We start from the raw sequence: 54509 nt of genomic DNA, 5'->3' as shown, positions 1-54509 counted from the left end.
CCGGCGCTCGGGTGGCGTTTTTGATCCGGTTCGGCACCGGGGTGTTGCCGGAACCGAAGACCGTGATCCAGGCCGGCGATACGGTCTACATCGCGGCGATATCCGGCCGCGCCGCCGAGGCGGTCGCCATCGCGGCCCTGCCGCCGGCTGAGGACCTCGAGGCGGGACCGCGCAAGTGAAAGTAGCTGTCGCCGGGGCCGGCGCCGTCGGCCGATCGGTCACCCGCGAACTCGTCGGCAACGGCCACGACGTGACGCTGATCGAGCGCAACCCCGAACACGTCGACATCGACGCCATCCCGGCCGCGCACTGGCGCCTCGGCGACGCGTGCGAACTGAGCCTGCTGCAGTCGGTGCACCTGGAGGGCTTCGACGTGGTGGTCGCCGCGACCGGCGACGACAAGGCCAACGTGGTGCTCAGCCTGTTGGCCAAGACCGAGTTCGCGGTGCCGCGGGTGGTGGCCCGGGTCAATGACCCCCGCAACGAATGGCTGTTCACCGACGCGTGGGGGGTGGACGTGGCGGTGTCCACGCCGCGCATGCTGGCCTCGCTCATCGAGGAGGCCGTCGCCGTCGGTGATCTGGTGCGGCTCATGGAATTCCGCCGGGGTCAGGCCAACCTGGTCGAGATCACCCTGCCCGACGACACCCCGTGGGGCGGCAAGCCGGTGCGCCGGTTGCAGCTGCCCCGGGACACGGCGCTGGTGACCATCCTGCGCGGCCCGCGCGTCATCGTGCCGGAGGCCGACGAGCCGCTCGAAGGCGGCGACGAACTGCTCTTCGTGGCGGTCGCCGAGGCGGAAGAGGAACTGCAGAAGCTGCTGCTGCCGGCCACCGAGCCCGGCGACTGATCGCCTCGATGGTGCCGACCCGCCGCGCCCGGCTACGCCGCGCTTGCGATCGCCCCCGGCGACTGATCGCCTCGATGGTGGCGACCCGCCGCGCCCGGCTACGCCGCGCTTGCGATCGCCACTAGTCGGTCACCCGTTCGGCGCCGGCGTTCTCCTCGGCGGGCATCGCGCGCTGCGCGGCCTTGATCGCCGCGAACGTCGCCAGCGCGGCCAGCACCGTCAGCGGCCAGCCCATCCCGATGCGGGCCACGCCCAGCCAACCGGTCTGGTCGGCGTCGTAGAGGATCCGCTGAACCACGAACCGGGCGCCGAACACCAGCACCCAGCACACCGAGGCGATGTCGAACGCGTGGACGGCCCGGGGCACGTCGCGCCAGGCGCGATCGCGCCCGGTGGCCCAGCTCCAGGCGTAGCCGACGAGGGGCCGGCGGATCAGCACCGACGCCGCGAACAGCACCGCCCACAGCAGCGACATCCAGATGCCCAGCAGGAAGTAGCCCTTGGACTGCCCCACCGCGTAGGCGATCAGCGCGCAGACGGCGACGCCGATGAACCCGGAGAACGCCGGCTGGGTGGAGTCCCGCCGGATCAGGCGCCACAGCAAGACCAGCGCGGCCGCGCCCAGCGCGGCGCCGATGGCGGGCAGCAGACTGGACAGACCGGAAACCACCACGAAGACCACCACGGGCAGCGACGAGTAGAGGACGCCACTGAGCCCGCCCACCTGTTCGAGCAGGCGCTCCGGGCTCACGCGGTCAGTGGTCACGGGCGTGCCCCCATTCGCGGGGGACGTCACCGTTGAATTTCGTAGTGCGGGTTGTAGATCGCCTTGGTGCCGTTGTCCAGCTTGCCCAGCCGGCCCCGGACCCGCAGCGTGCGACCCGAGTCGATGCCGGGAATGCGGCGTTGGCCCAACCACACCAGGGTGACGGTGTCGGTGCCGTCGAACAGTTCGGCGCGGACCCCGCCGGAGCAACCTTTGCCGTTCGTTTCCACGCTGCGCAGCGTGCCGACCATGGTGACCTCCTGGCCACGTTCGCAGTCGATCGCACGCTGCGCGCCGGTACTCGCGACTTCGTCGGACAATTCTTCGGAGTCGAGCTGCTCCGGGTCCTCAGTCAACCGACGGGTCAGCCGGCGCAAATATCCTTGGGCCCCCATGGCCACTCCTGACAGTGCTGTTAAAGCCTCGGTGCTTCCTCCATGCCAACGGACACCGTAGACCTGTTGGTTCCCCGGCGCCAACCGGACGAAACGTGGTGTTGGACCGCTCGTGAAGGCCGGGCAATATCGAGGGGTGGCTGTCGATCTGCGGGGTGTCTCGACCGTGTTGCTGCCGGGCACCGGCTCCGACGACGACTACGTCTACCGGGCCTTTTCTCACCCGCTGCGCGAGGCCGGCGCCACGCTGGTGGCCCCGCCGCCCCGGCCGGACCGGTTGATCGACGGCTACGTGTCCGCGCTCAACGACGCGGCCCGCGACGGCCCGATCGGTGTCGGCGGCGTGTCGATCGGGGCCGCGGTGGCGGCCGCGTGGGCGCTGGCCCATCCCGACCGCGCCGTCGCCGTCCTGGCCGCGCTGCCCGCCTGGGCCGGCCCGCCCGGAACCGCACCCGCGGCGCTGGCGGCGCGGTATTCGGCGTCCCAGCTGCGCGCCGAGGGCCTGGCGGCGACCACGACGCAGATGCGGGACTCCAGCCCGCCGTGGCTGGCCGACGAGCTGGCCCGGTCGTGGCGCGCCCAGTGGCCCCAGCTGCCCGACGCCATGGAGGAGGCGGCGGCCTACGTCGCGCCCAGCTGCGCGGACCTGACCGGGCTGGACACGCCGCTGGCGGTGGCCGCCGCGGTCGACGATCCGATCCACCCCTTGCAGGTGGCCCTCGACTGGGTCACCGCCGCGCCGCGGGCGGCGCTGCGGACGGTGACGCTGGATCAGCTCGGCGCGGACCCCGCCGCGCTGGGCGCGGCCTGCCTGGCCGCCCTCGCCGAGCTGTAGGACTCAGCCGCCGGTCGTGGTGCGCAGCTGCTGCATGGCCGACCCCTCGGCGCTGCGGCGCGCGGCCGGCTCGGGCGGCTGTTCCCCCTGGGGCGCCTCGCCCTGCGCGTCGGCCTGTTGGGAGGCCGGTGGGGAGGCCTGCTGGGCGGCCGCGGCGGCCCGCAGCTGTTCGGCCATCGGCTCGGGCAGCTGCACGGGCAACGGCGTCCGCACCGGCAGCGGGGTGTCGCCACGGCGAACCACGGTGTCCGCCAAGGCCGCCCGCGCCTCCTGCTCCAGAGCTTCCATGGTTTCATGCGCGCCGTTGATGACGCAGCGGATCATCCAGCGGTAGCCGTCGACCCCGATGAACCGCACCACACCGGTCGCGGTGCCGACCACCTCGCGGCCCCACGGGCCGTCCTTGATGCTGACCTTGGCCGAGTCCTTGCGCAGCGACTCGGCGAGCTCCGCGGCCACCTCGCGCCACAGGCCCCCCGTCTTGGGCGCGGCGTAGGCGGCGATGGTGAAACGACCGTTGGGGGTGACGACCCACACCGCGCTGGGCACGCCGGTCTCGGTCAGTTCGACCTGGAGCTGCCCCGCCTCCGGCATCGGAATCAGGACCGAGCCCAAGTCGAGCCGCGCCAGTTCGGCGACCGCGGGGTCGTCGAAGTCGTCGATGTCGAACGGGCCCTCGAGCTCGTCGGACTCCTGGGGGGATACCTGGGCCTCGACGTCGTCCGTGGGGTCGCCGTCGCCTTTGTCTGAGCGCTTACCGAATGCCGCCATCACAAACTCGCATGTCCTCCGGAGGAACCGTGACCACCGTCGCCACGGGATGTTTCGGCCAGCCCGGCCTCGTCGAACGACGACACCTCGACCAGCTCCACCAACTCGACCCGCTGCACCAGCAATTGGGCGATCCGGTCGCCGCGGTGCACCACGATCGGCTCGTCCGGATCGAGATTGATCAGCGCGACCTTGATCTCGCCGCGGTAGCCGGCGTCGATGGTACCCGGGCTGTTGACGATCGAAAGCCCAACGCGCGCAGCCAGTCCCGAGCGCGGGTGCACCAGACCCACCATCCCGAACGGAATGGCCACCGCGACGCCCGTTCGCACCAGGGCGCGACGCCCCGGGCCTAACTTGACGTCTTCGGCGCTGAAAAGATCGACCCCGGCGTCGCCGTCGTGGGCGCGAGCGGGCAGCGGAAGTTCGGGATCGAGGCGGACGATGGCCAGACTGGTCGACACGGGGCCACAGACTACCCTTGACCGCGTGTCTGCAACGCGCGTCGCGCCGCACAGCGTGCGATATCGCGAACGACTGTGGGTGCCGTGGTGGTGGTGGCCACTGGCTTTCGGGCTGGCGGCGCTGATCGCGTTCGAAGTCAACCTCGGTGTTCGCTCGCTGCCCGACTGGCTGCCGTACGCGGCGCTGTTCGTGGTGGCCGCCGGGGCGCTGCTGTGGCTGGGCCGGGTCGAGATCCGCGTCACCGAAAGCTCGTCCGCCCCGGGCGGGGTGGAACTGTGGGCCGGCGAGGCGCATCTACCGGTCAACGTGATCGCCCGGTCCGCCGAGATAGCGCCGACGGCGAAGTCGGCGGCCCTGGGCCGCCAGCTCGACCCGGCCGCCTACGTGCTGCACCGGGCATGGGTCGGCCCCATGGTGCTGGTGGTCCTCGATGACCCAGACGACCCGACGCCGTACTGGCTGGTGAGCTGCCGTCACCCGGAGCGGGTGCTGTCGGCATTGCGCAGTTGACCGATCAGGCCGCGCAGTCGGTACAGATCATCACGCCGTTCTTCTCGCTGGCGAGACGGCTGCGGTGTTGCACCAAAAAGCAGCTCGAGCAGGTGAACTCGTCGGCCTGCTTCGGGATGACGCGTACGGACAGCTCTTCTCCGGAAAGGTCGGCGCCGGGCAGTTCGAAATTCTCAGCTGATTCGGATTCGTCGACGTCGACGACGGCCGAGGCCGCCTCGTTGCGTCGTGCTTTGAGCTCCTCCAGCGAGTCTTCCGAGACGTCGTCGGTCTCGGTACGCCGCGGAGCGTCGTAGTCGGTAGGCATATCTCTCCCCTGCCCTATCCCCTCTAACAGGCCTCGTTTATCCCAAGCAACGCTTTGTACCAGCGTCGAACGCATCCACCAAACGATTCGTGCCCGTATCGCGCGCCATTAGTGTGTGATTTACGTCACACGCCCGGATTGACCCTTGCCTCGAGTCTTAAACAGTGCCTTTAGAGTGCACATGTGGTCGCACAGATTACCGAAGGTACCGCTTTTGACAAGCACGGGAGGCCTTTCAGGCGACGCAATCCCCGGCCCGCGATCGTGGTGCTCGCGCTGCTGGTGGTGGCCACCGGCGTGGTGTGGACCGTGGCGCTGACGCGACCGGCGAAGGTGCACGAGGCCGTGGTGTGCAACCCGCCGCCGCAGCCGCCCGGGTCCACCGCCCCCCAACTCGGCGAGCAGGTGTCGCGCAGCGCCATGGCCGACGTCACACCCGCCAAACTCGCCGACACCAAGGTCCGCGTGCTCAACGCCAGCGGTCGCGGCGGCCAGGCCGGCGACGTCGCGGGCGCCATGAAGGACCTGGGCTTCGCGCAGCCCACCGCCGCCAACGACCCCGTCTACGCCGGCACGAGGCTGAACTGCCAAGGGCAGATCCGCTTCGGCACGGCCGGACAGGCCACGGCCGCCGCGGTGTGGCTGGTGGCGCCCTGCACGGAATTGTTCAACGACAGCCGCGCCGACGATTCCGTCGACCTGGCCATCGGCACGGAGTTCACCGCGCTGGCCCACAACGACGACGTCGATGCGGTGCTCGCCAGCCTGAAACCCGGCGCCACCGAGCCGTCGGATCCCGCGCTGCTGCAAAAGATTCACTCCAGCAGCTGCTGACACTCACTCCGGCAGCGGCCGTCGGCCGTCGAACCGGTCCAGGGCCGCCAACAGCTCGTCGGCGATTCCGGGGGCGGCGGCCACCACCAAGCCGGCGCTGCCCGACGGGCCGTCCGGCTCGGTCACCACCACGCGAGCCCCCGCCTCGGCCGCGATCAGCGCGCCCGCCGCGCGGTCCCACACCTGCAGCCCGTGCTCGTAGTAGGCGTCCAGCCGGCCCGCCGCGACCATGCACAGGTCCAGCGCCGCCGAGCCGATGCGCCGGACGTCGCGCACCACCGGCAACAGCTGGGCCACCAAGGCCGCCTGGCTGGCGCGGCGCCGCCGCGAGTAGCCAAAGCCGGTGCCCAGCAACGCCATTGACAAATCGTCGACCGCGGCGCACCGCAACGATTCCGTCCCGCGCTCGTCGCTGACGTGCGCGCCAAGGCTGGTCGCGGCCGAATACACCCGGCCGCCCACGACGTCGGCGACCGCGCCCGCCACCGACACGCCGTCGATCTGGGCACCGACCGACACCGCGTAGGCGGGGATGCCGTAGACGAAATTCACCGTGCCGTCGATGGGATCGAGCACCCAGGTGACCGCGCCGGCGGGAGCCGCGGCACCGGCGGGCCCACCGCCCTCCTCGCCGAGGATCGGGTCGCCGGGCCGCAGTTGGGCCAACCGATCCCGCAGTAGCCGCTCGGCCTCGGTGTCGACCACAGTCACGGGATCGGTCGGGGTGGTCTTCGACCGCACCGCGCCGCTGCCCGCCGCCGAAAGGCTCGCCGCCCGACCGCCGAAGACCTCGGCGCGGCGGCGGCGGACGAACTCGGCGGCCTCGACGGCCAGCTTCTCGGCCACGGAACGCAGCTGCGCGGGGTCGTCATCGGGTCGCGTCACCCGTCCATCGCATCACAGACGCCACGGGGCCGCAGACACCCGCAACCGGCGTCCCGGCCGGGCTAAGGTGGGCGGACAGGCCAAGTCTCGCCGAGGAGTTTCGATGACCAGCACCGACTCGATCACGGACACGCCACCCGACGCGGTCACCGGCAAGCCGCAGCGTCGCGGGTTCGGCATCGACGTCGGGGGCAGCGGCATCAAGGGCGGCATCGTCGACATGGACACCGGGCTGCTGATCGGCGAGCGGATCAAGCTGTTGACCCCGCAGCCGGCCACCCCGTCGGCGGTGGCCAAGACGATCGCCGAGGTCGTCCGCGGGTTCGACTGGACCGGTCCCCTGGGGGTGACCTATCCCGGCGTCGTCACCCACGGCGTCGTGCAGACGGCCGCCAACGTCGACAAGGCCTGGATCGGGACCAACGCGCGCGACGTCATCAGCGCCGAACTAGACGGCCAGGAGGTCGTGATTCTCAACGACGCCGACGCGGCCGGGCTCGCCGAGGAGCACTACGGCGCGGGCCGGAACCAGTCCGGCCTCGTGGTGCTGCTGACGTTCGGCACCGGGATCGGCTCCGCGGTCATCCACAACGGGACGCTGATACCCAACACCGAGTTCGGGCACCTCGAAGTGGGCGGCAAGGAGGCCGAGCTGCGGGCGGCGTCGTCGGTCAAGGAGCGCAACGGCTGGAGCTACGAAAAGTGGACCAAGCAGGTCACACGGGTGCTGGTGGCCATCGAGAACGCGATCTGGCCAGACCTGTTCATCGCGGGCGGCGGGATCAGCCGCAAGGCCGACAAGTGGCTTCCGCTGCTGGAAAACCGGACCCCGGTGGTGGCCGCAGCCTTGCAGAACACCGCCGGCATCGTGGGCGCCGCGATGGCGGCCACTTCGGATGTGACTCACTGAATTTTGGCCGGTAGCCGGGTACGGGCGGCCGCTGTCGTTACAATGGTCCTCGGCGACCGCCCGACTGAAAGCGTGCAACCACACACACGCCGATATCAACGCCGACATTCGACATAGCAGACACTTTCGGTTCACCATGCCCATACCCACCGAAAGTGCGTCCAAACGAAGGGGTGTACGTGGCACCGAGCAAGGCAAGTGCGGCAACCGACCAGCCGGTGAAACGCACCGCCACGAAGTCTCCGTCGTCCCCCGCTAAGCGACCGGCCGCGAAGGCTTCCAACGGCGCCGCCCCCGCGAAACGGGCCACCAAGACGGCACCGCGGGCCACCAAGGCGCACGAGGCCCCGCCCGCGGCCGAGACCACCAAGAAGACCCGCACCCCGGCCAAGGCCACGGGCGCCAAGGCGCCGTCCGCCCGCGGGACGAAGGCGGCGGCCAAAGCCGCTCCGGAGGACGCCGACGCCGGCCTGGAGGCCCTCGACACCGACGCCGCGGTGGAGGACCTCGACGCCGAGCCCGACCTCGAGGCCGAGCCCGTCGAGGACCTCGACATCGACGCCGAAGACCTCAATCTCGACGACCTCGAAGTGGACGTGGCGGCCGAAGGCGATGACCCCGAGCTCGAGGTGGCCGACGCCGAGGAAGGCGAGGAGGACGCGGCGGCGAAGCCCGCCGCCAAGGCCGCGACGGCGACCGAAGAGGACGAGGACATCGCCGAGCCTTCCGAAAAGGACAAGGCCTCCGGCGATTTCGTCTGGGACGAGGACGAGTCCGAGGCGTTGCGGCAGGCCCGCAAGGACGCCGAGCTCACCGCCTCCGCGGACTCCGTTCGCGCGTACCTGAAGCAGATCGGCAAGGTGGCACTGCTCAACGCCGAGGAAGAGGTCGAGCTCGCCAAGCGGATCGAGGCCGGCCTGTACGCCACCCAGCTGATGAGCGAGCACGCCGAGCGCGGCGACAAGCTGCCCGCCGCCCAGCGCCGCGACATGATGTGGATCTGCCGCGACGGCGACCGCGCGAAGAACCATCTGCTGGAAGCCAACCTGCGGCTGGTGGTCTCGCTGGCCAAGCGCTACACGGGCCGCGGCATGGCCTTCCTCGACCTCATCCAGGAAGGCAACCTGGGCCTGATCCGCGCGGTCGAAAAGTTCGACTACACAAAGGGATACAAGTTCTCCACCTACGCGACGTGGTGGATCCGCCAGGCCATCACCCGGGCCATGGCCGACCAGGCGCGCACCATCCGCATCCCGGTCCACATGGTCGAGGTGATCAACAAGCTGGGCCGCATCCAGCGCGAGCTGCTTCAGGATCTGGGCCGCGAGCCCACGCCCGAGGAGCTGGCCAAGGAGATGGACATCACGCCCGAGAAGGTCCTCGAGATCCAGCAATACGCGCGCGAGCCGATCTCGTTGGACCAGACCATCGGCGACGAGGGCGACAGCCAGCTCGGCGACTTCATCGAGGACAGCGAGGCGGTGGTGGCGGTCGACGCGGTGTCGTTCACCCTGCTGCAGGATCAGCTGCAGTCGGTGCTGGAGACGCTGTCGGAGCGCGAAGCCGGCGTGGTGCGGCTGCGCTTCGGGCTCACCGACGGCCAGCCCCGCACCCTCGACGAGATCGGGCAGGTGTACGGCGTGACCCGCGAGCGCATCCGCCAGATCGAGTCCAAGACGATGTCGAAGCTGCGCCACCCCAGCCGTTCCCAGGTCCTGCGCGACTACCTGGACTAGCGTCGCAGCAGCGTCAGTTCACGGCACCACGGGTCACTTGCGGCCCGGGCGCGACGCGATGTCGCGACAAGAGGCGCGCCGCTTGACCCGGCGCACCGAGCTGGAGCATCGCGGCCAGCGCCGTTTCGAGCACCACTTCTTGCTGCACACGACTGCCGCCGATCGACGGAAGCCCGGGCAGCGATTCGAGGAGATAGTCGAGTGCGGCGCGCGGCTCACCCTCGGTCAATGCGATAAGGCCTTCGCCGATGAGACGCAACGTCGTTGCCTGCGCGTCGTTGGCTCCAGGAACATCGATCGCGCGGATCGCGGCGGGATCGTTCGCGGCGGCCAGCACAAGCAGCGCGTGAAACGCGATAAACGGCGTTTGCGGCGCGTATGCCAGCGAGCCGACCTCGGCGAGCACCGCCATCGGGTCAGGCGGAGTCACCCAGTCCGGATGTAGGCGCGCCCGCCACGCGAGCGAACCCGCGTCGACGAGACAACGAACGTCCTTCGAATGGGGCGGCGCGAGAAACGCGGCGTACCGGCGCGCCGCGGCGGCCGCGTCGCCCATCGCGAGCTCGTGCAGCGCGGCATGCCACTGAAAGTGCGGGAGGTAGCGCTGGGTGCTACCGTCGCCCGGGATCCAGTCAGTCAGCCATTTCAGCCCGGCTCCGTGCGCATCGGTCTCGTAGTGAACGTGGGCGAGCGCATGCGCGGCGTTGCCATTGCCCGGATCGAGTTCGAGTGCGGCGTCGGCCAAATCGGCCGCGTCGTACCACAGGCCCTGTTCCGTTCGGCCATAGGCGCGCAAGCCGAGATACCATGGCGCCTCGCCGTGCACGCCGGTGAATCGCTCGACGTACTGCCACGCGTCCGGCAACGCGTCGCCGGCCCCGGCGAACGCTATCGACGGCGCCAGCACAAGCAACGCGACCGCGTCGTTCGGCACGCGGTCGAGATGATCGATGAGCGCGTCGGTGCCCGCCGCGTTTCCCTTTTCGCACCACGTTGCGATGGCCTCGACGTGGCTACGGTCTTCGTCGCTGCGATGGGCAAGCGCCGCGCGCGCCCGAGCGAGGTGGCCGGTGACGGCGTCAGGTCCGCCCGCGCGGTCGGGCCGTTCCGTGGCGATCATCGCGAGCGCGACGTGGGCACGCGCGTGGTGCGGATCTTCCGCGACCGCTTCAGCGAAGGCGAGCGATGCGCCGTCCTGGACGGCGAGCAGGCGACGCACACCCTCGGCGTACGAAGCGGGGGCACCACTGGATTCCGGCGCAGTCGAGATGAGACTGGGCGCCCGCACCGGGCGCTCGCGCGTGTCGGTGGCGAGCAGCTCGGCGATGGCGGCCGCTTGAGCGCGGATCTCGGGAATCGCGGTGGTCTCCCACTCCTCGCCCTGGCGGATCGAGCCCAGACACACGATGCCCGGGACCGCACCCCCGGCCGCGTCGATGAGATGGCCGTCCGCGTCGAGTCGCACTCCCACCCCGCACGGGTGCAGCGACGCGACACCTTTGTCGAGCAGGTCCGCCCAGAGCGCGGAGCGTTGCAGGGACCGCCGATCCCATGCGGCGCCGGTGGCGACGACCACGGCGTCGCCACGCCGACGCATCGACCGCCAACTTGTCGTCACAACCAGTTCGACGCCGGCGCCGCGCAGCGACACATCGGCGACCTCGCCCGCCTCGATGTTCAGTTGGCCACGGTCGATCGCGGCATGAATCGCATCGGCAATCGTGGGCGGCATGCGGTGTCGAAGGACCTCCCACTGCCGCAAGTCTTCGCGCAGAAACCGGCGTTGGTCTTCCCATCCCAACGACCGCCACAGCCGGGCAGTGCGCGGCCGGAGCGCGTCGATCACTTGTCGCCAGTCCGACCCGTTTTCGCGCGCGTGCGCGAGGTCCGCGGCGAGCGCGGTGCGCATCTGCTCGAGCGAGACCTCGGTGGCGAGCGCATCGACGTTGGGCAACTCTGTCGGCGCGCCGGTGGCGCGGAATCGGCGCGGGAGCGCGCCGTGACGCGACAGCAGCGTGACGGTGGCGCCGCGCGCAATGAGATGCAGCGCGACATCAACGCCCGTGAGCCCCGAACCGATCACCAAGACGCTCTCCGGCCGACGCGCGCCCAGCGCGGCAAGCGCGCCGGGCGACCATGGATCCACCACAACCTTGCCGTCGGTGCCGGCGGCGAGCACCGGAGCGAAGGCGCGTTCCAACGACTCGGGCATGCCACCCTCGGGCCGCCCGGTCGCGAGCACCACGGCGTCGGCCGATAACCAACGTCCGTCGCCCAGCGCCAGGCGCGCGGGCGCGCCCGGCACCAACCCGACAACCTGCGCGCTCTCGATCCGCACGTCGGCGACCGCGAGTTGTTCTCGCAGGTAGCGGCCGTAAGCGAGACGCGGAGCGAAGCTCTGGACCGGGGTGACGGCCCGTTCCTCGAGCCAACGGCAAAAGTGATCAGGATCGTCGGGCCACGCGGACATGCGCTGGGCGGGAACGTTCAACAAGTGGGTCGGGTCGTCGGTGCCATACGCCGCACCGGTTCCGGGACGACCGGACGCGTCGATCAGCGTGATCTGCGCTTCTGGTTTGCTCCGGCGGAGATGGACTGCGGCGAGCACACCGGCAGCACCACCACCCACGAGCGCGACGCGCATCATGGCGGCATGCTATATCGGCCGTCGCCAGTTAATTCCAGTTCAGGCACAACACAAGCCGGTCCCTGGTGCGCGGCGGCCCGGACTGAGATCACGACGGGGCCGGCCCGAGTCGCTGCAGCGCGCCGCCGGGGTCGTAGTAGAGCTCCTGACGGGCGATCCGGCCGTCGCGGTAGCGGTAGAGCACCACGTACGTCGAGCGCACGCGCTGCCCGCCCTGGGTCCAGTCGAAGCGCACGCGCACGAACGCCGCGTCGGCGCCGGGGGTGATTGCGTGTTCGACCGCCTCGTAGCGGATGTCCGAACAGGCGCTGATGGTGAGCGCGATGAACTCGAGCGTGCGCTCGATGCCGTCGATCCGGTCGGGCCACTCGAACAGGCGCACGGTCGGGCTCACGTACACCACGTCGGGCTGATACAGGTCGCGCGCGAGCGCCGGATCGCGGGCCGCGAACGCCCGCGCGAAGCGCTCCTCCTGGGCGCGCAGCGCGTCCTCGGAGATGCCGCGCGTGCTCATCGACAGGATGGTAGCCGAACATGTTGGTGCCCAAGCCAAGGCGGGGCAAAATCGGGTGCGCTGCAGCCCATGCCGTCGTAACGTGACCGCATGCCAACCAACCGCACACTGGTGTCGTCCGGGTCCGACTTCGAGTCGGCGGTGGGTTATTCGCGCGCGGTGCGCGTCGGCCCCCACGTGGCGGTGGCCGGAACGACCGGCGCGGGACCAGCAGGGGACATCGTCGCGCAGGCGCGAGATGCATTGCGCCGCATCGATATTGCGCTTCAGCAGGCCGGCGCCGCGCTCACCGATGTGGTGCGCACCCGCATCTACGTCACCGACATCGCACGCTGGCCGGAGGTTGCGGCGGTGCACGCCGAGGTCTTCGGCGAGATACGCCCGGCGGCCACCATGGTCGAGGTGTCCGCGCTGATCGCACCCGGGCTGATGGTGGAGATCGAGGCCGACGCCTACGTGGGCGCCCCGGCCGCCGGGCCGAAGGTGCCGTCGGGCCCGGGCGGATAGGCGGTGACGCCGACCACGGCGCTCACCGGCAGCGGGCCGTACAGATGCGGGAACAACATCGAATCCGGATCCGTTGCCACTCCCGGCTCCCAGCGCACGGGCGAGTCCAACAGGGCCGGGTCGATGCGCAAGAGAACCAGGTCGTCGCGGCCGCGGTAGAGCCGGTTGGCGGGCAGGTGCACCTGCTCGGGCGCCGACAGATGGATGAATTCCGAGCCGGGCGGGTCGGGCTCGATTCGGCCGCGATCGCGGGCCCGGGACCACTGCTCGCGCCCGCATAAGTGCACTAAGACGACGGGTTCGGACGACACAGTCGGCACCCTATCCGGGTCCGCCGGATAAACCAGAGCGGCTCGTGAGAAACGACACACCCGAGAACGATCGGGGAACAAGGCGAAAACCCCATACGTCTGAGAGAGTGAATGTACGAGAACGGAGAAGCCATGAATGCAACTCTGACCAGTCCCGAGCTGACAAGAGCGGACCGCTGCGATCGTTGTGGTGCCGCGGCTCGAGTCCGCGCCAAGCTGTCTTCCGGACTTGAGCTTCTCTTCTGCCAGCACCACGCAAACCAGCACGAGGCGAAACTGACCGAGCAGGAAGCCGTGCTGGAGGTCAGCGCTAGCTAGTTCGCCGAACTCACCCATCGGCAATGTGGGCGGTCCGGGCAGTCTTCGGTAATGCTGGACGGGTATGAGCGATCAGGTCGCAAAGCCGTCCCGCCACCACATCTGGCGAATCAGTCTGAGGACTCTGGGCAAAAGCTGGGACGATTCGATTTTCTCCGAGTCGGCGCAGGCCGGTTTCTGGTCGGCGCTGTCCCTGCCGCCGCTGCTGCTGGGGCTGCTGGGCGTCCTGGCCTATGTGGCGCCCTTGTTCGGGCCGGAGATGTTGCCCAGCATCGAGCACCAGGTGATTTCGACGGCCCACAGCGTGTTCTCGCCCAGCGTCGTCAACGAGATCATCGAGCCGACCATCCGGGACATCGCCAACAACGCCCGCGGTGAGGTGGTTTCGCTGGGGTTCCTGATCTCGCTGTGGGCGGGGTCGTCGGCGATCTCTGCGTTCGTCGATTCCGTCGTCGAGGCGCACGACCAGACGCCGCTGCGTCATCCCGTGCGGCAGCGGTTCTTCGCGCTGTTCCTTTACCTGGTGGGGCTGGTGGTCGTGGTGGCGACCGCGCCGCTGGTGGTGGTGGGCCCGCGCAAGATTTCCGAGCACATCCCCGTCGGCCTGGCCAACGTGCTGCGCTACGGCTATTACCCGGCGCTGATCTTGGGGCTGACGCTGGCGGTGATGATCCTGTACCGGGTGTCGCTGCCCGTGCCGCTGCCGTCTCATCGCCTGATCTTCGGCGCGATCCTGGCGACCACGGTCTTCGTGATCGCCACGCTGGGCCTGCGGTTCTACCTGAGGTGGATCACCAGCACCGGCTACACCTACGGCGCGCTGTCCACGCCGATCGCGTTTCTGTTGTTCGCGTTTTTCGGCGGTTTCGCGATCATGATCGGCGCCGAACTCAACGCGGCCATCCAGGAGGAGTTCCCCGCGCCGAAGACGCACGCCCACCGGCTGCGCAACTGGGTGCTGGCGCGCACGCGCGGCCCCAGGCACCCGGTGGAGACGCCGGCGAACCCCGCGCCGCCCGCCGTCGCGACGGCGGAGCCACCGGCCTGATCAGCCCTTCTTGAGGTGCTCGTAGATCCGCTTGCACTCCGGGCAGACCGGCGAGCCCGGTTTCGCCGCACGGGTGACGGGAAACACCTCGCCGCACAGCGCCACCACATGGTTGCCCATGACCGCGCTCTCGGCGATCTTGTCCTTCTTGACGTAGTGGAAGTACTTCGGGGTATCGCTGCCGGTCCCGTCGTCGACGCGTTCGTCGGTCTCGGTGCGTTCGATGGTCTGGGTGCGCATGCCTCACATTGTGCCCCCTGACTCGCCGTTACCGGAATCGACCGCGTGTGGGACAGTGGAGGGATGAAGCGCGGCGAACAGCTGGGTTTCGACGACGCGGGCCGTCCGATCCTGATCACCTCCGCCGCCCCCTCCTACGAGGAGGAGCATCGCGCGCGGGTGCGTAAGTACCTGACCCTGATGGCGTTTCGGATTCCGGCCCTGATCCTGGCCGCCGTCGCGTACGGCGCCTGGCACAACGGTCTGATCTCGCTGGCGATCGTGGCGGTCTCGGTGCCGCTGCCCTGGATGGCGGTGTTGATCGCCAACGACCGGCCACCGCGCCGCGACGACGAACCGCGGCGCTTCGACGAACCCCGCCGGCGGACCCCCCTGTTCCCCCGTGCCGAGCAGCGAGCGCTCGAGCCGCCCCGGGCCCCCGAAGCGCACACACATCCACCGACCCGGGACCACGACGACCACGGTTCCCGGTAATCGTCCGCGAGCCGCACTTCTCAGGACTTTCTCAGGTCGTCGGCACATTTCTGCACGTCAAAGCGTGTGAGATCGCGACCGGGTGGGAACTCCAAGGCTGGGTCTGTCGTTGAACCACTTGACAGTACAAAGCCGAACGGGAGGTCGCTATGGCGAATGCCGGCACAAGCAGGATCGACGGCGATCTGGATGCTCAAAGCCCCGCAGCGGACTTGGTGCGCGTCTACCTCAATGGAATTGGTAAGACGGCGCTACTGAACGCGGCGGGCGAAGTCGAATTGGCGAAGCGCATCGAGGCCGGTCTGTATGCCGAGCATCTGCTCGAGACCCGCAAGCGCCTCGGCGAGAACCGCAAACGCGACCTCGAGGCCGTCGTGCGCGATGGCCAGGCTGCACGGCGCCACCTGCTGGAAGCGAATCTGCGCCTGGTGGTTTCGCTGGCCAAGCGCTACACGGGCCGCGGCATGCCGTTGCTGGACCTCATCCAGGAGGGCAACCTGGGCCTGATCCGCGCGATGGAGAAGTTCGACTACACAAAGGGTTTCAAGTTCTCCACCTACGCGACATGGTGGATCCGCCAGGCGATCACCCGCGGAATGGCCGACCAGAGCCGCACCATCCGCCTGCCCGTGCACCTGGTCGAGCAGGTCAACAAGCTGGCCCGGATCAAGCGCGAGATGCACCAGAACCTGGGGCGTGAGGCCACCGACGAGGAACTGGCCGCGGAATCCGGAATCCCGATCGAGAAGATCAACGACCTGCTGGAGCACAGCCGCGACCCGGTGAGCCTCGACATGCCCGTCGGCTCCGAGGAAGAGGCCCCGCTGGGCGACTTCATCGAGGACGCCGAGGCGATGTCCGCGGAGAACGCGGTGATCGCCGAGCTGCTGCACACCGACATCCGCAGCGTCCTGGCCACTCTCGACGAGCGCGAGCATCAGGTGATCCGGCTGCGCTTCGGCCTGGACGACGGCCAGCCGCGCACCCTGGACCAGATCGGCAAGCTGTTCGGGCTGTCCCGCGAGCGGGTCCGCCAGATCGAGCGCGACGTGATGTCCAAGCTGCGCAACGGCGAACGCGCCGACCGGCTGCGCTCGTACGCGAGCTGAGGCCCCCAGGTAGATCGCGGCGACCCGCGGCGCCCGGCTAGCGCCGCGCTTGCGATCGCCGCCACAGCGAGCTAGCAGGAGACGGTATGCCCGCCGCGTCACGCGGCGGGCATACTGCTTGCCGGTGACGCGTTACACCCATTCGCGCAGCTTGCCAAGTAGACTCGGCGTCAATGGAGGGTGCTGGATGAACGAGCTGGTTGATACGACCGAGATGTACCTGCGAACCATCTACGACCTCGAGGAAGAGGGCGTGACGCCGCTGCGCGCCCGGATCGCCGAACGTCTCGAGCAGAGCGGTCCGACCGTCAGCCAGACCGTGTCCCGCATGGAGCGCGATGGGCTCCTGCACGTCGCCGGGGACCGCCACCTGGAGCTCACCGACAAGGGCCGGGCGCTGGCCATCGCCGTGATGCGCAAGCACCGCCTGGCCGAACGATTGCTTGTCGACGTCATCGGGGTGCCGTGGGAGGAAGTGCACGCCGAGGCATGCCGCTGGGAGCACGTGATGAGCGAGGAGGTCGAACGCCGGCTCGTCAAGGTGCTCAACAACCCGACCACTTCCCCGTTCGGAAACCCGATTCCGGGTCTGCTGGACCTCGGCGTGGGCCCGGATTCCGGCTCCGGCGAGGCCGACCTGGTCCGGCTGACCGAGCTGCCCGCCGGGTCGCCCGTGGCGGTGGTCGTCCGGCAGCTCACCGAACACGTCCAGGGGGACATCGACCTGATCACCCGGCTCAAGGACGCCGGCGTGGTGCCCAATGCGCGGGTGACCGTCGAGACCAGCCCGGGCGGGGGTGGGGTCACCATCCTCATCCCGGGCCACGAGAACGTCACCCTGCCGCACGAGATGGCCCACGCCGTCAAGGTCGAGAAGGTCTAAGAGCCGACCGCGCCGGCTATCCCGCCCGGCGCCCGAACGACCGTTGCGGCGGCAGCCGCACCCCCAGCCGCTTGGCCAGCCGGTAGCCGGTGACCGCCAGTTCCCGGATGCGTTCGGGCCGCAAACCGGACTGCAAGGCTTGATCCAGCATGCCCGCCATCCGATGCTGGGGGTCGCAGCGCAGCGCGGCATCCAACGACACGCCCGCGAGCGGGCCGTCGCCGCGGACGTACGCGCTGAACGCGAGCAACACCAGCGCCTCCACCCGCCACGGTTCGGGCAGCGAGCGCGCCAGCAGCGCCCACAGCGACTCCGCGTCGCCGGCCCGTTCGCCGACCGCCAGCGCATACAGCGTGTCGCGCACCTGCGCATCGCGCAGCGCGCAGCCCAGCGCCGCCAGCTGGGTGCCCGACGGCGTTTCGCCGGCGGCGACGCGCTTCGCGACGGCCAGCGCGCGCCGCACGTCGCGGCGGGCGCAACCCACGGGATCGTCGCGCTGCGCCGCCTCCCGCTTCGCCGCCTGACGCCGCAGCGCGTCGGCCAGCCCCGCGCCGCGCGCCGCGTCGAGGGCGATCACGGCCTGCAGGTCGGCCCGCCGCGCATAGAGCCGCCGGCCGTCGAGCACCGCCGCGGCGGCCAGCGGTGACGCCGAGGGATCGTCGATCGGGCCGCCGGCGCCGCAGCGGTCCACGCAATGCCAGCGGCCGCCGAGGGCCACCCGGTCCACCACGTGCGCGGCCCACAGCTGAATGTCGTGCTGCGCCAACGCATCTGCTAGCGCCGCGCAGAGCAGCCGGTGTTCCTCGTTGCACCCCGGGCAGTGCGCGCCCTCGGCGTCGACGATCACCGCGATCGCGGCCTCGGGTTCGGCGGCGGCGGCGATCGCCGCCAGGTGCACCAGCCGGTCGGTCACCTCCTCGGACAAGTCGACCCGCAGCACGGACCCCATTTCGCCGCCGTCCAGCGACACCAAGATCAGTGAATTCTCCGGAACGAAGCCGAGAACGGCCGGTAGCGCCGCGATCAGCGCCCCGGGGCGGTTGAGTTCGAAATCAGCTCGATGCGTCGTCATGGGCACCAACGCTGACGGCCGGCACCGTCGGGCCTTGCTCCCGCAACGGGGTCCGACCGCTCGTCTGTGGAGAAAGTCTGGACTGTGGGCCTTATCGTCTATCTCATGGGTTCGATGCAGGAGTACGACATCGTCGTCATCGGTTCGGGACCGGGCGGCCAAAAGGCCGCCATCGCCTCGGCCAAGCTGGGCAAATCGGTCGCCATCATCGAGCGCGGCCGGATGCTGGGCGGCGTGTGCGTCAACACGGGCACCATCCCGTCAAAGACGTTGCGCGAGGCGGTCCTTTACCTCACCGGGATGAACCAGCGCGAGCTCTACGGGGCGAGTTACCGCGTCAAGGACAGGATCACGCCGGCCGACCTGCTGGCGCGGACCCAGCACGTGATCGGCAAGGAGGTCGACGTGGTGCGCAATCAGTTGATGCGCAACCGAATCGACCTGCTGGTCGGCCACGGCCGATTCATCGACCCGCACACCGTCGTCGTGGAGGACCCGGGCCGGCGGGAGATGACGACCGTCACCGGCGAATACATCGTGATCGCCACGGGCACCCGGCCCGCCCGGCCGTCCGGGGTCGAGTTCGACGAGGACCGCGTGCTCGACTCCGACGGGATCCTCGACCTCAAGTCGCTGCCGGCCTCGATGGTCGTCGTCGGCGCCGGCGTGATCGGCATCGAATACGCCTCGATGTTCGCCGCGTTGGGCACCAAGGTGACCGTGGTGGAAAAGCGCGACGACATGCTGGACTTCTGCGACCCCGAGGTCGTCGAGGCGCTGAAGTTCCACCTGCGCGACCTGGCGGTGACGTTCCGGTTCGGCGAGGAGGTGACCGCGGTCGACGTGGGCTCCGCGGGCACCGTCACCACCCTGGCCAGCGGCAAGCAGATCCCGGCCGAGACGGTGATGTATTCCGCGGGTCGCCAGGGGCAGACCGATCACCTCGACCTGCACAACGCGGGCCTCGAGGTCGAGGGCCGCGGGCGGATCTGGGTGGACGACAAGTTCCAGACCAAGGTGCAGCACATCTACGCCGTCGGCGACGTGATCGGGTTCCCCGCGCTGGCCGCGACCTCGATGGAGCAGGGCCGGCTGGCCGCCTACCACGCGTTCGGGGAGGCGTGCGACGGCATCACCGACCTGCAGCCGATCGGCATCTATTCGATCCCCGAGATCTCCTACGTCGGGGCCACCGAGGTGGAACTGACCAAGAACTCCGTCCCCTACGAGGTGGGCGTGGCGCGGTACAAGGAGCTGGCCCGCGGCCAGATCGCCGGCGACTCCTACGGGATGCTCAAGCTGCTGGTCTCCACCGAGGATCGCAAGCTGCTCGGGGTGCACATCTTCGGCACCAGTGCGACCGAGATGGTGCACATCGGGCAGGCCGTGATGGGCTGCGGCGGCACCGTCGACTACCTGGTCGACGCGGTGTTCAACTATCCGACTTTCTCCGAGGCCTACAAGGTCGCCGCGCTGGACGTGACCAACAAGATGCGCGCGCTGTCCCAGTTCCGCCGCTGACTCAGCAGCTGTCGTCGAGGTCGTTGGGCACCGGGTCGCCGGGACCGCCGGCCTCGGCGCGCGCCAGCAACTGCGCGGTCCGGGCGTCGAACGGCGCCGAGTACGAGACGTTGGCGGCGCACCCGCCGCGCTCGAAACCGCCGATCACCCCGGTGAGCGTGGTGCCGCTGACCCACGGCGCGCCGCTGGTGCCGTCCACCAGCCCCTCGCACGTCAACGACGGGAATCCGTTGTCGTTGACCGAGGTGGTGGCCTGGCAGCCGATGGGCGAGCCACCGACCCCGGCCGCGTACCCCAGCACCGTGACGTGGCTGCCCGGGGGCGGTGCGACGCCGAGCGTCAGGGCCAGCCCGACGTGTGACTCGACCGAACCACCCGCGTCGTTGCTGACCCGCGCGATCGCGTAGTCCGCGTGCGCGTCCTTGCCGGCGGTCCAGCGCGGATCGAGGTACACGGCGTCGGCCTTCCAGACATCCGCGGGCGGCGGCGCGGCGTCGCCGGCGAAACCGGGGACGAAGGTGATTTTGGCGGCTCCCGCCAGGCAGTGCGCCGCCGTCATCACCAGGTTCCCCGCCGCCGAATGCAACACCGCACCCGTACACACGTGCAGCGGGCCGTCGTTGATGAAGATCGCGCCGACGCGCCTGTCCGGGTCGACGGGACGCGCGACCGCCCTCTGCTGCGGCTGGCTGAGCCGTTGCACCGGCGCGGTGGCCACGTCGGCGGACACGATCGGGCGCGCGGCGGGCTCGGCGGGCCTGGTGCACGACGTCAACAACGTCGCCAGGCCAACCCCCGAGCAAAGCAGCACCGTCGATATGCGCATTTGGTGTCCATCATGCCTGACCATGGGGCGGCGGGCCGAGTTGAACCCGCCGGGACGCTCCGCGCTCGGTTCGGTGTTTCCGTTGGGGGTGCCCGTTGATTCGGGGGACACTTGTTAAGGCACCCTGGAGAGATTCCGGAGAGGAGGAAGCCCGATGGCGCGCCATCACAGTCCGGACGACGACGACTATCAGCCAGGCCAGCCCGGCATGTACGAGCTGGAGTTTCCGGCACCGCAGTTGTCGACGGCCGACGGCCAGGGCCCGGTGCTGGTGCACGCCCTGGAGGGCTTCTCCGACGCGGGTCACGCGATACGGCTGGCCTCCACCCACCTGAAGGCGGTGCTGGACGCCGAGCTGGTGGCGTCGTTCGCGATCGACGAACTGCTGGATTACCGTTCGCGGCGGCCGTTGATGACGTTCAAGACGGATCACTTCACCCACTACGACGACCCGGAGCTGAGCCTGTACGCGTTGCGCGACAGCGTCGGCACCCCGTTTCTGCTGCTGGCCGGCATGGAGCCGGACCTGAAGTGGGAGCGCTTCATCACCGCGGTGCGCCTGCTGGCCGAGCGGCTCGGCGTGCGGCGCACCATCGGCCTGGGCACCGTCCCGATGGCCGTTCCGCACACGCGCCCGATCACGCTGACGGCGCATTCCAACAACAAGGAGCTCATCTCCGACTTCCAGCCCTGGATCTCGGAGATCCAGGTTCCGGGCAGCGCGTCCAACCTGTTGGAATACCGGATGGCCCAGCACGGGCACGACGTCGTCGGCTTCACCGTCCACGTCCCGCACTACCTGACCCAGACCGACTACCCGGCCGCCGCCCAGGCGCTGCTCGAGCAGGTCGCCAGGAGCGGATCGCTCGAGCTGCCGCTGTCGGCGCTGACCGAGGCCGCGGAAGAGATCCGGGCCAAAATCGACGAACAGGTCCAGGCGAGCGCGGAAGTGGCTCAAGTGGTGGCCGCGCTCGAGCGCCAGTACGATGCCTTCATCGACGCTCAGGAGAACAGGTCGTTACTGACTCGCGACGAGGACCTGCCTAGCGGCGACGAGCTTGGTGCCGAGTTCGAGCGATTTCTTGCCCAGCAGGCGGAGAAGAAGAACGACGACGACCAAACTTGAGACTCTTTAAAACGCCCATAGCGCGGGCCGACACCAAGGTTGGCGAGATGACCGAGCGCAAGCGCAAGAGCAACCTTCGCCCCGTGCGTGAGGTGACGGCGCCGACGCTCGAGTTCCGCACCATTCACGGCTATCGGCGGGCCTACCGGATCGCGGGTTCCGGGCCGGCGATCTTGCTGCTCCACGGCATCGGTGACAACTCCACCACCTGGAATGCCGTGCAGGCCAAGCTCGCCCAGCGGTTCACCGTCATCGCCCCCGACCTGCTGGGTCACGGGAAATCCGACAAGCCGCGCGCCGACTACTCGGCCGCCGCCTACGCGAACGGCATGCGCGACCTGCTGTCCGTGCTCGACATCGAGCGCGTGACGATCATCGGCCACTCGCTGGGCGGCGGGGTGGCCATGCAATTCGCCTACCAGTTCCCGCATTTGGTCGACCGGCTGATCCTGGTCGCCGCCGGCGGCGTCACCAAGGACGTCAACGTCGTCTTCCGGCTGGCCTCGTTGCCGATGGGCAGCGAGGCGCTGGCGCTGCTGCGGCTGCCGCTGGTGCTGCCGGCGGTTCAGCTGGCGGGCAAGCTGGCCGGGCTGGCGATCGGATCGACCGCGCTGGGCCACGACCTGCCCAACGTGCTGCGCATCCTCGACGACCTGCCGGAGCCGACGGCCTCGGCGGCGTTCAGCCGGACCCTGCGGGCGGTGGTGGACTGGCGCGGGCAGATCGTGACGATGCTGGACCGATGTTATTTGACCGAGGCCATCCCGGTTCAGATCGTTTGGGGCACCAAGGATGTGGTGGTCCCCGTCCGGCACGCCTGGATGGCGCACGCCGCGATGCCCGGCTCGCGCCTCGAGATCTTCGAAGGCTCGGGCCACTTCCCTTTCCACGACGACCCGGCGCGCTTCATCGACGTCGTGCAGCGCTTCATCGACAGCACCCAGCCCGCCGAATACGACCAGGCCGCGCTTCGCGCGCTGCTTCGCACCGGGGGCGGCGAGAAGACCGTCACCGGCCCGGCCGACACCCGCGTGGCGGTGCTGAACGCCATGGGTTCCGACGAGCGCAGCGCCACCTGACAATTGCTTTGACCCGGCCCGTAAAGTCGGGGCATGTGTATCGATGTCACGGTGGTGCGCGTGTTCACCGACACCGAGGGCAATTTCGGCAATCCGCTCGGTGTGGTTTCGGAAAGCCCAGCGGCCCGGATCGGACCTGGGGAGCGGCAGCGGCTCGCGACCCAATTGGGTTACAGCGAAACGGTGTTCATCGACCTTCCGGCCGCCGGCGCGACCACCGCGCACGCGACGATCTACACCCCACGCATCGAACTTCCGTTCGCCGGGCACCCCACGGTCGGTGCGGCGTGGTGGCTGCGCGAGAACGGCTGGCCGATCAAGACGCTGCACGTGCCGGCCGGCCTGGTGCAGGTGAGCTATCCGGGTGAGGTCATAAAGATCAGCGCCCGATCCGAATGGGCCCCGGAATTGGCGATCCACGAATTCGATTCCGCGGACGACGTTTTGGGCGCCGACCCGGCCGACTTCCCCATCGACGTCGCGCACTACCTGTGGGCCTGGGTCGATCGATCGGCGGGCTCGTTGCGCGCGCGGGGGTTCTTCGCGAACCTCGGCGTGCCGGAGGACGAGGCCACCGGGTCCGCCGCGATGCGGCTCACCGACTACCTCAGTCGCGACCTGCACATCACACAGGGCAACGGGTCCGTCATCGAAACCACCTGGAACGCCGAGGGCTGGGTGGGCGTGGCCGGGCGCGTCGTCAGCGACGGTGTCAGGCAGGTCGACTGACGCGCGGTTCAGCGCTGCCGGTGCAGGATCGCATCGAGGTGATCCTGGAGGGGCTGGCCCACGGCGCCCATCCGAACGGAGTAGGACAGCTCGTCGCCGTCGATGCGAAACGAACGGCCAAGCGCGGTCACCTTTTTGGCGGTCGGGGTCAGCCCGATCGTCCCGCCGGCACTCGTCGACATCTCGACCTCGATGACGCCGCCGGCCACCGCGTAGGTTCCCACTTCGATTTCGGTGATGCCACTCGGATGGGCCAAAACCAGCTCGACCTCTCCCGGTCGCGGCGCCCGCAGGAATCCCGTCTCGGCGTGCAGCGGTTTACCGTCGGCGACCGCCTTGGTCTTTTGCGCGTAGCTCAAAAACGGCTTGCCCACGTGGGAAAACACGACTTCCTCGAAATACTCGAAGGGCTGGATCGTCGGGTACTTGCCCGAACCCCGGCCGGCCCAGGTCCCCAGCAACGGCGCCAGCGCCTGAAGATCGGGATGCAGATCGGGCGGCATGCCGACAGCCTAACGAGCGGCCGGTTCCGGATCGGTGGACACGTTGCGGTGCGCGCGCAGCGCCTCGATCTCGCGCTCGAAATCCTCGGCGGACGAGAACGACCGGTACACCGAGGCGAACCGCAGGTAGGCCACCTCGTCGAGGTCGCGCAGGGGGCCCAGGATGGCCAGGCCGACCTCGTGGCTGGGCACCTCGGGCGACCCGCCGGCGCGCACGGTGTCTTCCACTTGCTGGGCAAGCAGATTCAGCGCGTCGTCGTCGACCTGGCGGCCCTGGCAGGCCCGACGGACCCCGCTGATGACCTTTTCCCTGCTGAAGGGCTCGGTGACACCGCTGCGCTTGACGACGGCCAGCACCGCCGTTTCGACGGTGGTGAAGCGACGCCCGCACTCGGGGCACGATCGGCGGCGCCTGATGGCCTGGCCTTCGTCGGTTTCCCTCGAGTCGATCACCCGGGAATCGGGATGGCGGCAGAACGGACAGTGCATGACCGCTCCTTCGCCGTGCTCACATCCGGGGTCGCAGAACACCCCGAGCGTACCCGTGCGCTCCCCCGGTTGGCATCGCCACCGTTTCGCGCTGCGCGCGTCAGCCGACCGGCGCGATCAGCGTCTGACCCGCGGCGACGGACGGCGAGTTCAGGTCGTTGAGTTCGCGGATCCGCTGGGCCACCTGGCGGGCCGGCGCGTCCGGCGCCACCCGGTGGGCGACGTCCTGCAGGGACTCGCCGGGCTCGACCCGCACGACGGCGAGCCGATCCGGCACCGGGGCCGCCGCTCCCGGGGAATCGCCGTTGACCGCCTGCCCGATGTTGGCGACCAGCCCCAGCCACAGCGTGATGATCCCGGCGACGAGCGCCAGCCCCACCGTCGTCGCCACCGTGACGGGACGACGCGTCCGGTGCGGCGCGACGGACATCGCGACACCGGTGCCGTAGTAGCGCGGCGGCGCGCCCGCCGGCCTGGCCGGACCCGGCCTGCGCGAGCGGGCCAGCCCGTCGCGGCCGTAGCGGAGCCCCGGCACCGGCCCGTTGACCGGGCGCCGAACGCCGCCGGTACGCGGCGCGACTGTGTGGATGATGGTCATCTGCGTTCCTCCGGTCATCTCATTCTCGCTCGTGTGTTCGACTATAGTCGCTCGTGTGTTCGAAACCCGAACATTTGAGCGAAGCGTGTCGAACGAGCAAAACGTTAGAGCACCCCGCCGACAACTTTGTGGGCGCGACCACTGACATGGCCTTGAAATACCCGATCTACCGAAGAGTTACACCTTTGTTATTCGGCAGCTCGAGGCGTGCTGCCGGGTGGATTTCCGCCGCCACGACACGCCAGTCGAACACATGTTTGATTCTTCGCCCCGGTGCCGCTACATTCGGTGCATGAGCGACAGCAACGACACCCCATCAAGCAGCTCGCATCCGGTGGACTCCTCGCTGACCGAACGGCAGCGCACCATTCTGAACGTCATCCGCGCCTCAGTCACCAGCCGCGGTTACCCGCCGAGCATCCGGGAGATCGGCGACGCCGTCGGCCTGACCTCGACGTCGTCGGTGGCTCACCAGCTGCGCACGCTGGAGCGCAAGGGATACCTGCGCCGCGACCCGAACCGCCCGCGGGCCGTGGACGTCCGGGGCGCCGAGGACGCCGGCGCCGCCGCGCCGGCCACCGAGGTCGCCGGGTCGGACGCGCTGCCCGAACCCACGTATGTCCCGGTGCTCGGCCGCATCGCGGCCGGTGGGCCGATCCTCGCCGAAGAGGCGGTCGAAGACGTCTTCCCGTTGCCCCGCGAGCTGGTCGGCGAGGGCACGCTGTTTTTGCTCAAGGTGGTGGGCGACTCCATGGTCGAGGCCGCGATCTGCGACGGCGACTGGGTGGTGGTGCGGCAGCAGCACGTCGCCGACAACGGCGACATCGTCGCGGCGATGATCGACGGCGAGGCCACCGTCAAGACGTTCAAGCGCGCGGGCGGTCAGGTGTGGCTGATGCCGCACAACCCGGCGTTCGACCCGATCCCGGGCAACGACGCGACCGTGCTCGGCAAGGTCGTCACCGTGATCCGCAAGGTCTAGCGCCGCTCAGTCGGCCTTGACGAAGCCGTTGGCCTGCGCGACTTCTTCGCTGGACAGCCAGAATTCGGCCAGGGTGTCGTGATAGAGCGGGCTCTCGGGCGTGTAGTACAGGCCGAAGCTCGCGCTGGCCTTGATCGGGTAGCCGTCGGGCGCCTGGTAGGGGTCGTCCAGCGGCAGGCGGATCGTCGGGCGCCCACCGACGGCGGGCGCCGCGTCGGCCGCTTCCGGGGCCCCCGGCAATTCCTCCTCGTCGTCCGCGGCCGCATGGTGTCGCCCGATGCGGGATTCGCCGCCCAACGCCAAGGCCTCGGCCGCTTCGGGGCCGACGGTCTCGGGTAGCTCGGCGTCGGCCTCGGCGGCGTCCGGGTGGCCGGCCTGCTCGTAGCCGGGCTCTTCGTAGCGGGCCTGCTCGTAGCCCGTGTCGTCGTCGTAGAGGGCGTCCTCGTAGGCGGCGTCCCCGTAGGTGGCGTCCTCGTCGGCGATTTCGGGATAGCCCGCGTCCGAGAGGGCGGCCGCCGAGACGACGGGGATGGAATCCGTGTCGACCGCGTCGGGATCTTCTTCCCCGGCGACCGGGCCCTCGGGGCCCCGGCTCCAACTGACCCGTCCCGCGGGCTCGGCTTCGGCCGCCGCCTGCTCCTCGGCCGGGTGCACGTCGCCGGCCGCGAAATGGTCGGTCGTGAACTCGGCGTCGTCATGGCCCCAGTGCGCGTCGGCCGGGGCCTCATAACCGGCTAGCGCGTCGCGCTCGGGCTGGTAGGCGGGGGCGGCGGCGATGTCGCCGCGGCGCGCGCGACGCCGGCGCAATCCGAATGTCAGCAACGCCGACAGCAGGACCAGCACCAACACCGCGATCGCGGCCGGCAGCCACCACCGCTGCCAGGAGAACTTCTTGCCATGGGAGGGCATCGCCGCGGTGCTCGGCTGATTCTGCCCCGACACCTGCAGGCCGGACAGCAACGGAGCCAGGTTCGACGGCTCGGTGGCGAACGAGTTCTTCGCCCGGTTCCACGAGATCTTGCCGCCGGTGAACTGCTGCGAGACGACGTCGCCGTCCACGGCCTGATCGCCGACCGGGGCACCCAGCTTGCCGCCGGGGCCGCGCAGCTTGTCCCACGCGGCCTTCATCGCGCCGCGCACCACGAACGCACCGTGCTCGGCGGTCCAGAAGATCACCGGCTTGTCGGCCGCCGCGAAGGTGGCGATCCGGCTGGACGGGCCGATGCCCCCGTCGGACTCGTTGGCGGTGGGGAAACCGAGGTCGCTGCCAGCCGCCCCGCCCAGCGACTCGTACTTGGCGAGGATGTCGCTTTCGAGGGCGTTCGCGCCGGTGGCCGGGCTGAAGAAGACCTTGCCGCCGGCGAAGTTCTGGGCGATCCCGTCGCCGCCGATGGGATACGTTGCGCCCTGCTTGGCGCCCAGCGGGCCGGTGGCCCCGCCGGCGGCCCGCCACGCCATGTTGATGGCGGCGGCCGGATCGATCGCCACCTGCAGGCCCTTGAGCTGGTCGGCCAGCGGCGCCGGGTTGGTGGCGAACTCCTTGGTCTTACGGTTCCAGGAGATCTCGCCGCCGCTGAACTTCTGGGAGGTGACCTCACCGTTGTAGGTTTCGTCCCCGGCCGGCGCGCCCAGCACGCCGCCGGAGCTGCCCAGCTTGTCCCACGCCGCGTTCATCGCGCCGCGCACCACGAAGGCGCCGTGGTCGGGCGTCCAGAAGATCACCGGCTTGTCGCTGGCCGAGAAGGTGGCCACCCTGCTGTCCGGTCCCGCCAGGCCCGGAACCTCGTTGATCGTCGGGAACCCCAGATCGCTGCCGACCGGACCGCCCAGCGCCTCGTATTTGTCCAGGATGGGGCCGTAGACGAACCTGGCACCGGTTTCGGTGGTGTAGAACATCTTGCCGCCGTCGAAGTCCAGCGCGAATCCGTCCCCGGCGGGGTAGACGTCGCCCTTGCGCGCACCGAGCGGCGAGGTATCCCCGCCCGCCTTTTCCCAGGCGGCCATCATGGCGGCCTCGGCGTCCCCGATCGGCGACGCGGAGACGGACGGCGCCAGCAACGCGGCCGCCAGCACCGTGACCGCCATGCCAACCAGCGCGCGCCCGACCAGCTTGCGCATTCGACCTCTCTGCCCGTTCACCAAGCCTCCGATGGATAGGCCCCTACCCGTGGCCATGACCGCACCCAGCCCCGTGGCAAACAGCGTTCTCGCCGGGCTCGCATAACTTTGCCCCGGCCACCAAGAAATGCGAAGTCAAATTGCAAATATTACGGAAACGGAGACCGCGCCGATGTCGAAATGATGCCGGAGCGCGCCCGGACTGCAATCGACCGCGCTCACCAGCGCCGCGATCGCCGACGCGGTGATGTGTGACTGCGCAGTCGATATACGAGAAACACATGGGCCGACGGTACGCGAAGCCGTTAGCTGGTCAGAGAACTACCCGGCGAAATGGCCGATTAGGCCATTCATTGTTTGGCGGGCTAGCTAGCCGGCGGCACCCGCACCGTGGGGCGCCATGTGCCCAGGAAGCCGCGATTGCCTTGCGTCGCAACAGGATTCCTAGACACCGAGGCTGCGGCCGATGATCTCCTTCATGATCTCGGTGGTGCCGCCGTAGATCGTTTGCACCCGGGCGTCGAGATAGGCTCGGGCGACCGGGTATTCGCGCATGTAGCCGTAGCCACCGTGCAGCTGCAGGCACCGGTCGATCAGGTGCACCTGCTTTTCGGTGGAGTACCACTTGGCCATTGCGGCCTGCTCGGCGGTCAGCTTGTGGTCGAGGTGCAGGCGGACGAACTCGTCGACCATCATCCGCACCACCGTGGCCTCGGTGGCCAGTTCGGCGAGGACGAAGCGGCTGTTCTGGAAGCTGCCGATGGGCTTGCCGAAGGCCTTGCGCTCCTTGGCATATTGCACGGTCTGCTCCAGCACGCCCTCCATCGCCGCGGCGGCCATGATGGCGATTCCGATCCGTTCCTGCGGGAGGTTCTGCATGAGGTAGATGAATCCCATGCCCTCCTCGCCGAGCAGGTTTTCGGCCGGGACATGCACGTCGGTGAACGACAGCTCGGCGGTGTCCTGCGCGTCGAGCCCGATCTTGTCCAGGTGCCGGCCGCGTTCGAATCCCTCCATGCCGCGCTCGACCACGAGCAGCGAGAAGCCCTGCGCGCCTTTGTCGGGGTCCGTCTGGGCGACGACGATGACCAGGTCGGAATTGATCCCGTTGGTGATGAACGTCTTTGCGCCGTTGAGCACGTAGTGATCGCCCTGCTTGACCGCGCGGGTCTTGATGCCCTGCAGGTCGCTGCCGGTGCCCGGCTCGGTCATGGCGATCGCGGTGATGATCTCCCCGGTGCAGAACTTGGGCAGCCAGCGCTGCTTCTGCTCGTCGTTGGCCAGCGACAGCAGGTAGGGCGCCACGATGTCGTTGTGCAGGCCGAAGCCGATCCCGCTGTAGCGGCCCAGCGTCGTCTCCTCGGTGATGATCGTGTTGTACCGGAAGTCGGGGTTGCCGCCGCCGCCGTACTCCTCGGGCACCGCCATGCCCAGGAAGCCCTGCTTTCCGGCCTCCAGCCACACGCCGCGGTCGACGATCTTGGCCTTCTCCCATTCCTCGTGGTACGGCGCCACGTGGCGATCCAGAAAGCCGCGGTAGGACTCGCGGAACAAGTCGTGCTCGGGCTCGAATAGCGTGCGCTGGTACTTGATGGCGGCACTCATGGACGACCTCCGCTGACCCTCGGCGAATGGGACTTCTGCCGCCAACATATACCAACCAGCCGGTTGGTAGGCAGTCGGCGCCCGCCGGAGCTACTACCGGGCGGCGAACTCGCGCAGGCTCGCGGCCAGCGCCACCGGGACGCGCGCCCGGATCCGGGTGCCGTCGGCGTTGTGCTCCTCCTGCTGGACGCGCCCGCCGGCGTGCAGCCGGGCGACCAGGTCGCCGCGGTCGTAGGGGATCACCACGTCGACGGCGGTATCGGTGGGTTTGGCCAGCTCGGCCAGTTCGGTCATCCGTCGGCGCAGGTCGTCGATGCCCTCGCCGGTGCGCGCGGAGACGAACACCGCGCCGGGCAGCCCGTGGCGAAGCTTGGCCAGCGCCAGATCGCTCGCGGCGTCGACCTTGTTGACCACCAGGAGCTCGGGCGGCGGGCTGCCGTCATGGTCCGCGATCACTTCGGAGATCACCTGGCGGACCGCGTTGATCTGGGCCACCGGGTTGGCGTCGGAGCCGTCCACCACGTGCACCAGCAGGTCGGCGTCGACGACCTCCTCGAGCGTGGAGCGGAACGCCTCGACCAGTTGGGTGGGCAGGTGCCGGACGAACCCGACGGTGTCGGTGAGCACGGCCGGCCGGCCGTCGGTGAGTTCGGCGCGCCGGGTGGTCGGTTCCAGGGTGGCGAACAACGCGTCCTGCACCAGCACCCCGGCCCCGGTCAACGCGTTGAGCAGGCTGGACTTGCCGGCGTTGGTGTAGCCGACGATGGCGATCGACGGGACGTCGCTGTGCAGCCGGCGGCTGCGCTGGGTGTCGCGGGCCTGCTTCATGTCCTTGATCTCGCGGCGCAGCTTGGCCATGCGTTCCCGGATGCGACGACGGTCGGTCTCGATCTTGGTCTCACCCGGACCGCGCAGCCCCACACCGCCCCCGCTGCCGCCGGCGCGGCCGCCGGCCTGCCTCGACATCGACTCGCCCCAGCCGCGCAGCCGGGGCAGCATGTACTCCATCTGGGCCAGCGACACCTGCGCCTTGCCCTCCCGGCTGGTGGCGTGCTGGGCGAAGATGTCCAGGATCAGCGCGGTGCGGTCGATGACCTTGACCTTGACGGCCTTTTCCAGCGCGGTCAGCTGCGCCGGGGACAGCTCGCCGTCGCAGATGACGGTGTCGGCGCCGGTGGCCAGGACCACCTCGCGCAGCTCGGCGGCCTTGCCCGAGCCGATGTAGGTGGACGGGTCGGGCCGGTCGCGGCGCTGGATGAGCCCCTCGAGCACCTGGGACCCGGCGGTTTCGGCGAGGGCCGCGAGCTCGGCCATGCTGGCCTGGTTGTCGGCGGCGCTGCCCTCGGTCCACACGCCCACCAGCACCACGCGCTCCAGGCGCAGCTGGCGGTACTCGACCTCGGAAACGTCGGCGAGTTCGGTGGACAGCCCGGCGACGCGGCGCAGCGCCGACCGGTCTTCGAGGGCGAGTTCGCCCGCACTGGGCTCGAGATCAGGCTGATCGTGAAAGGGAGTTTCGGGATGTGTCATAGGCAATTAGCAATACTGCACGCTAAATCGGTGCGGCGCACCTGATTTAACGCTCCTGGGCGCGCCACCATTCCTCGCTGATCTCGCCGCGGGCCACCAGCACCGACGGCCCACGCAGGTAGCTCGTGGCGTCGGTGATGGTCACGACGACGTCGCCGCCGGGCACCCGCACGGTGAGGGTCCCGGTGTCGGACCCCGCGTCGGCCAGCGCGGCGACCGCGGCCGCGACGGTTCCGGTGCCGCACGAGCGGGTCTCGCCCACGCCGCGCTCGTGGACCCGCATCCGGACCACTCCCCCGACGGCAGCGGTGAGCACCTCGACGTTGACGCCGTCCGGGAACTGGGCGCGGTCGAACCGCACGGGCGCTCCCACGTCCAGGGCCGCGAGGCCCTCGGCGTCCAGTTGCGGGTCGACGCAGGCCAGGTGCGGGTTGCCGACGTCGACCGCCAGGCCGCTGAACCGCCTGCCGCCGACGACTGCCTCGAAGGCCTTGCCCCCTTCGCCGACCCGGTTCGCCTTGCCCATGTCGACGGTGACGTCGGCATTGGTATCGCCGGCGTGGTGCATGGTGACCGGGCGCGGGCCGGCCAGCGACCCGACGACGAACTCGTCGCGGGATTCCAGGCCCGCGGCGCGCAGGTAGTGCGCGAACACCCGCACGCCGTTGCCACACATCTGCGCGATCGACCCGTCGGCGTTGCGGTAGTCCATGTACCAGTCGTCGGCGCCGACGCCGTCGGGCAGGCGCTCGAGCACACCGACCCGCACGGCGGCGCCCGCGGTGGTGATCCGCAGCACTCCGTCGGCGCCCAGGCCGCGCCGCCGGTCGCACAGCGCGGCCACCCGGGCGGCGGTCAGCGTCAGCTGCGCGTCGAGGTCGGGCAGCAGCACGAAGTCGTTCTGCGTGCCGTGGCCCTTGGCGAAGATCACCACCAAATCAGGGTACGTGCCGCCACGCCCGAACCGCGTCGTCGACGAGGCCCGCGCCCTCGGCGGCGTCCAGCCAGTGCACCCGGTGGTCCCGGCGAAACCAGGACCGCTGCCGTCGCACGTAGCGCCGGGTGCCCACGTAGGTCTGCTCCCGCGCGTCGCGCAGCTGCTCCGGGCCGGCGCCCGCGTCGAGCGCGGCCAGCACCTGCGCGTAGCCCAGGGCGCGCGAGGCGGTGACCCCGTCGCGCAGACCGTGGCCCAGCAGCCCGCGCACCTCCTCGACCAGGCCCTGATCGAACATCGCGTCGGTGCGGCGGGCCAATCGCTCGTCGAGAACGGTTGTGTCGCAGTCTAATCCGATGATGACGGTGTCCCAGCGCGGGGCGCCGATGCGCGGCGCCGAGGCGGCGAACGGCTGCCCGGTGAGCTCGACGACCTCCAGGGCGCGCACCGTGCGCCGGCCGTCGGTCGGCAGGATCGCCGCGGCCGCGGCCGGGTCGCGGCGGGCGAGCTCGGCGTGCAGCTCGCCGACCCCGACCTCGGCGAGCCGCCGCTCCCAGCGCGCGCGCACCGCGGGGTCGGTCGCCGGAAACGACCAGTCGTCGAGCAGGGACTGGACGTAGAGCATCGACCCGCCCACGATCACCGGCACCGCGCCCCGGGCCGCGATCGCCTCGACGTCCGCGGCGGCGGCCTGCTGATAGCGGGCGACGGTGGCCGTCTCGGTGACGTCCAGGACGTCGAGCTGATGGTGGGGAATGCCGCGGCGCTCCTCGACCGGCAGCTTGGCGGTGCCGATGTCCATCCCGCGGTACAGCTGCATCGCGTCGGCGTTCACGATCTCCCCGCCGATCCGTTCGGCACAGTCGAGCGCCAGCTGCGACTTTCCGGTGCCCGTCGGCCCGATGATGGCGAGCGGCCGCCCACCTGGCTTCATAGCTGCCAGAAGCCGGCGAAGTAGCCCACGCCGTAGGGCGCACCCCGGTAGAGCTCCTTGGCCGACCGCGGCCCCGGCCCGGTCAGGCCGGCGAGCACCTGGAACGCGACCCGCCCCAGGATCCGCGGCGGCAGCCCGGCCAGGGCGGCGACGTCGCCGTCGGCCAGGGCGTCGTCCAGGGTCGCCTGCGCGTCGGCGTCGCCCGGGTGGTGGCCGCCGGGCGCAGAAGGCGTCAGGGTGTTCGCGCCGTCGGCCACGACGAGCACACCGATCGGCTCCGGGGCCCGGTCCAGCTCGGCGCGCAGGCCCCTGCCGCGGGCCAGCGCGGTCTCGGCGTCGTGGTCGCGGCGGTAGACGCGGACCTGCACGCCGGCGTCGGGGCGCGCCTGGGCCCGCACCCACCCGGCGAGCAGCGCGCACACGGGAAGGTCGCCGGGCGCGGCGGCCCGCGGCGACAGCCCGACGCGAACATCCGCCCCGAAGCCGGCGAAGGTTCCGCTGGACTCGGGCTCGAATACGTCGTCGGCTTGGCCCGTTCCGACGGCGACCCAACGCGGTGGCAACAACGCCGCCGCCGCGAGCACCGCCGCGGTGAGGTCGGCCACCTCGGCGGCGGCCGCCCCGGCCAGCTCGGGAACGAGCACCGGCGCGGAGGGAACGATCGCGATGGCGCCCAGCACGCCACAAAACTAACGGGACCGGGACCGGACTAGGTAATCGTCTTGGTCGGGTCCGGAGCCGCCGGCGAAACCGGAATGGACTCCTGGGGGGGTGGGTCGCTGGGCAGCGGGTCGTCTTTGAGGTCTCGCCCGGTCCCGGCCGCCATCGAGGCGGCCTCGCCGCGGGCCAACGCCACCGTCGCGATGATGACCAACGCCACCGCCGAGACCAATGCAAGCGCCGCGGGTCCGGTGGCCCGAAGCGTCTCGCCGAGCACGGTCACCCCGAGGACGCCCGCCACCACCGGCTTGGCCACGGTCATGGTCGGCAGGGACGCGGTGAGGGCCCCGGCGCGGAAGGCGGACTGCTGGAACACCATGCCGCACAGGGCAATCAGCAGCCACGGAACGAACTCCGGCATGCGCAGCACGGCGCCGGGCCCCCGTTCGGCGACCTCGACGACGCCCTTCGTCAGCACCGCGAACAGCGCCAGCGAGGAACCCGCCACCACCGCCAGCAGTATCGCCGCGACGGGACGGCCCTTCCAGATCCGGGCCCCCAGCACACACAGCACCAACGTGGGGCCCATCACCGCGGCCACGATCATCCACGTCGACAGCGAGGCCCGTTCGTGACCGGATTGCGGGTCGCCGACGATGATCACCACCGCCAGCGCGGCGGCCAGCACCACCGCCCACACCCACTCCCAGCGGGTCACCCGGTAGTTGGTCAGCCGCGCATAGATGGGCAGCGCGAACAGCAGCGCCGTCACCTGCAGCGCCGTCACCAGCACCACCGACCCCCACGCCAGCGCGGCGGCCTGCAGGCTGTAATTGACGATCGCCGCGAGCCCGCCCAGCCACCACCGCTTGTCGCGCAACGACATCCGGAACAGCTCGAGGTGGCCGACATCCTCGTCGGTGATCTCCTGCGCCGAGCGCTGCCGGATCACGTCGCCGACGGCGGAAGCCAGCGCCGCGCACAACGCAATCAGCGCCGCGACATCCACTTTCGTCATGCGAACCCCCTCACCGGCCTGCCGAGCAGCATCCCCTGCGACGCTACGTGTACACGCGCTGTTCGATCAGAATTCAGCGACCACTGTAGTGCGACGGCGCCGGGCTCAGGCCCTCAGCGGCCCCGACGGCCCATCAATATTGCGCCCGCAGCAAACCGTTGTACAGCGCAACGACGGCTACCCGCGGCGTCCATCGCACCTCGCTCATCCCACCAGAAACTCCACTCGCTCCCGCCACGCTACCGGGCGGCGCGGCGGGGCCCTATGGCCGAAGCGGCGGTGGAATGCAACTGTTATCCGCCGCGGCCGGTCTGTTCCCGGTGCGAAGCCGGCCTGACCGGGCGCGTCCGGCGCCGCCGAGAGGTAGGGGCGCGACGCCCACCAACCTGCTTGAATACTGTGGGAGTCAGTCGAGGAAGCGAACGGAGCCGCCACGCGCGGCAGGCGCGCGGGACATCACCGCGCGAGAGGTTGGGAAGGTGGTGACGAGGGGATGACGGCCAACGAGCCAGGCAGCACCGCTTCTCCCAGGCCGGTGCCGCGACCGGGACCGCGCCCGGTGAGCCCGGGACCACGACCCGCCGCCCACCCGCTGGCCACGCACCCGACCAGCGACCCGCACCGGTTCGGACGCGTCGATGACGACGGCACGGTCTGGCTGATCAGCTCGGCCGGCGAGCGCATCGTCGGCTCGTGGCAGGCCGGCGACCGCGAGGCCGCCTTCGCCCATTTCGGCCGCCGATTCGACGACCTGAGCACCGAGATCACCCTCATGGAGGAACGGCTGGCCTCCGGCACCGGGGACGCGCGCAAGATCCGGGCCAACGCCTCCGCGCTGGCCGAAACCTTGCCGACCGCGACCGTGCTGGGCGACGTCGACGCGCTCTCCGCCCGGTTGGCCGGCCTGCTCGAACACGCCGAGGCGGCCATCGCCGAGGGCCGCTCCAAACGCGAGGAGCACCGGGCCGCCCAGACCGCCCGCAAGGAGGCCCTGGCGGCCGAGGCCGAGGATTTGGGCGCCAACTCGACGCAGTGGAAGGCCGCCGGCGACCGGCTGCGGGCGATCCTCGACGAGTGGAAGACGATCACCGGCCTGGACCGCAAGGTCGACGACGCGTTGTGGAAGCGCTATTCGGCCGCGAGGGACGCCTTCAACCGGCGGCGGGGATCACATTTCGCCGATCTGGACCGGGAACGCACGGGGGTCAAGCAGTCGAAGGAACGGCTCTGCGAGCGCGCCGAGGAATTGTCCGACTCGACCGACTGGACCGCCACCAGCGCGGAATTCCGCAAGCTGCTGACCGAGTGGAAGGCCGCCGGGCGGGCGACCCGGGAACTCGATGACGCGCTGTGGCGCCGCTTCAAGGCCGCGCAGGACGCCTTCTTCACGGCCCGCAACGCCGCCGCGGCGGAGAAGGACGCCGAGTTCCAGGCCAACGCCACCGCCAAAGAGGCGCTGCTGGCCGAGGCGGAAAAGCTCGACACCGGCAACCTGGACGCGGCGCGGGCGGCGCTGCGCTCCATCGCCGACAAGTGGGACGCGATCGGAAAGGTGCCGCGGGAGCGGTCCGCCGAGCTGGAGCGGCGCCTGCGTGCGGTCGAGAAACGGGTGCGCGACGCCGGCGAAGCGGACTGGTCGGACCCGCAGGCGCAGGCCCGGGCCGAGCAGTTCCGGACGCGCGCCGAGCAGTACGAGCAGCAGGCGCAAAAGGCCGCCGCGGCCGGGCGGACCAAGGAGGCCGAAGAGGCCAGGGCCAACGCCGAGCAGTGGCGGCAATGGGCCGACGCGGCCGCCGAGGCGCTGACGCGCAGGTCCTAGGCCTCGGGCGGCGGCGCCGTCGGATCCTCCCGATCACCCAGGCTGTCCAGCAGGGTCATCGACTGCTGCTGCGCGGCGATCCGCCGCCGCTGCTCCTCGGCCGCCAGATGCACGGCGGTGCGCGCCCACACCACGCGGGCCCAGTGAAACGACAACAGCAGCACGGTGATCCACGCGACGATCAGCCCCACGCCGGGTCCGGGGTGCCCGACGGCCACGGTTTGGCGTGACCACACCGCCAGCAGCCCGGCGCCGGACGCGATCGCCGAACCGGCGAGCGCGACCCAGGCCAGCGCCCAGCGCCGCGTCATCAACGCCAGCATCGAGCAGCCCACACCGAACACCAGCGCCAGCCAGGCGAACACCCGCGACGGCAGGGCCACCGCGGCGGTGCCGGCGCCGTGGCTGGAGAACAGCACGTCCCACCCCCGCACGTCGCCGGTGTGCGGCAGGGCGAACGAACCCAGCAGCACGAACACCAGGATGGCGACCACCAAAGCCCTTGGGCCGGGGTCGATCTCGCGCGCCACCCGGCGCTCGGCGGCGTCGATTTCGGTTCGCAGCGCGTCGATGTCGGCGTGTTCTTTCTTCATCGGGGACACCCCAGCGGTTGTAGCGGTTCCAGCGGCTCTGTGGACGGCCCGACGGCGGGCATGCCGAGACCGATCGTGCGGGGGCGCCGCCCGGCGGCGTGCGCATCACCCGCCCGGGTGCGGCGGTGGCTGCGAATTCCGGCGTCGGCGACGAGGTGGTGCGGGGCGGCGCCGGTGACGACGGTGGTGACGACGTCGCCCGGGCGCACCCCTTCGTGCGAGGCGAAGTGCACCAGCCGGCCGTCGCGGGCCCGGCCGGTCATGCGGGCGGTGCGGGCGTCCTTGCGTCCCTCACCGGCGGCGACGAGCAATTCGACGGTCTGCCCGACCAGCGCGCGGTTGCCCTCCAGCGAGATCTGCTCCTGCACCTCGACGAGCCGCTCGTAGCGTTCCTGCACAACGGGTTTCGGCAGCTGCCCGCCGAACTCCGCGGCGGGGGTGCCGGGCCGCTTGGAATACTGGAAGGTGAACGCCGCCGCGAACCGGGCCTGCCGCACGACGTCGAGCGTGGCGGCGAAGTCCTCTTCGGTTTCCCCGGGGAATCCGACGATCAGGTCGGTGGTGATCGCCGCGTGCGGCATGGCCGCCCGGACCCGCTCGATGATCCCCAGGTACCGCTCGGCGCGGTACGACCGCCGCATCGCCCGCAGTACCCGGTCGGATCCCGACTGCAGCGGCATGTGCAGGGCCGGGCAGACGTTCGGCGTCTGCGCCATCGCCTCGATGACGTCGTCGGTGAACTCGGCCGGGTGCGGCGAGGTGAACCGCACGCGCTCCAGCCCGTCGATGCGCCCGCAGGCCCGCAGCAGCTCGGCGAAGGCGCCGCGATCGCGGGGCAGCGCCGGATCGGCGAAGGACACCCCGTAGGCGTTGACGTTCTGGCCCAGCAGGGTGACCTCGAGCACGCCGTCGTCCACCAGCGACCGCACCTCGGCCAGGATGTCGGCCGGGCTGCGGTCGACCTCCGTGCCGCGCAGCGCCGGGACGATGCAGAACGTGCAGGTGTTGTTGCATCCCACCGAGATGGAAACCCAGGCGGCGTAGGCGGATTCGCGGGCGCTGGGCAGCGACGACGGGAACTGCTGCAGCGCCTCGGCGATCTCCACCTGCGCGACGTTGTTGTGCCGGGCCCGGTCGAGCAGCGCCGGCAGCGATCCGATGTTGTGCGTGCCGAAGACGACGTCGACCCAGGGCGCCTTGCTCAGCAGCGCGTCCCGGTCTTTCTGGGCCAGGCAGCCGCCGACCGCGATCTGCATGTCGGGGTTGCCGCGCTTGCGCGGCGCCAGATGGCTGAGGTTGCCGTAGAGCTTGTTGTCGGCGTTCTCCCGGACGGCGCAGGTGTTGAAGACCACCACGTCGGCGTCGGCACCGTCGGCGGCCCGCCGGTAACCGGCCGCCTCCAGCAGCCCCGCCAGCCGCTCGGAGTCGTGGACGTTCATCTGGCAGCCGTAGGTGCGCACCTGGTAGGTGCGCGCCCCCGAAACGTCTCGGGCCGCCGTCGAAGTCACGGGGGAAGTCACCCGGCCATGGTACGGCGAGCATCCCGCGGGCGAGAAACCGCACGTCACAGGGCTAGACGCAGCGGCGCTCCCGTTCGGCGGCCAGCTCGCTGAGGACAACCTCGCACGCCAGGTTTTGGCTGTAGCCGCGCCGGGCCAGCATCGCCACCAGCCGGCGGCTCACTTTCGCTTCGTCGCTCAGCGTCTCGCGGCGCAGCTTGGCCCGGACCAGCTGCTCGGCGCGGTCGCGCTCGGCCCCGGCGTCGATCCCGCCCAGCACCGCGGTGATCACGTCCTTGTCGACGCCCTTGGTGTGCAACTCGGCGGCCAGGGCGCGCTTGCTCTTACCCGCTTTCGCCCGCCGGGACTGGACCCACTGTTCGGCGAACCCGGCATCGTCGACCAGGCCGACGGCCGCCAGCCGGTCAAGCACCCGGTCGCAGACGTCGTCGGGGTATCCGCGTTTGGCCAGCTGACCGCGCAGCTCGGCCCGGGTGCGCGACCTCGCGGTGAGCAGGCGCAGGCACAACGCCCGCGCCTGCTCGTCGCGGGAGGGCTCAGAAGTCGACGGGGGCGGGCAGGACACTGTCACCGGAGGGGTCGTCGGTCACCACCGCGCCGATGCCGAGCTTTTCCTTGATCTTTTTCTCGATCTCGTTGGCCACGTCGGCGTTCTCCATCAGGAAGGTGCGGACGTTCTCCTTGCCCTGGCCCAACTGCTCGCCCTCGTAGGTGAACCACGACCCGGACTTGCGGATGAAGCCCTGATCCACCCCCATGTCGATCAGCGAACCCTCACGGCTGATGCCCTTGCCGTAGAGGATGTCGAACTCGGCCTGCTTGAACGGCGGCGACACCTTGTTCTTGACGACCTTGACCCGGGTGCGGTTGCCGACCGCGTTGGTGCCGTCCTTGAGCGTCTCGATCCGGCGCACGTCCAAGCGCACCGACGCGTAGAACTTCAGGGCCTTTCCACCCGTGGTGGTTTCGGGGCTGCCGAACATCACGCCGATCTTCTCGCGGAGCTGGTTGATGAAGATCGCCGTGGTTCCCGAGTTGTTGAGCGCGCCGGTCATTTTGCGCAGCGCCTGGCTCATCAGCCGGGCCTGCAGGCCGACGTGGCTGTCCCCCATCTCGCCTTCGAGTTCGGCGCGCGGCACCAGGGCCGCCACCGAGTCGATGACCAGGACGTCCAGCGCGCCGGAGCGGATCAGCATGTCGGCGATCTCGAGGGCCTGCTCACCGGTGTCGGGCTGGCTGACCAGCAGCGAATCCGTGTCGACGCCAAGCTTCTTGGCGTAGTCCGGGTCCAGGGCGTGCTCGGCGTCGATGAACGCCGCGACGCCGCCGGCGGCCTGGGCGTTGGCCACCGCGTGCAGCGCGACGGTGGTCTTACCCGAGGACTCCGGGCCGTAGATCTCCACGACCCGGCCGCGGGGCAGGCCGCCGATGCCCAGGGCCACGTCCAGTGCGATGGATCCGGTCGGGATGACCGAGATCGGCTGGCGCATCTCGTCGCCGAGACGCATCACCGAGCCTTTGCCGTAGCTCTTTTCGATCTGGGCCATCGCCAGTTCGAGAGCCTTCTCGCGGTCGGGGGCTTGCGCCATGTTTGCCTCTTCCTATCGTCGGTGTGTTCTTCTGACCGGTATCGGTCGGTTGGCCGTGACACTAGAGAAGGCCACCGACAAGTCGGATCTTCGAACGCTCACCACAGTAGCCGAACACCTGTTCGACTCAAGCGTGACACGCCGTGCGGGTGGCGTGTGGCAATATTTGCTACCGAAAGGCGCTGACGGGGCTTCAGGAAATCCGAGAGCCTGAGGAAACCGGTGCGAATCCGGTGCGGTCCCGCCACTGTGACCGGGAAGGGCATGCCCCGACCCGAGAGCCAGATACTCACCGTCAGCGCTTCCTCACGAGAACTGGGGCGGATTTCCCCAGAGAGGGTTGGTTGCGCATGGACATCTCGGCTGAGCTTGCCGAAATATCTTCCTACAAAGGCTTTTTCGCGCTCACGGTAGGTGGCGAACCGGCGGGTTGGCATCCGGTCAAGCAGGCCTACACCGACGGCTTCACCGATTTGATCGACACCACCGCCCGGCGGTATCACACGTCGGACCTGCGGATCGGCGCCTCGCTGGTGCACCTCGGCCACGCCACCCGGTTGTGGTCGCCGGTGCTCGCGTGCGCACTGGGCCACGGCGTCGTTCCGGACCTCAACGACCTGCAGCGCGCCGACGACGGGGCGCAGCTGCGGATGCCCGAACCCCTCGGGCGGGCGGCCGACCCGCCGTCGGCGAAGTTGCTGTACCGCGTCGTGGTCAAACAGCACATGAACCCCTTCGCCGCGGGGCTGCGGGTCAAGCTGGCGCCCGCCCTGCTGGCCGGCAACATCGCATCGGCGCTCGTCGGCGCGGCCCGGGCACTGCTCGTCGCGCGCCCGGACCTGAGGCCCGCGATCGTCGCGATGACGGAGTCATTGCTGGACAGCGGCGTGCTGGCCGGCTCCGGCGTGGTCACCGGCCCGCATCTCGCGTTCCGGCGGCACAGCTGCTGCCTGTTCTACCGCGTGCCTGGGCGGTCCGTGTGCGGCGACTGCGTGTTCCGGCGGGACCGGCGGTCCCACCGGCGTTGAGGCGGGCTCACCACTGGTCGCGCGGCACGTCGAAGTCGAGGCACAGCGCGCGCCAGACGTCGCGGGGCTCGACGCCGTCGTCGATCGCCTGCGCGGCGGTGCGACCGTCGAAGCTGGTCAGCACGTGATCTTCCAGCACCGACGGGCCATAGGTGGCGCCAAAGCGCAAGACGACCCGTTCGTTGAACTCCGTCAGCCGCACGTCAGCCAACATACCCAGCCGGCTCAGCCGGCAAGCGCCAGCGCTTGGTGGCACACCCGCACCGGGTCGGCGACCTCGGCGATGCCGGCGGCCGCTCGCTGCGCGGCCCGCCGATAGCCGGGCGCTGACAGCACGTCGCCCACCGCGGCCACCAGCGCGTCGGCGGTCAGCGGCCGGATCAGCCGCCCACTGCCCTGGCGCACCACCCGATTGGCCATCTCCCACTGGTCCCCGCCGCCGGGAACGACCACCAGCGGCACCCCGGACAGCAGCGCCTTGGCCACCATGCCGTGCCCGCCGCCGCAGATCACCACGTCGGCGTGCGTCAACAGCTCCGACTGGCGCCCCAGCCCGACCACCGCCCAGGGCGGCACCGTCAGGTCCGCGCCGCGCAGGCGCGACACGACCAGGCGTGACCCGGCCGGCAGCGTGTCCCCCGGCGTCAGGCAGTCCAGGGCGACCTCGGCCAGCCCGGCGGTCCCGGTCAGCGCGGTGGACGGCGCGACCACCACCACCGGCCCGTGGCCGGGCGGGATGTCCAGCACCCGATCGGTCGGCTCGAAGTGCAGGGGCCCCACCACGACGGCCTCCTCCGGCCAGTCCGGCCGCGGCACCTCGAGGGCGGGCAGCGTGGCGATCAGCCGTCGCAGCGGCCCCGGATCGACGGCGGGCAGCCCGATCTCGAGCCGGGCGGCGGCGCGCTGCTTGATGCCGGCGCGCCAGGACCGCGCCGTCAGCGCGCGCATCGCGGCGTCGCGCAGCCGGCCGCGGAAGCCGGTGCCGGGCGCCAGCCCGCTGCCGATCGGCGGCAACCCCTTCGACGGCAGGTACAGCGGATGGGGATTGAGCTCGATCCACGGGATGCCCAACAACTCGGCGGCCATTCCGCCGCCCGCGGTGATGACGTCGCAGACCACCAGGTCGGGCGCCAGGTCGCGCAGCGCCGGGACGTTGAGCACCGCCATGCGCGCCGCGCGCCGGTGGATCCGGGCGCCGGCGTCGACGTCCTCGTCGGTGGCCGTCAGCCCGTCCAGCTCGACGGCGTCGATGCCGGCGGCGCGCGCCGCGCCGACCCACTCCGGGCCCGTGAACAACGTGGGCTCGTCGCCCGCCTCGCCGAACCGTTGGCACAGCGCGATCGCCGGGAACGAATGCCCGGGATCCGGCCCGGCTACCACGGCGACGCGCATCGGCCCTACCCTGCCACACGGCCGAACCGCCGCACTCGCCTACGCTGGCACCATGACCGAGCTCACTGACACAGGCGTTTCAAACACCCGCACGGTCGAAGGTTTCCTGAATGCGCTTCAAGATTCGGACCTGGATGCCGCCGGGGCGGCGCTGGACGACAACCTGGTTTACCAGAACGTCGGGCTGCCGACGATCCACGGGCGCGCGCGGGCGATCAAGCTGTTCCGCAGGATGGAGGGCCGCGGGGCCTTCGAGGTGAAGATCCACCGCATCGCCGCCGACGGCGCCGCGGTGCTCACCGAACGCACCGACGCGCTGATCGTCGGCCCGCTGCGGCTGCAGTTCTGGGTGTGCGGGGTGTTCGAGGTGCACGACGGGCGAATCACGCTGTGGCGGGATTACTTTGACTTCTTCGACATGCTCAAGGCGACCCTGCGCGGCCTGGCGGGGCTGGTCGTGCCCTCGCTGAAGGCTTCGTTCTAGCGGTTCTAGCGCCGGGGCAATCCGCCCAGCTCGTCGAACGCCCGCGCCCAACCCATCAGCCGATCGGTCGCGCCGACCAGCTCGTCGCGGTAGCGCTGCTGCACCGGGCCGGCCCCGTTGCCGTTCGCCGAGGACACCAATTGCGCTGCGGCGGTGACCATTTCGTTGTACTGGCGCACACCGGCGCTCAGCTGCGCGGTGAACGCGTTGATGGTGGGCACCAGGTGCGCCCGCGACGACTCGGCGTACTGCGCAGCGCGCTCCATCGACACCACCTCGGCGGCGGTGGCCGCCATCGCCGCCGAGGTCTTGGCGGCCGCGGCGCTCAGGTCACGGATTTCGTCGGCCGGCAACATGGCGCCGCGCTCGATCACGCCCAACAACGAGAAGAATCCGCGTTCGGAGGCACCGAGCGCGTACATCGTGGGCCGGGCGGCCGAACCGGGTGGCGGCAGCCGACGGGTGCTCGTGGCCCGCTGCGCCGGCAACGGCTCGGACCGCAGCCAGCGGTAGCGAAGGAGCAGCAGCGTCGCGGGAATCGCCAGCACGACCGCGATGGCGCCGGTTACCTGCAGCAGCAGCGCGAACCAGCCCCATGCCGCCAGCAGGCCCGTCACCGCGATCCAAAACACGCAGCCGGCCGCGCAGATCAGGCCCCACCGCAGCGCGCGCCGCTGGCGGCGCAACTGCCGCGCCCGCGGGTCCGCGGCGGCGCTGATCTTTCGGGCCACCAGGTCGGAAACGTCGGCGACGGTGTCCAACCCACGCTGCACCAAGGCGCGCCACGGCCGGTGTTGGGTCGCTTTCACCGACATCGCAGGCCCCCCGCGGCGCTACTGGCCAAGGGGCTTTTCGGTGACCGGGCCACCGGTGGTCTCGGCGGGCGCGGGTGTAGCCGGGGCCGCGCCGGGAGCGGCGGCCGCCCCGCCCGCCGGCAGCGCCTCGCCGCGCATCGACGCGCGGATCTGCTCCAGGCGGGAATGGCCGGCCATCTGGACGCCGGCCTGCTCGACCTCGAGCATGCGGCCCTGCACGGACCCCTGCGCGAGCTCCGCGGAACCGATCGCGTTGGCGTAGCGGCGTTCGATCTTCTCGCGGACCTCGTCGAGGCTCGGGGTGGTGCCCGGGGCGGCGATCTCGCTCATCGACCGCAGCGACGCGCTGACCTGCTCCTGCATCTTCGCCTGCTCGAGCTGGCTGAGCAGCTTGGTGCGCTCGGAAATCTTCTGCTGCAGCACCATCGAGTTCTGTTCGACGGCCTTCTTGGCCTGGGCCGCGGCGGACAGCGCCTGGTCGTGCAGGGCCTTGAGGTCTTCGACGCTCTGCTCGGCGGTCACCAGCTGGGCCGCGAACGCCTCGGCGGCGTTGTTGTACTCGGCGGCCTTCGCGGCGTCCCCGGCGCCGGTGGCCTGGTCGGCCAGCGTCAGCGCCTGACGGACGTTGACCTGCAGCTTCTCGATGTCGGCGAGCTGGCGGTTGAGCCGCATCTCCAGTTGGCGCTGGTTGCCGATCACCTGGGCGGCCTGCTGGGTCAGCGCCTGGTGCTGGCGCTGCGCTTCCTCGATGGCCTGCTGGATCTGCACCTTCGGGTCGGCGTGCTCGTCAATCTTGGCGTTGAACAGCGCCATCAGGTATTTCCACGCTTTGACGAACGGATTGGCCATCAGTCAGCTCCACCTTCGCTTCTCGTATGCCGGACAGGCGCCCTGCCGCTCAATTTATCGGGTCGGGGCCGATCGCCCCACCCCTGGCGCCGGAACGGCGCGAGCAGGGAAGGACCAGGAAGGATTAGGCCACGGCCAGCGACGCCACCGGCGGGATGACGACCTTCGTGCTGGCGTCGATGGTGGGACCGCTCGACCCGGCGACCGGCGCGCCGTACGCCGCGCTCTCCTCGGTCGCCATCCGCTCCCCGGCGCCGGTCAGAACCGCCGACAGCGGCACCTCCAGCGCGTCGCAGATCGCGTTGAGCAGCTCGCTGGAGGGCTCCTTGCGGCCGCGCTCAACCTCGGACAGGTACCCGAGGCTCACCCGCGCCGAATCCGAGACCTCGCGCAGCGTGCGTCCCTGTGACGTCCGGGCCCGGCGCAACACATCGCCGATGACCTCGCGCATCAATGGCGCCATCCCGCTCTCCTTCGTCCAGTCAGCCCTGCCCAGCACGTAACAACCCCAAGTTCAGCAGGCACTCATTAGGGCCAACGCCGGCGGCTCCGGGTTGGTTCCCGTTCAACCGGTCGGCTGACGAACCGCCCTGGCCGTGGACACCACGTAGTCCACGCCGGTCACCACCGTCAGCACGATCGCGATGCCCATGACGGCGGCCGCCACCACCCGGAAAGGCCCCGACAGCGGCAGGACGAACAAGCCGATCGCCAGCGCCTGGACGACGGTCTTGAGCTTGCCGCCCCAGCTCGCCGGGATGACGCCGCGGCGTATCACCGCCAGCCGCAGCAGCGTCACCGCCACCTCACGGGTCATGATCACCGCCGTGACCCACCACGGCAGGTCCCCCAGCATCGACAGCCCGATCAGCGCCGAGCCGATCAGGGTCTTGTCGGCGATCGGATCGACAAACGCGCCGAATTCGGTCGCCATCCCGTAGTTGCGGGCCAGCAGGCCGTCGAACCGGTCGGTGATGCAGGCGACGGCGAAGATCGCGAAAGCGACTATCCGGCCGACGATTTGGTGCCCGTCGGCGGTGAACAGTGCGATGAGGAAAACGGGGACCAACACCAGGCGCAGCAGGGTCAGGACGTTGGCGAGGTTGGCGATGCGGGCGCGGCCTGCCATCGGCGGTGTTTGCGGCTGCCCCGACACGGCATAAGAATAGCGGTTGACCAGCGCCCCTCTCCGCGTTGCCGATACTGTTACCCGTGACCCAAAGCTCACGGGGCCCCCGGCCGGTGGTCCGGCGCGCGCGGACGTCCGACGTCCCCGCGATCAAACAACTCGTCGACACCTACTCCGGACGCATCCTGCTGGAGAAGAACCTCGTCACGCTCTACGAGGCCGTCCAGGAGTTCTGGGTGGCCGAGCATGAGGGCAGGGTGGTCGGGTGCGGGGCGCTGCACGTGTTGTGGGCGGACCTCGGCGAGGTGCGCACCGTGGCCGTCGACCCGGCGATGACGGGGCACGGGATCGGCCACGCGATCGTCGACCGGCTGCTCGAGGTCGCCCGCGAGCTGCAGCTGGAGCGGTTGTTCGTGCTGACCTTCGAGACCGAGTTCTTCGGCAAGCACGGGTTCACCGAGATCGAGGGCACGCCCGTCACCGCCGAGGTGTACGAGGAGATGTGCCGTTCCTACGACATCGGTGTCGCCGAGTTCCTGGACCTGAGCTACGTCAAGCCCAACATCCTGGGCAACTCGAGGATGCTGCTGGTGCTGTAGCGCTCACCGCCCGCCGAACGTGTTCTGATGGCGAAAAACTCGCCGAAATCTCGCCCTGAGTGCACGTTCGGCGCTAATCGCCGTCGCCGCCGTCGGACCCGCCGTCCAGGCCCCGGATCGCGGCCAGCGTCGCGGCCAGCTCGTCGGGCTTGACCAGCACGTCGCGCGCCTTGGATCCCTCCGACGGCCCGACGATGCCGCGGGTCTCCATCAGGTCCATCAGCCGGCCGGCCTTGGCGAAGCCGACGCGCAGCTTGCGCTGCAGCATCGAGGTCGAGCCGAACTGGCTGGACACCACCAGCTCGACCGCCTGCAGGAACACGTCCATGTCGTCGCCGATGTCCGGGTCGACGTCGGTGCGTTCGCCCGTCGGCTTGGCGGTCGTGACGCCCTCGGTGTATTCGGGCTCGGCCTGGTCCTTGCAGGCGCTGACGACGGCGTGGATCTCCTCGTCGGTGATGTAGGCGCCCTGCAGCCGGACCGTCTTGCTGGCGCCCATCGGCAGGAACAGCGCGTCACCCATCCCGATCAGCTTCTCCGCGCCGGCCTGGTCCAGGATGACCCGGCTGTCGGTGAGCGACGAGGTGGCGAACGCCAGCCGCGACGGCACGTTGGTCTTGATCAGCCCGGTGACCACGTCCACCGACGGGCGCTGGGTGGCCAGCACCAGGTGGATGCCCGCGGCGCGGGCCTTCTGCGTGATCCGCACGATCGCGTCCTCGACGTCGCGCGGCGCGGTCATCATCAGGTCGGCCAGCTCGTCGACGATCGCCACCACATACGGGTAGGGCCGGTACTCGCGCTGGCTGCCCAGCGGCGCCGTGATGGCACCGGAGCGCACCTTCTCGTTGAAGTCGTCGATGTGGCGCACCCGCGAGGCCTGCATGTCCTGGTAGCGCTGCTCCATCTCCTCGACCAGCCACGCCAGCGCGGCGGCCGCCTTCTTCGGCTGGGTGATGATCGGGGTGATCAGGTGCGGAATGCCTTCATAGGGCGTCAGTTCCACCATCTTCGGGTCGATCAGGATCATCCTGACCTCCTCCGGGGTGGCCCGGGCCAGCAACGAGACCAGCATGGAGTTGACGAAGCTCGACTTCCCCGATCCGGTGGAGCCGGCGACCAGCAGGTGCGGCATCTTGGCCAGGTTGGCCGAGATGAAGTCGCCCTCGATGTCCTTGCCCAGCCCGATCACCAGCGGGTGGTGGTCGCGGCGGGTCGAGGGCGCGGTGAGCACGTCGGCCAGCCGCACCATTTCCCGGTCGGTGTTGGGCACCTCGATGCCCACGGCGGACTTGCCGGGGATGGGGGCCAGCATCCGGACGCTCTCGGTGGCCACCGCGTAGGCGATGTTCTTCTGCAGGGCGGTGATCTTCTCCACCTTGACGCCGGGCCCCAGCTCGACCTCGTAGCGGGTCACCGTGGGCCCGCGGGTGCAGCCGGTGACGGCGGCGTCGACCTTGAACTGGTTGAGCACCTCGGTGATGGCGTCGGCCATGACGTTGTTGGCGGCGCTGCGCTTTTTCGGGGGGTCGCCGGCCACCAGCAGGCTCAGCGACGGCAACGTGTAGGGACCCTCGACGACGCGGTCCACGATCCGGGTGTCCTGCTTTTTGGGGCGACGGCGGCTGCGCCCGGGCTCCGGGATGGTGGGGGTGTCGTCCGCGATCGGGTCGCCGGGGCCGGCCTGGGCGGGGGCCGCCGACGGCCACGCCTGCGGCTCCGGTTCCGGGGACTCGTCGTAGTAGCCGTCGGAGAAGTCGTCGCGCGGCCGGTCCCGGTCGAACCCGTCGTCGAACTCGTCGGCGTAGTCGTAGGCGACGTCGTCGTCGACGACCAGCCGGCCGCCGACCAGGCCGCGGACGACGTCGGGCACCTCGCGGATCGTGGTCCCGGTCAGCAACAGCAGGCCGAACATGAAGCCGATGAACAACAGCGGCGCGGCGATCCAGGGCGTCAACCCGTCCGACAACGGACCGCCGATGGCGAAGCCGATGAATCCCGCTGCGCGACGGCGCAATTCGGGGTCCTCCGGCGAACCCGACCACAGGTGCCGCAGGCCCAGCGCCGAGAGGCCGATCAGGGTGCCGCCCAGGATCAGCCGCGGCCGCGCCTCGGGGTTGGGCTCGGTCCGCATCAGCGTCACCGCCACCGCCGCGGCGACGACGGGCAGCGCCAGGACGCCCGAGCCGATGAAGGTCCGCAGCAGCGTGTCGACCCACGCGCCGATCGGCCGGGCGGCGTCGAACCACGAGCTGGCCGCGACCACGACAGAAACGCCGAGCAGAACCAGCGCGATCCCGTCGCGGCGGTGCCCGGGATCGATGTCGTGGGCCCGCCCGATGGACCGGGCCGCCCCCCCGGCGCCCCGCGCCGCCAACAGCCAGGTGGCGCGCACGGCCCGGCCGCAGGTCAGCCCGGTGGCGACCAGCAGCGAGGAGTTGCGGCGTTTGGCGGGCCTGCTCGCCTTCCGGCGGGGCGCGGGGCGCGGCTTACGGGCCCCGCCGGCCCGCGATGCGGCCTTTGACCTGCTCGTTCGGTTACCGGAGCGGGCTGCGGTCTTACTGGGCATGAGGGCAAGGGTAGTCGCAAATACCTCATCAACACCACCCGCCACACTGGTAACGACCGCCCGGGGCGGGATGCGCCGGGACGGCCGTGAGTAGGGTGACGAATGGTGATGGCAGTCACGCCGTCACCCACCCCTCAACCGCCCAGGAGGCACCAGCATGCCCGTCGTCGTCGTCGCCACCATGACCGTCAAACCCGAATCGGTGGACACCGTCCGCGACATCCTGACCACCGCGGTTTCGGAAGTGCACGACGAGCCGGGCTGCCAGCTGTATTCGCTGCACCAAAGCGGCGAGACGTTCGTGTTCGTCGAGCAGTGGGCCGACGACGAGGCGCTCAAGACGCACAGCACCGCGCCGGCCATCACCAAGCTGTTCACGGCGGCCGGCGAGCACCTCGCGGGCGCACCGGACATCAAGATGCTGCAGCCGGTGCCCGCGGGCGACCCGGACAAGGGGCAGCTGCGCCGGTGACCGGCCGCCCGCTGGAAGGCAAAGTCGCGCTCATCACGGGCGCCGCGCGCGGCCAGGGCCGGGCGCACGCGGTGCGGCTGGCCGCCGACGGCGCGAACGTGATCGCGGTCGACCTGTGCGAGCAGATCGCCAGCGTGCCCTATCCCCTGGCCACCGCGGACGACCTCGCGGCCACCGTCAAACTCGTCGAGGACACCGGCGCGCGCATCGTGGCCGCCCAGGGCGACGTCCGCGACCGGGCGTCGCTGTCCACCGCGCTGCGGGCGGGCCTGGACGAGTTCGGCCGGCTCGACATCGTGGTGGCCAACGCCGGGATCGCCCCCATGCAGTCCGGCGACGACGGCTGGCGCGACGTGATCGACGTCAACCTCACCGGCGTCTACAACACCATCAAGGTCGCGATCCCGACCATGGTCAAGCAGGGCACCGGGGGCTCGATCGTGCTGATCAGTTCGAGCGCGGGGCTGGCCGGCGTCGGCAGCCCGGACGCCGGTTCGGTCGGGTATGCCGCCGCCAAGCACGGTGTGGTGGGGTTGATGCGGGTATACGCGAATCTTCTTGCGCGAGAATATATCCGGGTCAACTCCATCCATCCTTCCGGTGTCGAAACGCCCATGATCAACAACGAGTTCACCCGGGAGTGGCTGGCGAAGATGGCCGCCGCGACCGACACGCCGGGGGCCATGGGCAACGCCATGCCGGTGGAGGTGCTGCAGGCCGAGGACATCGCCAACGCGGTGGCCTGGCTGGTGTCCGACCAGGCCCGCTATATCACCGGTGTGACGTTGCCGGTCGACGCCGGCTTCTTGAACAAGTAGCGGCGGATGGCCCGAAATCCCGCCGCGCAGACCGCCTTCGGCCCGATGGTGTTGGCGGCGGTCGAGCGCAACGAGCCGCCCGGGCGCCGCCTGGTGGACGACGACCTCGCCGAACTGTTCCTGCCGCGCCCCCTGCGCTGGCTGGTCGCCGCGACGCGCTGGGCGCCGGCTCGCCGCCTGATGGTCCGCGGGTCGGAATACACCGGTCCCGGGCTGTGGGCCAACCTCGCCTGCCGCAAGCGGTTCATCGCCGACAAGCTCGAGGAGGCGCTGCCCGACATCAAGGCGGTCGTCATCCTGGGCGCCGGCTTCGACACCCGCCCGTACCTCTTGACGCGGCGGGTCCGCCTCCCGGTCTTCGAGGTGGACCTGCCGCTCAACATCGCCCGCAAGGCGAGGACCGTCCGTCGGGTGCTGGGCGGCCTGCCGATGTCGGTTCGGTTGGTGCCGTTGGACTTCGAGCGCGACGACCTGCTCACCTCGCTGGCCGAGCACGGCTATCGCACCGATTACCGGGCCTTTTTCATCTGCGAAGGCGTGACCCAATACCTCACCGAGGGCGGTGTCCGCCGCACCCTCGACGGCTTGCGCGCGGCCGCCCCGGGCAGCCGACTGGTGTTCACCTACGTCCGCCGGGATTTCATCGACGGGACGAATCGGTACGGCACGCGCACGCTGTACCGCAATGTCCGCCAGCGCCACCAACTGTGGCATTTCGGCCTGCAGCCCGACGAGGTCGCCGAGTTCATCGCCGAGTACGGCTGGCGCCTCGTGGAGCAGGCCGGCCCCGACGAACTCGTCCGGCGCTACGTGGCGCCCACCGGCCGCAAACTCGCGGCGTCGGCGCTGGAATGGTCGGCCTACGCGGAAAAGACCTAGGGCGCTGTAGTACGCGACACATAAACGATTGCGACGACACGCCGAAAAGCGTCGCAGCGGTTTATATCTCGCGGGCGCTCGCGATCGCCGCTAGACCTCGATGACCGTCGGCACGATCATCGGCTGGCGGCGGTAGGTCTCGCCGACCCACTTGCCGACCGTGCGGCGCACCCCCTGGGCGATCCGGACGGGATCGGTCACGTCGTCGGCGGCCAGCGCCTCGAGCTCGGCCTCGACCTTGCGCACCGCGGGCTCCAGCGCCTTGGGGTCCTCGGAGAACCCGCGCGAAAACAGCTGCGGCGCCGCGGCGGGACGGCCGGTGCCGCGCTTGATCACCACGGTCACGGCGACGAAACCCGACGACAGGATGAGCCGCTCGCCCAGGGTGATGTCGCCGACGTCGCCGGTGATCAGCCCGTCGACGAACATCTTGCCGACCGGCACCGCCCCGGCGATGGAGGCGTGGCCCGCGACGAGGTCGACGCTGACGCCGTTCTCGGCCAGCAGGATCGATTCCTCGGGCACCCCGGCGCGCGCCGCCAGCTTCGCGTTGGCGCGCAGCATGCGCCAGGTGCCGTGTACCGGCATCACGTTGCGCGGCCGCACGCCGTTGTAGAGGAACAGCAGCTCGCCGGCGTAGGCGTGACCGGAAACGTGCACGCGCACTTGCTGGTTGGTGACGACGCGGGCCCCGATCTTGGCCAGCGAGTCGATGACCCCGTACACCGCCTCCTCGTTGCCGGGAATCAGCGACGACGACAGGATCACCAGGTCCTCATTGGTGAGCGTGATGCTGCGGTGCTCGCCGCGCGACATCCGCGACAGCGCCGACATCGGCTCGCCCTGGGTGCCGGTGGTGATCAGCACCACCCGCTCGGGCGCCATCATCTCGGCGGCGGAGATGTCGATGAGGTCGGAATCGTCCACCCGCAAAAATCCCAGCTCCCGCGCGATGCCCATGTTGCGCACCATGGATCGCCCGACGAACGACACCCGCCGGCCCAATGCCACTGCGGCATCGATGATCTGCTGCACCCGGTCCACGTTGGAGGCGAAGCACGCCACGATGACGCGGCCGTCGGCGCCGCGGATCAGCCGGTGCAGCGTCGGGCCCACCTCGCTTTCCGACGGCCCGACGCCGGGGATCTCGGAATTGGTCGAGTCACACAAAAACAGGTCCACGCCCGCGTCGCCCAGCCGGGACATGCCGGGCAGGTCGGTGGGCCGGCCGTCCGGCGGCAGCTGGTCGAGCTTGATGTCGCCGGTGTGCAGCACGGTTCCGGCGCCCGTGTGGACCGCGATGGCCAGCGCGTCGGGGATGGAGTGGTTGACGGCGAAGTACTGGCACTCGAACACCCCGTGCGTGCTGCGCTGGCCCTCGGCGACCTGCACGAAGACCGGCTTGATGCGGTGCTCGCGGCATTTGGCGGCGACCAGCGCCAGGGTGAACTTCGAACCGACGACCGGGATGTCGGGGCGCAGCCGGAGCAAAAACGGGATGGCGCCGATGTGGTCCTCGTGCGCGTGCGTGAGCACCAGCGCCTCGATGTCCTCGAGCCGGTCCTCGATGTGGCGCAGGTCCGGCAGGATCAAGTCGACGCCCGGCTCGTCGTGGGTGGGGAACATCACCCCGCAGTCGATGATCAGCAGGCGGCCCAGGTGCTCGAAAACCGTCATGTTGCGGCCGATTTCGTTGATGCCGCCCAGCGCGGTGACACGCAGACCGCCCGGGGTCAGCGGACCCGGTGGGGCGAGGTCTACATCCACTTCGCGGCCACCGTTTGGCTCACCGGAGCACCGAGGCCGCGCGCATGTCGGCGGCCAGCGCCTCGCTCTGCTCCGGCGTCGCCGGCATTTGCGGCAGCCGGGGGTCGCCCGCGTCGAAGCCCTGCAGGCGCAGACCCGCCTTCGACATCGTCACCCCGCCCAGGCGGCCCATCGCGTTGCACAGCGGGGCGAGGGAGACGTTGATCTTGCGGGCGGTGGCGATGTCCCCGGAACCGAAGGCGGACAACAGTTCCCGTAGCTGTCCCGCGGCCACGTGGGCGATCACGCTGATGAAGCCGGTGGCACCCATCGCCAGCCATGGCAGGTTCAGCGCGTCGTCGCCGGAGTAGTAGGCCAGGCCGGTCTCGGCCATGATCTGGCCGCCGCTGTGCAGGTCGGCCTTGGCGTCCTTGATGCCGACGATGTTCGGGTGGCCGGCCAGCGCGTGGATGGTCTCGGTCTCGATCGGTATCACCGAGCGCGGCGGGATGTCGTAGAGCAGCACCGGCAGGTCGGTCGCGTCGGCGACCGCGGTGAAGTGCGCGACGAGGCCGGCCTGCGGCGGCTTGGAGTAGTACGGCGTGACGACCAGTAGGCCGTGGGCGCCCTCGGCCGCGCAGGCCTTGGCCAGCCGGACGCTGTGGGCGGTGTCATACGTGCCGGCGCCGGCGATGACGCGGGCCCGATCGCCCACCGCCTCCAGCACGGCCCGCAGCAGCTCGAGCTTCTCGTCGTCGGTGGTGGTCGGCGACTCGCCGGTGGTCCCGGAGACCACCAGGCCGTCGCACCCCGCTTCCACCAGGCGGTTTGCCAGCTGCGCCGCCGCGGCGGTGTCCAGGGACCCATCGGCGGCGAAGGGCGTCACCATCGCGGTCAGCAGGGTTCCCAGCCGCGCGGGGGCGTCGAATCCGACGGTGCTCACGGTCTTTAGGTTACCTGGCGGCGCAAAACGCATTGAGCAGCCGCGCGGGCTCCGCCGCCTCAGGCTTCGGTGGCCAAAGGACTGGTGGCGACCTCGGTCCCGTCGGCCAGCGTGGAAACCTCGAAGTCGGCGAACACGGCGGGGGCCACGCCGACGAGCTGGCGCAGGCACTCGACGGCCAGGCGCCGGATTTCGACGTCGGCGTGCTCGCTGGCGCGCATCGCGA

61 protein-coding genes and 1 riboswitch (2 of these 62 cut by a window edge) are annotated in these 54509 nt (G+C 70.1%); of the genes, 25 read left to right on the top strand and 36 right to left on the bottom strand.

Annotation, left to right across the window (positions count from 1 at the left end; genetic code table 11):
- Window positions 1-179: the end of a potassium channel family protein gene (locus MTAB308_RS05810; RefSeq protein WP_077098565.1), read on the top strand. The gene continues 505 nt to the left of window position 1, outside the view; 179 of the gene's 684 nt are visible here — the last part of the coding sequence; its start codon lies beyond the left edge, outside the window; the stop codon is at window positions 177-179.
- Window positions 176-850, top strand: coding sequence for a potassium channel family protein (locus MTAB308_RS05805; RefSeq protein ID WP_077098564.1), 675 nt, complete (start codon window positions 176-178; stop codon window positions 848-850). Before MTAB308_RS05810 ends, MTAB308_RS05805 begins: the two co-directional genes overlap by 4 nt.
- Before the next feature lie 121 nt (window positions 851-971).
- Here the strand turns inward: MTAB308_RS05805 and MTAB308_RS05800 are convergent, their stop codons facing one another.
- Together MTAB308_RS05800 and MTAB308_RS05795 are read right to left on the bottom strand one after the other, a co-directional pair.
- Window positions 972-1616, bottom strand: a complete 645-nt coding sequence (locus tag MTAB308_RS05800) for a DUF3159 domain-containing protein (protein ID WP_077098563.1) — start codon at window positions 1614-1616, stop codon at window positions 972-974.
- Between the two features lie 26 nt (window positions 1617-1642).
- The gene (locus tag MTAB308_RS05795; protein ID WP_067882483.1) at window positions 1643-2011 is read right to left on the bottom strand and encodes an OB-fold nucleic acid binding domain-containing protein; all 369 of its coding nucleotides are present in this window, start codon (window positions 2009-2011) and stop codon (window positions 1643-1645) included.
- A 136-nt stretch (window positions 2012-2147) separates the two neighbouring features.
- Here MTAB308_RS05795 and MTAB308_RS05790 point away from each other — a divergent pair, with 136 nt between their 5' ends.
- Window positions 2148-2846: a hypothetical protein gene (locus MTAB308_RS05790; protein WP_077098562.1), complete on the top strand. Its 699-nt coding sequence runs from the start codon at window positions 2148-2150 to the stop codon at window positions 2844-2846.
- 3 nt (window positions 2847-2849) lie between these two features.
- On the opposite strand, the gene MTAB308_RS05785 is transcribed toward MTAB308_RS05790, so the two are convergent.
- A complete protein-coding gene (locus tag MTAB308_RS05785; RefSeq protein WP_077098561.1) occupies window positions 2850-3617 on the bottom strand; it encodes a DUF3710 domain-containing protein in 768 nt (255 codons plus the stop codon).
- Window positions 3617-4081, bottom strand: coding sequence for a dUTP diphosphatase (gene dut, locus MTAB308_RS05780; protein ID WP_077098560.1), 465 nt, complete (start codon window positions 4079-4081; stop codon window positions 3617-3619). The genes MTAB308_RS05785 and dut overlap by 1 nt, the downstream gene beginning before the upstream one ends.
- Before the next feature lie 25 nt (window positions 4082-4106).
- Between dut and MTAB308_RS05775 the strand changes: the two genes are divergently transcribed.
- Window positions 4107-4592 carry a DUF3093 domain-containing protein gene (locus MTAB308_RS05775; protein ID WP_077098559.1) on the top strand — a complete coding sequence of 162 codons (486 nt, stop codon included), beginning with the start codon at window positions 4107-4109 and terminating at the stop codon, window positions 4590-4592.
- Between the two features lie 4 nt (window positions 4593-4596).
- Here MTAB308_RS05775 and MTAB308_RS05770 read toward each other — a convergent pair whose 3' ends face one another.
- Window positions 4597-4899, bottom strand: coding sequence for a DUF4193 domain-containing protein (locus tag MTAB308_RS05770; RefSeq protein WP_036468275.1), 303 nt, complete (start codon window positions 4897-4899; stop codon window positions 4597-4599).
- 183 nt (window positions 4900-5082) lie between these two features.
- Here MTAB308_RS05770 and cei point away from each other — a divergent pair, with 183 nt between their 5' ends.
- Window positions 5083-5733, top strand: a complete 651-nt coding sequence (gene cei / locus MTAB308_RS05765) for an envelope integrity protein Cei (RefSeq protein WP_077098558.1) — start codon at window positions 5083-5085, stop codon at window positions 5731-5733.
- Window positions 5734-5736: 3 nt separating this feature from the next.
- Here cei and MTAB308_RS05760 read toward each other — a convergent pair whose 3' ends face one another.
- On the bottom strand, window positions 5737-6618 hold the full coding sequence (locus tag MTAB308_RS05760; RefSeq protein ID WP_077098557.1) for an inositol monophosphatase family protein: 882 nt from the start codon (window positions 6616-6618) through the stop codon (window positions 5737-5739).
- A gap of 103 nt (window positions 6619-6721) precedes the next feature.
- On the opposite strand from MTAB308_RS05760, the gene ppgK reads away from it, so the two are divergent.
- Both ppgK and MTAB308_RS05750 read left to right on the top strand, forming a co-directional pair.
- A complete protein-coding gene (gene ppgK / locus MTAB308_RS05755) occupies window positions 6722-7528 on the top strand; it encodes a polyphosphate--glucose phosphotransferase (protein ID WP_077098556.1) in 807 nt (268 codons plus the stop codon).
- A gap of 179 nt (window positions 7529-7707) precedes the next feature.
- Window positions 7708-9264: an RNA polymerase sigma factor gene (locus tag MTAB308_RS05750; protein WP_077098934.1), complete on the top strand. Its 1557-nt coding sequence runs from the start codon at window positions 7708-7710 to the stop codon at window positions 9262-9264.
- A 13-nt stretch (window positions 9265-9277) separates the two neighbouring features.
- On the opposite strand, the gene MTAB308_RS05745 is transcribed toward MTAB308_RS05750, so the two are convergent.
- Entirely contained in the window at window positions 9278-11911 is a 2634-nt protein-coding gene (locus MTAB308_RS05745; protein ID WP_077098555.1) for an FAD/NAD(P)-binding protein, read from the bottom strand.
- Window positions 11912-11999: 88 nt separating this feature from the next.
- The gene (locus MTAB308_RS05740; protein ID WP_077098554.1) at window positions 12000-12425 is read right to left on the bottom strand and encodes a nuclear transport factor 2 family protein; all 426 of its coding nucleotides are present in this window, start codon (window positions 12423-12425) and stop codon (window positions 12000-12002) included.
- A gap of 90 nt (window positions 12426-12515) precedes the next feature.
- On the opposite strand from MTAB308_RS05740, the gene MTAB308_RS05735 reads away from it, so the two are divergent.
- Window positions 12516-12932, top strand: a complete 417-nt coding sequence (locus MTAB308_RS05735) for a RidA family protein (protein ID WP_077098553.1) — start codon at window positions 12516-12518, stop codon at window positions 12930-12932.
- Here MTAB308_RS05735 and MTAB308_RS05730 read toward each other — a convergent pair.
- Window positions 12878-13252 (bottom strand): DUF952 domain-containing protein, encoded by a 375-nt coding sequence (locus MTAB308_RS05730; RefSeq protein ID WP_245831283.1) that lies wholly within the window; start codon window positions 13250-13252, stop codon window positions 12878-12880. The two genes, MTAB308_RS05735 and MTAB308_RS05730, sit on opposite strands and share 55 nt — an antisense overlap.
- Before the next feature lie 123 nt (window positions 13253-13375).
- Here MTAB308_RS05730 and MTAB308_RS05725 point away from each other — a divergent pair, with 123 nt between their 5' ends.
- Window positions 13376-13561, top strand: a complete 186-nt coding sequence (locus MTAB308_RS05725; protein ID WP_077098933.1) for a DUF7455 domain-containing protein — start codon at window positions 13376-13378, stop codon at window positions 13559-13561.
- A gap of 64 nt (window positions 13562-13625) precedes the next feature.
- Window positions 13626-14609: a YihY/virulence factor BrkB family protein gene (locus tag MTAB308_RS05720; protein ID WP_077098551.1), complete on the top strand. Its 984-nt coding sequence runs from the start codon at window positions 13626-13628 to the stop codon at window positions 14607-14609.
- On the opposite strand, the gene MTAB308_RS05715 is transcribed toward MTAB308_RS05720, so the two are convergent.
- Entirely contained in the window at window positions 14610-14849 is a 240-nt protein-coding gene (locus MTAB308_RS05715) for a DUF3039 domain-containing protein (protein WP_066909891.1), read from the bottom strand.
- Between the two features lie 45 nt (window positions 14850-14894).
- Between MTAB308_RS05715 and MTAB308_RS05710 the strand changes: the two genes are divergently transcribed.
- From MTAB308_RS05710 to MTAB308_RS05700, 3 genes are all read left to right on the top strand, one after another.
- Window positions 14895-15323: a DUF3099 domain-containing protein gene (locus MTAB308_RS05710; protein ID WP_108637205.1), complete on the top strand. Its 429-nt coding sequence runs from the start codon at window positions 14895-14897 to the stop codon at window positions 15321-15323.
- A gap of 149 nt (window positions 15324-15472) precedes the next feature.
- Window positions 15473-16432, top strand: a complete 960-nt coding sequence (sigB, locus tag MTAB308_RS05705) for a sigma-70 family RNA polymerase sigma factor SigB (RefSeq protein WP_066909888.1) — start codon at window positions 15473-15475, stop codon at window positions 16430-16432.
- A 187-nt stretch (window positions 16433-16619) separates the two neighbouring features.
- Entirely contained in the window at window positions 16620-17315 is a 696-nt protein-coding gene (locus MTAB308_RS05700; protein ID WP_077098549.1) for an iron-dependent transcriptional repressor DtxR, read from the top strand.
- Between the two features lie 16 nt (window positions 17316-17331).
- On the opposite strand, the gene MTAB308_RS05695 is transcribed toward MTAB308_RS05700, so the two are convergent.
- Window positions 17332-18387: a DUF4192 domain-containing protein gene (locus MTAB308_RS05695; protein WP_077098548.1), complete on the bottom strand. Its 1056-nt coding sequence runs from the start codon at window positions 18385-18387 to the stop codon at window positions 17332-17334.
- Between the two features lie 114 nt (window positions 18388-18501).
- Between MTAB308_RS05695 and sthA the strand changes: the two genes are divergently transcribed.
- The gene (gene sthA / locus MTAB308_RS05690) at window positions 18502-19908 is read left to right on the top strand and encodes a Si-specific NAD(P)(+) transhydrogenase (protein WP_108637235.1); all 1407 of its coding nucleotides are present in this window, start codon (window positions 18502-18504) and stop codon (window positions 19906-19908) included.
- 1 nt (window position 19909) lies between these two features.
- Here the strand turns inward: sthA and MTAB308_RS05685 are convergent, their stop codons facing one another.
- A complete protein-coding gene (locus MTAB308_RS05685; RefSeq protein WP_425436190.1) occupies window positions 19910-20734 on the bottom strand; it encodes a trypsin-like serine peptidase in 825 nt (274 codons plus the stop codon).
- A gap of 154 nt (window positions 20735-20888) precedes the next feature.
- Here MTAB308_RS05685 and MTAB308_RS05680 point away from each other — a divergent pair, with 154 nt between their 5' ends.
- The 3 genes from MTAB308_RS05680 to MTAB308_RS05670 are packed head-to-tail and all read left to right on the top strand — an operon-like array spanning window position 20889 to window position 23668.
- Window positions 20889-21860 carry a proteasome assembly chaperone family protein gene (locus tag MTAB308_RS05680; RefSeq protein ID WP_077098545.1) on the top strand — a complete coding sequence of 324 codons (972 nt, stop codon included), beginning with the start codon at window positions 20889-20891 and terminating at the stop codon, window positions 21858-21860.
- Window positions 21861-21907: 47 nt separating this feature from the next.
- A complete protein-coding gene (locus MTAB308_RS05675) occupies window positions 21908-22939 on the top strand; it encodes an alpha/beta fold hydrolase (RefSeq protein ID WP_077098544.1) in 1032 nt (343 codons plus the stop codon).
- Between the two features lie 33 nt (window positions 22940-22972).
- On the top strand, window positions 22973-23668 hold the full coding sequence (locus tag MTAB308_RS05670; RefSeq protein WP_077098543.1) for a PhzF family phenazine biosynthesis protein: 696 nt from the start codon (window positions 22973-22975) through the stop codon (window positions 23666-23668).
- 8 nt (window positions 23669-23676) lie between these two features.
- Here MTAB308_RS05670 and MTAB308_RS05665 read toward each other — a convergent pair whose 3' ends face one another.
- From MTAB308_RS05665 to MTAB308_RS05655, 3 genes are all read right to left on the bottom strand, one after another.
- Window positions 23677-24171, bottom strand: a complete 495-nt coding sequence (locus MTAB308_RS05665) for a peroxynitrite isomerase (protein ID WP_077098542.1) — start codon at window positions 24169-24171, stop codon at window positions 23677-23679.
- 9 nt (window positions 24172-24180) lie between these two features.
- Window positions 24181-24660, bottom strand: coding sequence for a transcriptional regulator NrdR (gene nrdR, locus MTAB308_RS05660; protein WP_077098541.1), 480 nt, complete (start codon window positions 24658-24660; stop codon window positions 24181-24183).
- Window positions 24661-24760: 100 nt separating this feature from the next.
- Entirely contained in the window at window positions 24761-25258 is a 498-nt protein-coding gene (locus MTAB308_RS05655; RefSeq protein ID WP_077098932.1) for a LysM peptidoglycan-binding domain-containing protein, read from the bottom strand.
- A 292-nt stretch (window positions 25259-25550) separates the two neighbouring features.
- On the opposite strand from MTAB308_RS05655, the gene lexA reads away from it, so the two are divergent.
- The gene (gene lexA / locus MTAB308_RS05650; RefSeq protein ID WP_077098540.1) at window positions 25551-26240 is read left to right on the top strand and encodes a transcriptional repressor LexA; all 690 of its coding nucleotides are present in this window, start codon (window positions 25551-25553) and stop codon (window positions 26238-26240) included.
- Between the two features lie 6 nt (window positions 26241-26246).
- Here the strand turns inward: lexA and MTAB308_RS05645 are convergent, their stop codons facing one another.
- The 7 genes from MTAB308_RS05645 to MTAB308_RS05615 all read right to left on the bottom strand — a co-directional run bounded on the left by MTAB308_RS05645 (window position 26247) and on the right by MTAB308_RS05615 (window position 35039).
- The gene (locus MTAB308_RS05645; RefSeq protein ID WP_077098539.1) at window positions 26247-28358 is read right to left on the bottom strand and encodes an LGFP repeat-containing protein; all 2112 of its coding nucleotides are present in this window, start codon (window positions 28356-28358) and stop codon (window positions 26247-26249) included.
- 444 nt (window positions 28359-28802) lie between these two features.
- Window positions 28803-29963, bottom strand: a complete 1161-nt coding sequence (locus tag MTAB308_RS05640; protein WP_077098538.1) for an acyl-CoA dehydrogenase family protein — start codon at window positions 29961-29963, stop codon at window positions 28803-28805.
- Window positions 29964-30056: 93 nt separating this feature from the next.
- Window positions 30057-31493, bottom strand: a complete 1437-nt coding sequence (gene hflX, locus MTAB308_RS05635) for a GTPase HflX (protein WP_077098537.1) — start codon at window positions 31491-31493, stop codon at window positions 30057-30059.
- A 46-nt stretch (window positions 31494-31539) separates the two neighbouring features.
- Window positions 31540-32424, bottom strand: a complete 885-nt coding sequence (gene dapF, locus MTAB308_RS05630) for a diaminopimelate epimerase (protein WP_077098931.1) — start codon at window positions 32422-32424, stop codon at window positions 31540-31542.
- 7 nt (window positions 32425-32431) lie between these two features.
- Window positions 32432-33361, bottom strand: a complete 930-nt coding sequence (gene miaA, locus MTAB308_RS05625) for a tRNA (adenosine(37)-N6)-dimethylallyltransferase MiaA (protein ID WP_077098536.1) — start codon at window positions 33359-33361, stop codon at window positions 32432-32434.
- Window positions 33358-34041 carry a class III extradiol ring-cleavage dioxygenase family protein gene (locus MTAB308_RS05620; RefSeq protein ID WP_077098535.1) on the bottom strand — a complete coding sequence of 228 codons (684 nt, stop codon included), beginning with the start codon at window positions 34039-34041 and terminating at the stop codon, window positions 33358-33360. The genes miaA and MTAB308_RS05620 overlap by 4 nt, the downstream gene beginning before the upstream one ends.
- A 29-nt stretch (window positions 34042-34070) precedes the next feature.
- The gene (locus tag MTAB308_RS05615) at window positions 34071-35039 is read right to left on the bottom strand and encodes a DMT family transporter (protein ID WP_083746437.1); all 969 of its coding nucleotides are present in this window, start codon (window positions 35037-35039) and stop codon (window positions 34071-34073) included.
- A gap of 493 nt (window positions 35040-35532) precedes the next feature.
- Here MTAB308_RS05615 and MTAB308_RS05610 point away from each other — a divergent pair, with 493 nt between their 5' ends.
- A complete protein-coding gene (locus tag MTAB308_RS05610) occupies window positions 35533-36858 on the top strand; it encodes a DUF349 domain-containing protein (RefSeq protein WP_077098534.1) in 1326 nt (441 codons plus the stop codon).
- Here MTAB308_RS05610 and MTAB308_RS05605 read toward each other — a convergent pair.
- The 4 genes from MTAB308_RS05605 to recA are packed head-to-tail and all read right to left on the bottom strand — an operon-like array spanning window position 36855 to window position 40560.
- Complete coding sequence (locus tag MTAB308_RS05605; RefSeq protein WP_077098533.1) at window positions 36855-37451, bottom strand: Rv2732c family membrane protein; 597 nt, start codon at window positions 37449-37451, stop codon at window positions 36855-36857. The two genes, MTAB308_RS05610 and MTAB308_RS05605, sit on opposite strands and share 4 nt — an antisense overlap.
- On the bottom strand, window positions 37448-38971 hold the full coding sequence (gene miaB, locus MTAB308_RS05600) for a tRNA (N6-isopentenyl adenosine(37)-C2)-methylthiotransferase MiaB (RefSeq protein ID WP_216823648.1): 1524 nt from the start codon (window positions 38969-38971) through the stop codon (window positions 37448-37450). Before miaB ends, MTAB308_RS05605 begins: the two co-directional genes overlap by 4 nt.
- A 52-nt stretch (window positions 38972-39023) precedes the next feature.
- The gene (recX, locus tag MTAB308_RS05595) at window positions 39024-39542 is read right to left on the bottom strand and encodes a recombination regulator RecX (protein WP_077098531.1); all 519 of its coding nucleotides are present in this window, start codon (window positions 39540-39542) and stop codon (window positions 39024-39026) included.
- Entirely contained in the window at window positions 39508-40560 is a 1053-nt protein-coding gene (gene recA / locus MTAB308_RS05590; protein ID WP_077098530.1) for a recombinase RecA, read from the bottom strand. Before recA ends, recX begins: the two co-directional genes overlap by 35 nt.
- 169 nt (window positions 40561-40729) lie before the next feature.
- Window positions 40730-40871: riboswitch (cobalamin riboswitch) on the top strand.
- A 39-nt stretch (window positions 40872-40910) separates the two neighbouring features.
- On the opposite strand from recA, the gene MTAB308_RS05580 reads away from it, so the two are divergent.
- Window positions 40911-41588, top strand: coding sequence for a (2Fe-2S)-binding protein (locus MTAB308_RS05580; protein WP_077098529.1), 678 nt, complete (start codon window positions 40911-40913; stop codon window positions 41586-41588).
- A gap of 7 nt (window positions 41589-41595) precedes the next feature.
- Here the strand turns inward: MTAB308_RS05580 and MTAB308_RS05575 are convergent, their stop codons facing one another.
- Both MTAB308_RS05575 and MTAB308_RS05570 read right to left on the bottom strand, forming a co-directional pair.
- A complete protein-coding gene (locus MTAB308_RS05575) occupies window positions 41596-41790 on the bottom strand; it encodes a DUF3046 domain-containing protein (protein WP_425436189.1) in 195 nt (64 codons plus the stop codon).
- 23 nt (window positions 41791-41813) lie between these two features.
- A complete protein-coding gene (locus MTAB308_RS05570) occupies window positions 41814-42980 on the bottom strand; it encodes a glycosyltransferase (protein WP_077098527.1) in 1167 nt (388 codons plus the stop codon).
- A 52-nt stretch (window positions 42981-43032) separates the two neighbouring features.
- Between MTAB308_RS05570 and MTAB308_RS05565 the strand changes: the two genes are divergently transcribed.
- Window positions 43033-43464, top strand: coding sequence for a limonene-1,2-epoxide hydrolase (locus tag MTAB308_RS05565; RefSeq protein ID WP_077098526.1), 432 nt, complete (start codon window positions 43033-43035; stop codon window positions 43462-43464).
- 5 nt (window positions 43465-43469) lie between these two features.
- On the opposite strand, the gene pspM is transcribed toward MTAB308_RS05565, so the two are convergent.
- The 4 genes from pspM to pgsA form a co-directional block, all read right to left on the bottom strand.
- Window positions 43470-44279, bottom strand: a complete 810-nt coding sequence (pspM, locus tag MTAB308_RS05560) for a phage shock envelope stress response protein PspM (protein WP_077098525.1) — start codon at window positions 44277-44279, stop codon at window positions 43470-43472.
- 18 nt (window positions 44280-44297) lie between these two features.
- The gene (gene pspA / locus MTAB308_RS05555) at window positions 44298-45128 is read right to left on the bottom strand and encodes a phage shock protein PspA (protein WP_077098524.1); all 831 of its coding nucleotides are present in this window, start codon (window positions 45126-45128) and stop codon (window positions 44298-44300) included.
- 124 nt (window positions 45129-45252) lie between these two features.
- Window positions 45253-45591 (bottom strand): transcriptional regulator ClgR, encoded by a 339-nt coding sequence (gene clgR, locus MTAB308_RS05550; RefSeq protein ID WP_077098523.1) that lies wholly within the window; start codon window positions 45589-45591, stop codon window positions 45253-45255.
- A 102-nt stretch (window positions 45592-45693) separates the two neighbouring features.
- The gene (pgsA, locus tag MTAB308_RS05545) at window positions 45694-46257 is read right to left on the bottom strand and encodes a CDP-diacylglycerol--glycerol-3-phosphate 3-phosphatidyltransferase (RefSeq protein WP_077098522.1); all 564 of its coding nucleotides are present in this window, start codon (window positions 46255-46257) and stop codon (window positions 45694-45696) included.
- A gap of 83 nt (window positions 46258-46340) precedes the next feature.
- Between pgsA and MTAB308_RS05540 the strand changes: the two genes are divergently transcribed.
- Window positions 46341-46856 (top strand): amino-acid N-acetyltransferase, encoded by a 516-nt coding sequence (locus tag MTAB308_RS05540; RefSeq protein ID WP_108637204.1) that lies wholly within the window; start codon window positions 46341-46343, stop codon window positions 46854-46856.
- A gap of 73 nt (window positions 46857-46929) precedes the next feature.
- Here MTAB308_RS05540 and MTAB308_RS05535 read toward each other — a convergent pair whose 3' ends face one another.
- Entirely contained in the window at window positions 46930-49425 is a 2496-nt protein-coding gene (locus MTAB308_RS05535) for a DNA translocase FtsK (protein WP_077098520.1), read from the bottom strand.
- 157 nt (window positions 49426-49582) lie between these two features.
- On the opposite strand from MTAB308_RS05535, the gene MTAB308_RS05530 reads away from it, so the two are divergent.
- Genes MTAB308_RS05530 through MTAB308_RS05520 form a run of 3 tightly spaced genes read left to right on the top strand, consistent with a single transcriptional unit; the run spans window position 49583 to window position 51594 of the window.
- Window positions 49583-49897: a putative quinol monooxygenase gene (locus tag MTAB308_RS05530; protein WP_077098519.1), complete on the top strand. Its 315-nt coding sequence runs from the start codon at window positions 49583-49585 to the stop codon at window positions 49895-49897.
- The gene (locus MTAB308_RS05525) at window positions 49894-50715 is read left to right on the top strand and encodes a mycofactocin-coupled SDR family oxidoreductase (protein ID WP_077098518.1); all 822 of its coding nucleotides are present in this window, start codon (window positions 49894-49896) and stop codon (window positions 50713-50715) included. The genes MTAB308_RS05530 and MTAB308_RS05525 overlap by 4 nt, the downstream gene beginning before the upstream one ends.
- Before the next feature lie 6 nt (window positions 50716-50721).
- Window positions 50722-51594, top strand: a complete 873-nt coding sequence (locus MTAB308_RS05520; protein ID WP_077098517.1) for an SAM-dependent methyltransferase — start codon at window positions 50722-50724, stop codon at window positions 51592-51594.
- A 90-nt stretch (window positions 51595-51684) separates the two neighbouring features.
- On the opposite strand, the gene MTAB308_RS05515 is transcribed toward MTAB308_RS05520, so the two are convergent.
- The 3 genes in view from MTAB308_RS05515 to thyX are tightly spaced (at most 59 nt apart) and all read right to left on the bottom strand, a layout consistent with a single transcriptional unit that may run on beyond the window.
- On the bottom strand, window positions 51685-53361 hold the full coding sequence (locus MTAB308_RS05515) for a ribonuclease J (protein WP_077098516.1): 1677 nt from the start codon (window positions 53359-53361) through the stop codon (window positions 51685-51687).
- 19 nt (window positions 53362-53380) lie between these two features.
- A complete protein-coding gene (gene dapA, locus MTAB308_RS05510; RefSeq protein WP_077098515.1) occupies window positions 53381-54283 on the bottom strand; it encodes a 4-hydroxy-tetrahydrodipicolinate synthase in 903 nt (300 codons plus the stop codon).
- A gap of 59 nt (window positions 54284-54342) precedes the next feature.
- Window positions 54343-54509 carry the final stretch of an FAD-dependent thymidylate synthase gene (gene thyX / locus MTAB308_RS05505; protein WP_077098930.1) on the bottom strand. Its footprint extends 607 nt past the window's final position, so the window shows 167 of its 774 coding nt (coding positions 608-774); the start codon falls outside the window, past its right edge; the stop codon is at window positions 54343-54345.

Origin of the sequence: Mycobacterium terramassiliense (genome assembly GCF_900157385.1) — a bacterium.
GTDB classification, from domain to species: domain Bacteria; phylum Actinomycetota; class Actinomycetes; order Mycobacteriales; family Mycobacteriaceae; genus Mycobacterium; species Mycobacterium terramassiliense.
The sequence above is the reverse complement of the archived record's forward strand: the minus strand, read 5'-3'. Positions and strand labels throughout refer to the sequence as shown.

Bases quoted from the DNA above. Each gene is read 5' to 3' on its own strand.
- MTAB308_RS05795 (WP_067882483.1), bottom strand. From the start codon at position 2,011: ATGGGGGCCCAAGGATATTTGCGCCGGCTGACCCGTCGGTTGACTGAG.
- MTAB308_RS05785 (WP_077098561.1), bottom strand. From the start codon at position 3,617: ATGGCGGCATTCGGTAAGCGCTCAGACAAAGGCGACGGCGACCCCACG.
- MTAB308_RS05770 (WP_036468275.1), bottom strand. From the start codon at position 4,899: ATGCCTACCGACTACGACGCTCCGCGGCGTACCGAGACCGACGACGTC.
- ppgK (WP_077098556.1), top strand. From the start codon at position 6,722: ATGACCAGCACCGACTCGATCACGGACACGCCACCCGACGCGGTCACC.
- MTAB308_RS05745 (WP_077098555.1), bottom strand. From the start codon at position 11,911: ATGATGCGCGTCGCGCTCGTGGGTGGTGGTGCTGCCGGTGTGCTCGCC.
- MTAB308_RS05740 (WP_077098554.1), bottom strand. From the start codon at position 12,425: ATGAGCACGCGCGGCATCTCCGAGGACGCGCTGCGCGCCCAGGAGGAG.
- MTAB308_RS05735 (WP_077098553.1), top strand. From the start codon at position 12,516: ATGCCAACCAACCGCACACTGGTGTCGTCCGGGTCCGACTTCGAGTCG.
- MTAB308_RS05725 (WP_077098933.1), top strand. From the start codon at position 13,376: ATGAATGCAACTCTGACCAGTCCCGAGCTGACAAGAGCGGACCGCTGC.
- MTAB308_RS05720 (WP_077098551.1), top strand. From the start codon at position 13,626: ATGAGCGATCAGGTCGCAAAGCCGTCCCGCCACCACATCTGGCGAATC.
- MTAB308_RS05715 (WP_066909891.1), bottom strand. From the start codon at position 14,849: ATGCGCACCCAGACCATCGAACGCACCGAGACCGACGAACGCGTCGAC.
- sigB (WP_066909888.1), top strand. From the start codon at position 15,473: ATGGCGAATGCCGGCACAAGCAGGATCGACGGCGATCTGGATGCTCAA.
- MTAB308_RS05700 (WP_077098549.1), top strand. From the start codon at position 16,620: ATGAACGAGCTGGTTGATACGACCGAGATGTACCTGCGAACCATCTAC.
- MTAB308_RS05695 (WP_077098548.1), bottom strand. From the start codon at position 18,387: ATGACGACGCATCGAGCTGATTTCGAACTCAACCGCCCCGGGGCGCTG.
- sthA (WP_108637235.1), top strand. From the start codon at position 18,502: ATGCAGGAGTACGACATCGTCGTCATCGGTTCGGGACCGGGCGGCCAA.
- MTAB308_RS05685 (WP_425436190.1), bottom strand. From the start codon at position 20,734: ATGCGCATATCGACGGTGCTGCTTTGCTCGGGGGTTGGCCTGGCGACG.
- MTAB308_RS05680 (WP_077098545.1), top strand. From the start codon at position 20,889: ATGGCGCGCCATCACAGTCCGGACGACGACGACTATCAGCCAGGCCAG.
- MTAB308_RS05675 (WP_077098544.1), top strand. From the start codon at position 21,908: ATGACCGAGCGCAAGCGCAAGAGCAACCTTCGCCCCGTGCGTGAGGTG.
- MTAB308_RS05670 (WP_077098543.1), top strand. From the start codon at position 22,973: ATGTGTATCGATGTCACGGTGGTGCGCGTGTTCACCGACACCGAGGGC.
- MTAB308_RS05665 (WP_077098542.1), bottom strand. From the start codon at position 24,171: ATGCCGCCCGATCTGCATCCCGATCTTCAGGCGCTGGCGCCGTTGCTG.
- nrdR (WP_077098541.1), bottom strand. From the start codon at position 24,660: ATGCACTGTCCGTTCTGCCGCCATCCCGATTCCCGGGTGATCGACTCG.
- MTAB308_RS05655 (WP_077098932.1), bottom strand. From the start codon at position 25,258: ATGACCATCATCCACACAGTCGCGCCGCGTACCGGCGGCGTTCGGCGC.
- lexA (WP_077098540.1), top strand. From the start codon at position 25,551: ATGAGCGACAGCAACGACACCCCATCAAGCAGCTCGCATCCGGTGGAC.
- MTAB308_RS05645 (WP_077098539.1), bottom strand. From the start codon at position 28,358: ATGCGCAAGCTGGTCGGGCGCGCGCTGGTTGGCATGGCGGTCACGGTG.
- MTAB308_RS05640 (WP_077098538.1), bottom strand. From the start codon at position 29,963: ATGAGTGCCGCCATCAAGTACCAGCGCACGCTATTCGAGCCCGAGCAC.
- hflX (WP_077098537.1), bottom strand. From the start codon at position 31,493: ATGACACATCCCGAAACTCCCTTTCACGATCAGCCTGATCTCGAGCCC.
- miaA (WP_077098536.1), bottom strand. From the start codon at position 33,361: ATGAAGCCAGGTGGGCGGCCGCTCGCCATCATCGGGCCGACGGGCACC.
- MTAB308_RS05615 (WP_083746437.1), bottom strand. From the start codon at position 35,039: ATGACGAAAGTGGATGTCGCGGCGCTGATTGCGTTGTGCGCGGCGCTG.
- MTAB308_RS05610 (WP_077098534.1), top strand. From the start codon at position 35,533: ATGACGGCCAACGAGCCAGGCAGCACCGCTTCTCCCAGGCCGGTGCCG.
- MTAB308_RS05605 (WP_077098533.1), bottom strand. From the start codon at position 37,451: ATGAAGAAAGAACACGCCGACATCGACGCGCTGCGAACCGAAATCGAC.
- recA (WP_077098530.1), bottom strand. From the start codon at position 40,560: ATGGCGCAAGCCCCCGACCGCGAGAAGGCTCTCGAACTGGCGATGGCC.
- MTAB308_RS05580 (WP_077098529.1), top strand. From the start codon at position 40,911: ATGGACATCTCGGCTGAGCTTGCCGAAATATCTTCCTACAAAGGCTTT.
- MTAB308_RS05570 (WP_077098527.1), bottom strand. From the start codon at position 42,980: ATGCGCGTCGCCGTGGTAGCCGGGCCGGATCCCGGGCATTCGTTCCCG.
- MTAB308_RS05565 (WP_077098526.1), top strand. From the start codon at position 43,033: ATGACCGAGCTCACTGACACAGGCGTTTCAAACACCCGCACGGTCGAA.
- pspM (WP_077098525.1), bottom strand. From the start codon at position 44,279: ATGTCGGTGAAAGCGACCCAACACCGGCCGTGGCGCGCCTTGGTGCAG.
- pspA (WP_077098524.1), bottom strand. From the start codon at position 45,128: ATGGCCAATCCGTTCGTCAAAGCGTGGAAATACCTGATGGCGCTGTTC.
- clgR (WP_077098523.1), bottom strand. From the start codon at position 45,591: ATGGCGCCATTGATGCGCGAGGTCATCGGCGATGTGTTGCGCCGGGCC.
- pgsA (WP_077098522.1), bottom strand. From the start codon at position 46,257: ATGGCAGGCCGCGCCCGCATCGCCAACCTCGCCAACGTCCTGACCCTG.
- MTAB308_RS05535 (WP_077098520.1), bottom strand. From the start codon at position 49,425: ATGCCCAGTAAGACCGCAGCCCGCTCCGGTAACCGAACGAGCAGGTCA.
- MTAB308_RS05530 (WP_077098519.1), top strand. From the start codon at position 49,583: ATGCCCGTCGTCGTCGTCGCCACCATGACCGTCAAACCCGAATCGGTG.
- MTAB308_RS05520 (WP_077098517.1), top strand. From the start codon at position 50,722: ATGGCCCGAAATCCCGCCGCGCAGACCGCCTTCGGCCCGATGGTGTTG.